At 64.6% G+C, this 56581-nt stretch carries 54 protein-coding genes (1 of these 54 cut by a window edge); 33 read left to right on the top strand and 21 right to left on the bottom strand.

The features are described from left to right. On the top strand, positions 1-616 hold the end of the coding sequence (locus tag DES43_RS15880) for a Glu/Leu/Phe/Val family dehydrogenase (RefSeq protein WP_133675796.1). It extends 650 nt beyond the left edge of the window; the window shows 616 of its 1266 coding nt (coding positions 651-1266); its start codon lies off the left edge, out of view; the stop codon is at positions 614-616. A gap of 111 nt (positions 617-727) precedes the next feature. Further along, positions 728-1369, top strand: a complete 642-nt coding sequence (locus DES43_RS15875; protein WP_035027341.1) for a LysE family translocator — start codon at positions 728-730, stop codon at positions 1367-1369. Here DES43_RS15875 and DES43_RS15870 read toward each other — a convergent pair. The 5 genes from DES43_RS15870 to DES43_RS15850 form a co-directional block, all read right to left on the bottom strand. Continuing rightward, on the bottom strand, positions 1341-1838 hold the full coding sequence (locus DES43_RS15870) for a hypothetical protein (protein WP_035027339.1): 498 nt from the start codon (positions 1836-1838) through the stop codon (positions 1341-1343). The genes DES43_RS15875 and DES43_RS15870 overlap by 29 nt on opposite strands. Then, positions 1835-3067, bottom strand: coding sequence for a dual-specificity RNA methyltransferase RlmN (gene rlmN, locus DES43_RS15865; RefSeq protein ID WP_035027337.1), 1233 nt, complete (start codon positions 3065-3067; stop codon positions 1835-1837). The genes DES43_RS15870 and rlmN overlap by 4 nt, the downstream gene beginning before the upstream one ends. A 157-nt stretch (positions 3068-3224) precedes the next feature. After that, the gene (locus DES43_RS15860) at positions 3225-3728 is read right to left on the bottom strand and encodes an invasion associated locus B family protein (RefSeq protein ID WP_035027335.1); all 504 of its coding nucleotides are present in this window, start codon (positions 3726-3728) and stop codon (positions 3225-3227) included. A gap of 297 nt (positions 3729-4025) precedes the next feature. Beyond that, positions 4026-4388: a YkvA family protein gene (locus DES43_RS15855; RefSeq protein ID WP_035027333.1), complete on the bottom strand. Its 363-nt coding sequence runs from the start codon at positions 4386-4388 to the stop codon at positions 4026-4028. Between the two features lie 46 nt (positions 4389-4434). Beyond that, entirely contained in the window at positions 4435-4785 is a 351-nt protein-coding gene (locus tag DES43_RS15850; RefSeq protein ID WP_051520611.1) for a 4a-hydroxytetrahydrobiopterin dehydratase, read from the bottom strand. A gap of 52 nt (positions 4786-4837) precedes the next feature. On the opposite strand from DES43_RS15850, the gene DES43_RS15845 reads away from it, so the two are divergent. Continuing rightward, positions 4838-5314, top strand: coding sequence for a low molecular weight protein-tyrosine-phosphatase (locus tag DES43_RS15845; protein WP_035027331.1), 477 nt, complete (start codon positions 4838-4840; stop codon positions 5312-5314). Here the strand turns inward: DES43_RS15845 and thpR are convergent. Beyond that, positions 5260-5850: an RNA 2',3'-cyclic phosphodiesterase gene (thpR, locus tag DES43_RS15840; RefSeq protein ID WP_035027465.1), complete on the bottom strand. Its 591-nt coding sequence runs from the start codon at positions 5848-5850 to the stop codon at positions 5260-5262. The genes DES43_RS15845 and thpR overlap by 55 nt on opposite strands. Positions 5851-5971: 121 nt before the next feature. Continuing rightward, on the bottom strand, positions 5972-6628 hold the full coding sequence (locus DES43_RS15835; protein WP_035027329.1) for an arylesterase: 657 nt from the start codon (positions 6626-6628) through the stop codon (positions 5972-5974). A gap of 85 nt (positions 6629-6713) precedes the next feature. On the opposite strand from DES43_RS15835, the gene DES43_RS15830 reads away from it, so the two are divergent. The 4 genes from DES43_RS15830 (at position 6714) to DES43_RS15815 (ending at position 11642) form a co-directional block, all read left to right on the top strand. Then, positions 6714-7415 (top strand): ABC transporter ATP-binding protein, encoded by a 702-nt coding sequence (locus DES43_RS15830; protein ID WP_035027327.1) that lies wholly within the window; start codon positions 6714-6716, stop codon positions 7413-7415. A gap of 5 nt (positions 7416-7420) precedes the next feature. Beyond that, positions 7421-9964, top strand: a complete 2544-nt coding sequence (locus tag DES43_RS15825; protein ID WP_035027462.1) for an ABC transporter permease — start codon at positions 7421-7423, stop codon at positions 9962-9964. A gap of 231 nt (positions 9965-10195) precedes the next feature. Continuing rightward, positions 10196-10975 (top strand): Bax inhibitor-1/YccA family protein, encoded by a 780-nt coding sequence (locus tag DES43_RS15820; protein ID WP_035027325.1) that lies wholly within the window; start codon positions 10196-10198, stop codon positions 10973-10975. Positions 10976-11084: 109 nt separating this feature from the next. Then, entirely contained in the window at positions 11085-11642 is a 558-nt protein-coding gene (locus DES43_RS15815) for a GNAT family N-acetyltransferase (protein WP_035027323.1), read from the top strand. Positions 11643-11691: 49 nt separating this feature from the next. On the opposite strand, the gene DES43_RS15810 is transcribed toward DES43_RS15815, so the two are convergent. The 3 genes from DES43_RS15810 to acnA form a co-directional block, all read right to left on the bottom strand. After that, complete coding sequence (locus DES43_RS15810) at positions 11692-12078, bottom strand: DUF2794 domain-containing protein (protein WP_035027321.1); 387 nt, start codon at positions 12076-12078, stop codon at positions 11692-11694. Positions 12079-12612: 534 nt separating this feature from the next. Further along, positions 12613-13401 carry a DUF1223 domain-containing protein gene (locus DES43_RS15805; protein WP_035027319.1) on the bottom strand — a complete coding sequence of 263 codons (789 nt, stop codon included), beginning with the start codon at positions 13399-13401 and terminating at the stop codon, positions 12613-12615. A 220-nt stretch (positions 13402-13621) separates the two neighbouring features. Beyond that, positions 13622-16324 (bottom strand): aconitate hydratase AcnA, encoded by a 2703-nt coding sequence (acnA, locus tag DES43_RS15800; RefSeq protein WP_198027515.1) that lies wholly within the window; start codon positions 16322-16324, stop codon positions 13622-13624. Between the two features lie 274 nt (positions 16325-16598). Between acnA and ccmA the strand changes: the two genes are divergently transcribed. The 4 genes from ccmA (at position 16599) to DES43_RS15780 (ending at position 18858) form a co-directional block, all read left to right on the top strand. Beyond that, entirely contained in the window at positions 16599-17213 is a 615-nt protein-coding gene (ccmA, locus tag DES43_RS15795; protein WP_035027317.1) for a heme ABC exporter ATP-binding protein CcmA, read from the top strand. A gap of 69 nt (positions 17214-17282) precedes the next feature. Beyond that, on the top strand, positions 17283-17948 hold the full coding sequence (gene ccmB, locus DES43_RS15790) for a heme exporter protein CcmB (protein WP_035027315.1): 666 nt from the start codon (positions 17283-17285) through the stop codon (positions 17946-17948). Positions 17949-18115: 167 nt separating this feature from the next. Then, on the top strand, positions 18116-18286 hold the full coding sequence (gene ccmD / locus DES43_RS15785; protein ID WP_035027455.1) for a heme exporter protein CcmD: 171 nt from the start codon (positions 18116-18118) through the stop codon (positions 18284-18286). Continuing rightward, positions 18283-18858, top strand: a complete 576-nt coding sequence (locus DES43_RS15780; protein WP_035027313.1) for a DsbE family thiol:disulfide interchange protein — start codon at positions 18283-18285, stop codon at positions 18856-18858. The genes ccmD and DES43_RS15780 overlap by 4 nt, the downstream gene beginning before the upstream one ends. 23 nt (positions 18859-18881) lie before the next feature. On the opposite strand, the gene DES43_RS15775 is transcribed toward DES43_RS15780, so the two are convergent. The 4 genes from DES43_RS15775 to dapF are packed head-to-tail and all read right to left on the bottom strand — an operon-like array spanning position 18882 to position 23289. Beyond that, on the bottom strand, positions 18882-19541 hold the full coding sequence (locus DES43_RS15775; RefSeq protein ID WP_035027311.1) for a septation protein A: 660 nt from the start codon (positions 19539-19541) through the stop codon (positions 18882-18884). A gap of 57 nt (positions 19542-19598) precedes the next feature. After that, positions 19599-21080, bottom strand: a complete 1482-nt coding sequence (gene ftsY, locus DES43_RS15770; RefSeq protein WP_133675792.1) for a signal recognition particle-docking protein FtsY — start codon at positions 21078-21080, stop codon at positions 19599-19601. Between the two features lie 14 nt (positions 21081-21094). After that, positions 21095-22408 carry a tRNA (N(6)-L-threonylcarbamoyladenosine(37)-C(2))-methylthiotransferase MtaB gene (gene mtaB / locus DES43_RS15765; RefSeq protein WP_035027307.1) on the bottom strand — a complete coding sequence of 438 codons (1314 nt, stop codon included), beginning with the start codon at positions 22406-22408 and terminating at the stop codon, positions 21095-21097. Next, positions 22408-23289: a diaminopimelate epimerase gene (dapF, locus tag DES43_RS15760; RefSeq protein WP_035027305.1), complete on the bottom strand. Its 882-nt coding sequence runs from the start codon at positions 23287-23289 to the stop codon at positions 22408-22410. The genes mtaB and dapF overlap by 1 nt, the downstream gene beginning before the upstream one ends. Positions 23290-23652: 363 nt before the next feature. On the opposite strand from dapF, the gene DES43_RS15755 reads away from it, so the two are divergent. The 9 genes from DES43_RS15755 to lpdA (DES43_RS15715) all read left to right on the top strand — a co-directional run bounded on the left by DES43_RS15755 (position 23653) and on the right by lpdA (DES43_RS15715) (position 35210). Next, positions 23653-24198: a protease inhibitor Inh/omp19 family protein gene (locus DES43_RS15755; protein ID WP_035027303.1), complete on the top strand. Its 546-nt coding sequence runs from the start codon at positions 23653-23655 to the stop codon at positions 24196-24198. A gap of 22 nt (positions 24199-24220) precedes the next feature. Next, on the top strand, positions 24221-25432 hold the full coding sequence (gene zapE, locus DES43_RS15750) for a cell division protein ZapE (protein WP_035027300.1): 1212 nt from the start codon (positions 24221-24223) through the stop codon (positions 25430-25432). A gap of 256 nt (positions 25433-25688) precedes the next feature. Continuing rightward, positions 25689-26657 carry a malate dehydrogenase gene (gene mdh / locus DES43_RS15745; RefSeq protein WP_035027298.1) on the top strand — a complete coding sequence of 323 codons (969 nt, stop codon included), beginning with the start codon at positions 25689-25691 and terminating at the stop codon, positions 26655-26657. Positions 26658-26675: 18 nt separating this feature from the next. After that, positions 26676-27872, top strand: a complete 1197-nt coding sequence (sucC, locus tag DES43_RS15740) for an ADP-forming succinate--CoA ligase subunit beta (RefSeq protein WP_035027296.1) — start codon at positions 26676-26678, stop codon at positions 27870-27872. A 6-nt stretch (positions 27873-27878) separates the two neighbouring features. Continuing rightward, positions 27879-28781 carry a succinate--CoA ligase subunit alpha gene (sucD, locus tag DES43_RS15735; protein ID WP_035027294.1) on the top strand — a complete coding sequence of 301 codons (903 nt, stop codon included), beginning with the start codon at positions 27879-27881 and terminating at the stop codon, positions 28779-28781. Positions 28782-28915: 134 nt separating this feature from the next. Continuing rightward, positions 28916-31903 (top strand): 2-oxoglutarate dehydrogenase E1 component, encoded by a 2988-nt coding sequence (locus DES43_RS15730; protein WP_035027292.1) that lies wholly within the window; start codon positions 28916-28918, stop codon positions 31901-31903. Between the two features lie 29 nt (positions 31904-31932). Further along, a complete protein-coding gene (odhB, locus tag DES43_RS15725; protein WP_035027290.1) occupies positions 31933-33192 on the top strand; it encodes a 2-oxoglutarate dehydrogenase complex dihydrolipoyllysine-residue succinyltransferase in 1260 nt (419 codons plus the stop codon). 17 nt (positions 33193-33209) lie between these two features. After that, positions 33210-33728 carry a hypothetical protein gene (locus DES43_RS15720; RefSeq protein ID WP_035027287.1) on the top strand — a complete coding sequence of 173 codons (519 nt, stop codon included), beginning with the start codon at positions 33210-33212 and terminating at the stop codon, positions 33726-33728. A gap of 75 nt (positions 33729-33803) precedes the next feature. Continuing rightward, a complete protein-coding gene (gene lpdA, locus DES43_RS15715) occupies positions 33804-35210 on the top strand; it encodes a dihydrolipoyl dehydrogenase (RefSeq protein ID WP_133675790.1) in 1407 nt (468 codons plus the stop codon). A 74-nt stretch (positions 35211-35284) separates the two neighbouring features. On the opposite strand, the gene DES43_RS22735 is transcribed toward lpdA (DES43_RS15715), so the two are convergent. The 3 genes from DES43_RS22735 to DES43_RS15700 form a co-directional block, all read right to left on the bottom strand. After that, on the bottom strand, positions 35285-35716 hold the full coding sequence (locus tag DES43_RS22735; protein ID WP_035027283.1) for a hypothetical protein: 432 nt from the start codon (positions 35714-35716) through the stop codon (positions 35285-35287). Between the two features lie 90 nt (positions 35717-35806). After that, complete coding sequence (locus tag DES43_RS15705; protein WP_035027280.1) at positions 35807-36886, bottom strand: TraB/GumN family protein; 1080 nt, start codon at positions 36884-36886, stop codon at positions 35807-35809. A 50-nt stretch (positions 36887-36936) separates the two neighbouring features. After that, positions 36937-37884, bottom strand: a complete 948-nt coding sequence (locus tag DES43_RS15700) for a tyrosine recombinase XerC (protein ID WP_035027278.1) — start codon at positions 37882-37884, stop codon at positions 36937-36939. Between the two features lie 203 nt (positions 37885-38087). Here DES43_RS15700 and rimM point away from each other — a divergent pair, with 203 nt between their 5' ends. Together rimM and trmD are read left to right on the top strand one after the other, a co-directional pair. Next, positions 38088-38693: a ribosome maturation factor RimM gene (gene rimM / locus DES43_RS15695; RefSeq protein WP_035027276.1), complete on the top strand. Its 606-nt coding sequence runs from the start codon at positions 38088-38090 to the stop codon at positions 38691-38693. Beyond that, entirely contained in the window at positions 38690-39376 is a 687-nt protein-coding gene (gene trmD, locus DES43_RS15690) for a tRNA (guanosine(37)-N1)-methyltransferase TrmD (protein WP_035027274.1), read from the top strand. The genes rimM and trmD overlap by 4 nt, the downstream gene beginning before the upstream one ends. Before the next feature lie 20 nt (positions 39377-39396). Here the strand turns inward: trmD and DES43_RS15685 are convergent, their stop codons facing one another. From DES43_RS15685 to DES43_RS15675, 3 genes are all read right to left on the bottom strand, one after another. Continuing rightward, positions 39397-40254, bottom strand: coding sequence for an RNA polymerase factor sigma-32 (locus DES43_RS15685; protein WP_035027272.1), 858 nt, complete (start codon positions 40252-40254; stop codon positions 39397-39399). Between the two features lie 125 nt (positions 40255-40379). Continuing rightward, positions 40380-41429, bottom strand: a complete 1050-nt coding sequence (locus DES43_RS15680; RefSeq protein WP_035027270.1) for a dipeptidase — start codon at positions 41427-41429, stop codon at positions 40380-40382. 45 nt (positions 41430-41474) lie between these two features. Next, a complete protein-coding gene (locus DES43_RS15675; protein WP_035027453.1) occupies positions 41475-41975 on the bottom strand; it encodes an Lrp/AsnC family transcriptional regulator in 501 nt (166 codons plus the stop codon). A 105-nt stretch (positions 41976-42080) separates the two neighbouring features. On the opposite strand from DES43_RS15675, the gene DES43_RS15670 reads away from it, so the two are divergent. Further along, the gene (locus tag DES43_RS15670; protein ID WP_035027268.1) at positions 42081-43274 is read left to right on the top strand and encodes a diaminopropionate ammonia-lyase; all 1194 of its coding nucleotides are present in this window, start codon (positions 42081-42083) and stop codon (positions 43272-43274) included. Between the two features lie 86 nt (positions 43275-43360). Here DES43_RS15670 and phaR read toward each other — a convergent pair whose 3' ends face one another. After that, complete coding sequence (gene phaR, locus DES43_RS15665) at positions 43361-43966, bottom strand: polyhydroxyalkanoate synthesis repressor PhaR (protein WP_035027267.1); 606 nt, start codon at positions 43964-43966, stop codon at positions 43361-43363. Positions 43967-44251: 285 nt separating this feature from the next. Between phaR and DES43_RS15660 the strand changes: the two genes are divergently transcribed. The 10 genes from DES43_RS15660 to DES43_RS15615 all read left to right on the top strand — a co-directional run bounded on the left by DES43_RS15660 (position 44252) and on the right by DES43_RS15615 (position 56210). After that, positions 44252-45439, top strand: a complete 1188-nt coding sequence (locus DES43_RS15660; RefSeq protein WP_035027265.1) for an acetyl-CoA C-acetyltransferase — start codon at positions 44252-44254, stop codon at positions 45437-45439. A 111-nt stretch (positions 45440-45550) separates the two neighbouring features. After that, on the top strand, positions 45551-46273 hold the full coding sequence (gene phbB, locus DES43_RS15655) for a beta-ketoacyl-ACP reductase (RefSeq protein ID WP_035027263.1): 723 nt from the start codon (positions 45551-45553) through the stop codon (positions 46271-46273). Between the two features lie 618 nt (positions 46274-46891). Continuing rightward, a complete protein-coding gene (locus DES43_RS15650; RefSeq protein WP_035027262.1) occupies positions 46892-47359 on the top strand; it encodes an Lrp/AsnC family transcriptional regulator in 468 nt (155 codons plus the stop codon). 171 nt (positions 47360-47530) lie between these two features. Next, positions 47531-50218 (top strand): alpha-ketoglutarate dehydrogenase, encoded by a 2688-nt coding sequence (gene mdeB / locus DES43_RS15645; RefSeq protein ID WP_035027261.1) that lies wholly within the window; start codon positions 47531-47533, stop codon positions 50216-50218. A 14-nt stretch (positions 50219-50232) separates the two neighbouring features. Then, on the top strand, positions 50233-51501 hold the full coding sequence (locus tag DES43_RS15640) for a 2-oxo acid dehydrogenase subunit E2 (protein WP_035027259.1): 1269 nt from the start codon (positions 50233-50235) through the stop codon (positions 51499-51501). A 10-nt stretch (positions 51502-51511) separates the two neighbouring features. Continuing rightward, on the top strand, positions 51512-52900 hold the full coding sequence (lpdA, locus tag DES43_RS15635; RefSeq protein ID WP_051520605.1) for a dihydrolipoyl dehydrogenase: 1389 nt from the start codon (positions 51512-51514) through the stop codon (positions 52898-52900). A gap of 240 nt (positions 52901-53140) precedes the next feature. After that, a complete protein-coding gene (locus DES43_RS15630; protein ID WP_035027258.1) occupies positions 53141-53941 on the top strand; it encodes a creatininase family protein in 801 nt (266 codons plus the stop codon). Between the two features lie 111 nt (positions 53942-54052). Then, entirely contained in the window at positions 54053-55063 is a 1011-nt protein-coding gene (locus tag DES43_RS15625) for an ABC transporter substrate-binding protein (protein ID WP_051520604.1), read from the top strand. A 134-nt stretch (positions 55064-55197) separates the two neighbouring features. Then, entirely contained in the window at positions 55198-55830 is a 633-nt protein-coding gene (locus DES43_RS15620) for a TetR/AcrR family transcriptional regulator (protein ID WP_035027256.1), read from the top strand. Further along, positions 55827-56210, top strand: a complete 384-nt coding sequence (locus tag DES43_RS15615) for a RidA family protein (RefSeq protein WP_035027255.1) — start codon at positions 55827-55829, stop codon at positions 56208-56210. Before DES43_RS15620 ends, DES43_RS15615 begins: the two co-directional genes overlap by 4 nt. Positions 56211-56581: the final 371 nt, after the last annotated feature.

Raw genomic sequence — 56581 nt, 5'->3', positions numbered from 1 at the left:
CGGCAATGCCGGCCAGTACATCGCCTCGCTGCTCGCCGGCGATGGCCACACCATCGTCGCCGTGTCGGATTCCGGCGGCGCCGTGCATGCCGCCGAAGGGCTGGATCTCGACGCGCTCATGGCGGCCAAGAACGACGGCCATTCTGTCGTCCACACCGCTGGCAGGCACGGCCACCAGGCCATCGCCGCCGATGAACTGGTCGGCGTCGAGTGCGATGTTCTGGTACCGGCTGCGCTGGAGAACATGATCCACAAGCACAATGCCCACACCGTGAAGGCCCGTCTCGTGCTGGAGCTCGCCAACGGCCCGGTCACGCCGGAAGCCGACGGGATCCTCGCCGATCGCAATGTCGTGGTTCTTCCCGACATCCTCGCGAATGCCGGCGGCGTCACCGTCTCCTATTTCGAGTGGGTGCAGAACAAGCAGGGCTATTACTGGGGGCTGGAGGAAATCCACACCAAGCTGCGCACCATCATGGAGCGCGAAGGCCGGGCGATCTGGCAGCTCTCCGTCGACCGTGGCGTCACACCGCGCACAGCCGCCTATGTCCACGCGTTGAGCCGCCTCGCCGAGGCCATCGAGGCCCATGGCACGCAGAGCTATTTCGACAGCTGAACCTGTCTCGAACTGCGCCGGCAGATGGGATATAAGGGGGCGCCGTGCGTTGCGGCGCCCTTTCCTTTTCCGGTCCGCCTCTCCCTTTCCGGTCCATCGACAGGCTCAACCATGAACTTCATCCCCGACGCCGCCGTGCTTGTGCAATTCGCCATCGCCACCGTGGTCCTGACGATCACGCCCGGGCCCGACATGACCCTGTTCGTCGGCCGTGCCCTGTCGCAGGGCAGGTCGGCAGGCTTTGCCTGCGCGCTCGGCGCGATGACCGGCGTCGTCTTTCATACGGCTCTGGTGGCGCTCGGCCTGTCAGCTCTGATCGTGGCCTCGCCGCAGGCGTTTTTCGTGCTCAAGATCGTCGGTGCGCTCTACCTGATCTGGCTGGCATTCCAGGCGATACGCCACGGATCGGCCTTCTCGCCGGAAATCAATGGCCGTGCGCCGCACTCGCTGGCCCGCAACTGGGCGACTGGGCTGGGCATCAACCTTCTCAACCCGAAGATCATCCTGTTCTTCATGACGTTCCTGCCGCAGTTCGTCTCCGCGCACGATCCGCATGCACCCGGCAAGCTCTTCTTCCTCGGCCTGATGTTCATCGTGGTTGCGCTGCCGTTCACGGCGACCATGGTGATCGCCGCAGATCGCCTCGCAGCCTTGCTGAAGAAAAGCCCGCGCATCACGCGGCTGACGGATTATCTGTTTGCCGGCGTGTTTTCGGCCTTCGCGATCAGGATCCTGACGACCCAGGCGAAATAGGCGGCAGCTTGCCGGAACCGGAGCCGCGCCAGTCCGGCGTCCATATGCCGGCCACCAGCCAGTAGGCGAGACCGCCGACGATGCCGCTGCCGATCACGGCCAGCAGCAATGCCGTATCGCCCGGACCGGATGCGCCGGCGCCTTCGACATCGCGATAGAAAATGCCGGCGAAAGCCAGTGCAACGAAGCCGCCGGCCAGCGAATAGAACAGCCAGTCGCGCTTGCCGAGGAACTCGGCAATGGCGATGGCGGCGACGGCCGGCCAGAAGTTGAGGTGGGCGACGAACAGCGCCAGCAGGGGAACGGAAACCACCATGCCCGTGGTGAAGGCGGGCAAAGCCTCCTCTTCGGCCAGACCGGACCAGCCGAGGAACAGCACATGGACGAAGGCGCTGGCAGCGAGACAGGCGGCAGCATAGCCCGCCAACACCACGGCGAAGCGCAGGAGAACGGCGAGAACGCCGCTCAAGCCTCGCCGTGCCCGGCGATCATCATCGCCTCGAGAGCCAGCCGTTCGCTCTTGCGCATGCGCTCGGATTCCGACTTGAGCTGGCCGCAGGCGGCAAGAATGTCGCGCCCGCGCGGCGTGCGGATCGGCGAGGCGTAGCCGGCGGCATTGATGTAGTCGGCGAAGCGCTCGATCGTTTCCCAGTCTGAACACTGGTAGTTGGTGCCCGGCCAGGGATTGAACGGGATCAAATTGATCTTGGCAGGAATACCCCTGAGCAGCTTCACCATCTGCTTTGCGTCTTCGAGACTGTCGTTGACGTCCTTCAGCATCACATATTCGAAGGTGATGCGGCGCGCATTGGACAGGCCCGGATATTCGCGGCACGCCTTCATGAGCAGTTCGAGCGGATACTTCTTGTTGATCGGCACCAGAAGGTCGCGCAGGTCGTCGTTCACCGCATGCAGCGAGATCGCCAGCATGACGCCGATCTCCTCGCCGGTGCGGTAGATTTCGGGCACGACGCCGGAGGTTGAAAGCGTGATACGCCGCTTCGACAGCGACAGCCCGTCGCCATCGGAAGCGATCAGCAGCGCTTTCTTCACCGCTTCGAAATTGTAGAGCGGCTCGCCCATGCCCATCATGACGATGTTGGAAATCCTGCGGCCTTCCGCCGGCACGATGGCGCCGGCCGGTGTATCTGTGTCGGGGAAATCGCCCAGCCGGTCGCGCGCGGTCAGCAGTTGCGCCAGGATTTCCTCCGCCGTCAGGTTGCGCACCAGCTTCTGCGTGCCGGTGTGGCAGAAGGAACAGGTGAGCGTGCAGCCGACCTGGCTGGAAATGCACAGCGTGCCGCGCCCCTCTTCCGGGATATAGACGGTCTCGATCTCGACCGGCCGGCCCGCCCCGCGCGGCGGGAAACGGAACAGCCACTTGCGCGTGCCGTCGTTGGAGATCTGCTCCTCGACCACTTCCGGCCGCGCGACGGTGAAGGCACGGTCGAGAGCCGCACGGAGATCCTTGGAGATGTTGAACATCTGCGCGAAATCGGAAACGCCGCGCACATAGAGCCAGTGCCAGAGCTGGCTGACGCGCATCTTCGCCTGCTTTTGCGGCACCACGCCGGCCTCGACCAGCGCCTCGGCCATCTCCTCGCGCGTGAGGCCGATCAGCGACGGCTTCTCCGGCGCGGGACGAATGCGCAGCGCATCGCGGGCGCCGGCGGGGGTGAGGTCGAGTGAAAGGCTCATGGCTGGCCCAATATAGGTGCTTTGCGCCGGTTTCAGCAGCGGATTTTGGATGAAGGGCGCCCGATAGCACAAGTTTGACCCGAAGTCATGGCCTGTCTGCCGAACGCAAAAGGCCGGACCCGACGGCCCGGCCTCAATCTGTCTTGCAGGGACAGGCTTACCTGCAACTCGAAATCGAGCTGAGCGCCGCCGAGATTCCCTTCAGCGAGAATACATAACTGGTCGTATTGCCACGACCGGATTTCGCCTGCACCTTCATGTCGGCGCCCGCGCGCATGGCGGCGATGAGCTGCGGCTCGTCGGCAGCGTTCTCGACCCAGGCCGACTTGCCGCGCGTGAACATGGTGAAGGACTTGTCGCCCACCGTCACCGTGACCTTGGAATTGGCCTGGAAATCATATCCGGCTATGAACTGCGGCTCGTATGAGACCTGCTGGCCGGGACGCTGCGAGACGAAGAAGAACATATCGCCATGGTTGAGCGTAGTCGGCTGCTTGTCGGTCGGAACGGTCAACACGTAGCAAACCTTGCCGCCGGAAGCCTGGTAGCTGTAGGTGCCCCACGCATTGTGCTGGCCGATCTTGGTCGCCTGCTGTGCCAGGACCGGCGAAGCGGTGGCGAGCATGATCAGACCAGAAACTGTAGCTATCAATCGGCGCATTGTGATTCCCATATTCCAAATGGTGTGGGAGCAGGCCGGCGTCTCGTCCTGCCCGATCCCTTCAATTTGATTTAATCTGGGTTACCAAAGCGTGAAGACCGTCAAAAAAAGCTTCCGCTATAGAAACCGCCGCCATCTCCGCGCCTTTGCCCGCATATTTCATGTTCGCGGGCTCCGGCACGATGTCCCTGCGGGCGACTTGGAATGGAGGAAAAAGGCAAGAATTTGACTTTTTGCCAAATCGGGGCCGGTGCCTTTTGCCAAATCGGGGCCGGTGCCGGCGGATATGGCTGCCGATCAGTCCTCCCCGGCAAGCGATTCCTTCGCCGCTGCCTTGTGGGCCGGCGTTATATGCGCGCGCACCGCGGCGATCGCCGCGCTCAGCACAGCCACATCGTCGGTGAAGCCAAGCCCGAAAATGACGTCCGGAATTGCATCGGCGGGCAGCACGAAATAGCCGAGCGCGGCCAGCAATATGGCCTTGGCTCTCAACGGCGTGCTGCTGTCGAGCACGCAGTAGTATGAGGCCACCACGTCTTCCATGAACGGCACATGCCGTGCCGCCCTTCGGGTGGTGCGCCAGAATTTTTCGCGCACCTCCTTTTCGCCGCCAACCCTGCCGGCGAAGCCGAAGAGATCGAAAGCGGTCCTTTCAGCCATGTATGCCTGTCTCCTTGCACCTGCCGGCTCTGATGCCTGCCTTGCTTCATGTGGTGCGGCGAGGTGTTCCCCGCAAGATATCGTCCAGAGGCGTGAAGACCGAATCGCTGAAAATCGTATCGATGCGTCGCGCCAGAACGAAGTCCAGTTCGGTCAGGCCGCCGGCATCGTGCGTCGTCAGCCGGACGTCCACCGTCTTGTAGACATTCGACCATTCCGGGTGATGGTTCATCTTCTCGGCGGCCATCGCCACACGCGTCATGAATGCGAAAGCCTCGGAAAAATTGCGAAAGACGAAGCGCCGTTCGATGGCCAGCCCGTCTTCGGTCAGCGCCCATTCGGGGCGCTCCCTGAGCGCCGCGTTCAGAACGTCCCCTGCCAGTTTCTCTCTTGCCATGGCCTGCTTCCATGTTATCGGCTGCAAGAAGCAGAACATAGGGTCCCTTGCCATGGACGCCAAACCGAAAAATTCGATCCTGTTCGTGTGCCTCGGCAACATCTGCCGTTCGCCGCTGGCCGAGGGTGTTTTCGGGGCGGTGATCGGCGAAAAGCGACTTTCCCATCATTTTCTGCTCGATTCTGCCGGAACCGGCGGCTGGCACGCCGGTTCGCCGCCCGATCCCCGCTCCGTCGCGGTCGCGGCACGCCACGGCGTGGACATTTCCCGCCAGTCGGCACGCAAGATCGGGGAGGCGGATTTCATCCGCTTCGACCTCATCCTCGGCATGGATCGTTCGAATGTGCAGGATCTGCGTCGGGCGGCTCCGGAAAGCGTGCAGGACCGCATCCATCTCTATCTCGACTACGCGCTGGGAACCGTGCGCGATGTGCCCGATCCCTATTACGGCGGCGCGGATGGCTTCGAAAAAGTCTACCGCATGATCCGCGAAGCGTCGGAAGCGCTGTCGGGCCGGCAGGCCGCATAATTGCCGCCCAGCGGCCAGGCCTCCTCGACGACATAGGGCCCGCCGCCCACCGAATCGCGGGACGACATCAGCACGAAACGGCCGACCTTGAACGGCGTCGCGGAAAAATTGCCCCGCGCCGAAAGATAACGCGCGACATCGGCCGGGTGGGCGTTGCGCAGCCGCGCCAAGGTGACATGCGGCATGAACTTGCGCGGATCGGCGCCGATGCCGAGACGCTGGCAGATGCGATCGATCTCGGCCTGAAGCGCCCCAAGGTCCGGCGAGGCAGTCACGCCGGCCCATACCGAATGCGGCTTCTTCTGGCCGAAAGCTCCAACGCCGGCCAGCGACAGCGTGAACGCGGGCCGGCGCACCCGGTCCAGCGCATCGGCTATGTCGTCGGCGACATGGCCCTCGACATCGCCGATGAAGCGCAGCGTGATGTGATAGTTCTCGACATCTATCCAGCGGGCACCGGGAAGGCCGCCCCGCAGCAGGGAGAGCGATAGCGCGGCATCGCGCGGAATTTCGAGGGCGGTGAAAAGACGCGGCATGGCATAGCCTCCTGTCCTCGAATCGAAACTCTCGATTGCCAGCGAATCACCGATAAGACGGCGGGGCAAGCTAATTGTTCCACGCGGCATATTTCCGCTGGGGAAACGCGGGCCGCCCCGGTCAGTCCTGCGGCAGCGCCGCCATCGCCTGCTCCACGGTCGGCAGGATGCGCTCGACGATGGTGCGGATGCCGCCGGCGCTCGGGTGCATGCCGTCCTCGCTCAGCAGCTCCTGCACGGCCGCCACGCCATCGAGGAAAAAGGGATAGAGCACCACCTCGTGCTTCTGCGCCAGCCGCGGATAAAGCGAGCCGAATGCCTCGCCATAGGCATGGCCGAGATTGGGTGCGGCCAGCATGCCGGCCAGAACCACCTTCATGCCGCGCGCCTTGAGCCGCGCGATCATCTCGTCCAGGTTCTTCTCCACGATGGCCGGATCGATGCCGCGCAGCATGTCGTTGGCGCCGAGCTCGAGGATCACCAGATCGGTTCCGTCCGGCACCGACCAGTCGAGCCGGGCGAGCCCCCCGCTGGTCGTGTCGCCGGAGACGCCGGCGTTGGAAACCGTGACGTCATGGCCCTTCGCCCGCAGCGCTTCCTGCAACTGCTCGGTGAACCCCTCGCCCGGCCCCAGCCCGAAACCGGCCATCAGGCTGTCGCCGAAGCCAACGATCTGCACGGGCTCCGACCGGGCCGGGGCGGCAAGCGAAAGCGCAACGCTGAAAAGCATGGCGCCCCAAACCATGGCAGGGCACAAAAACTTGTATTTGAAAGCCATGCTTTTGCCCCCATATGTGCTGACGTTTGCGCAACTGGCCTGCATCCGGGCTTTCGCCCGTCCCTCCATATAGGATCGATCCGTTTTGACAAAAGCCGTCATCGAACTGGAAAACGTGTCGCTGACGCTGGGCGAAGGCGCATCCTCCGTCCACGTGCTGAAAGGGATCGACCTGACTGTACGGCAGGGCGAGATTGCCGGTATCGTCGGTCCTTCCGGTTCGGGAAAATCCACGCTGCTCATGGTTCTGGCCGGGCTGGAAGGGGTCGACGCGGGCCGCGTCACCATCGCCGGCATGACGCTGAACGGCAGGAGCGAGGACGAGATCGCCGCCTTCCGCGGCCGCAATATCGGCATCGTGTTCCAGTCCTTCCACCTCATTCCCAACATGACGGCGCTGGAGAACGTGGCTGTCCCGCTGGAGCTGGCCGGCCATCCCGAGCCTTTCAGGGTGGCCGAACAGGAACTGGTGGCGGTGGGCCTCGGCGAACGCCTGACCCACTATCCGGGCGCGCTTTCCGGCGGCGAGCAGCAGCGTGTGGCCATCGCCCGCGCGCTCGCCCCGGCCCCGCCGATCCTGATCGCCGACGAGCCGACCGGCAACCTCGATCAGGCGACGGGAAAGCAGATCGCGGACCTTCTGTTTTCCAAGGCGGCCGAGCGCGGCATGACGCTGGTGCTGGTCACCCACGATCCGTCGCTGGCCGCGCGCTGCTCGCGCCGCATCGCCATGCGTTCGGGTCGCATCGAGGCGGAACCGACGCTGGTGGAAACGGCCATCGCATGAGGAAAATGACCCGCCAGCTTGCACTTGCCTTCCGTTTCGCGCTGCGCGAGATGCGCGGCGGCCTGTCCGGCTTCGCCATCTTCCTCGCCTGCATCGCGCTCGGCGTCGCCGCCATCGGCGGCGTCAACTCGGTCGCCCGCTCGATCGGCGACGGCGTGGCCGCACAGGGCCAGCCCCTGCTCGGCGGCGATCTGCGCTTCCGTCTCAACCAGCGCGAGGCGGACGAGGCGGAACTCGCCTTCCTGCACGCCAATGGCGACGTGTCGCACAGCGCCAGCATGCGCTCAATGGCGCGCCTGGCCGACGGGTCCGATCAGGCGCTGGTCGAGGTCAAGGCGGTGGACGACGCCTATCCGCTCTATGGCGCGCTGGAGGTGGAGCCGGCGCTCGGCCACGACGCATTGTTTGGCGAAAAAACCGGCAGCTTCGGCGCGGCCGCGCCCGAACTGCTGTTCGAACGCCTCGGCCTGAAGATCGGCGACCGGATCATGCTCGGCAATGCCAGCTTCGAGCTTCGGGCCGAACTGGTGAGCGAACCGGATGCCGTCTCTGAAGGTTTCGGCTTCGCACCGCGCCTGCTGGTGTCGCTGGAGGGCCTGCGCGCCTCGGGCCTCGTCGTTGCCGGCAGCCTGGTCGAGCACTCCTACAAGCTGCGGCTGGAGCCCGGCGCCAGCGACGCCCGCCTCGAACGGGTGGAGGCTCAGGCGCGCGCCGCGCTGCCCGAGGCCGGCTGGTCGATCCGCACCCGCTCCAACGCCGCGCCGGCGCTGTCGGCCAATATCGAACGCTTCTCGCAGTTCCTCACGCTGGTCGGTCTCACCTCGCTTGTGGTCGGCGGGGTCGGTGTCGCCAACGCGGTGCGCGCCTATCTCGATGGCAAGCGCGGCGTCATCGCCTCCTTCAAGAGCCTTGGCGCTTCGGGCGGCTTCGTCTTCACCGTCTATCTGGTGCAGACCCTGCTGATCGCCGCGATCGGCATCGCCGCGGGGCTGGTGCTGGCCGTCCTCATGCCCTTCGCCGCGTCCGGGGCGTTGCAGGCGATCATTCCCGTTCCGGCCGAAGCCGGCATCTACCCGGCAGCGCTTGCGCTCGCCGCCACATTCGGCATCCTCGTCACGCTCGCCTTCGCGATCCTGCCGCTCGGCCGCGCCCGCGACGTTCCCGCGACCGCCCTGTTTAGGGAACTCGGTTTCGAAGGCCGGGGCCGCCCCCGCCTCGTCTATATCGCGACGGCCGTCGGCATCGCCCTTTCGCTGGCCGCGCTGGCGATCTTCACGGCGCACGACCGCCGCATCGCCGTGACCTTCGTCGGGGCGGCGGTGCTGTCGTTCCTCGTGCTGCGGCTGGTGGCCCTCCTCGTGCAATGGCTGGCGCGCAAAGCCCCGCGCCTCAATTCCACGGTGCTCCGGCTGGCGGTCGGCAACATCCACCGGCCCGGTGCGCTCACCCCCTCCGTGGTTCTGGCGCTGGGACTCGGGCTGACGCTGCTGGTCACGCTGGCGCTGATCGACGGCAACCTGCGCCGCCAGATTTCCGACAGCCTGCCGGAGAAGGCCCCGAACTTCTTCTTCGTCGACATACAGGCCGCCGATGTCGACGCCTTCTCAACGCTGGTCGCACGGGAATCGCCGCAGGGCGTGCTGGTGAAGGTTCCGATGCTGCGCGGCCGCGTCATCGCCCTCAACGGCACCGATGTGCGCGAGCTGGACATTCCCCCCGCCGGCGCGTGGGTGCTGCGCGGCGACCGTGGCCTGACCTACGAGGCCGAGCAGCCGCGCAACGCCTCGCTCACCGGCGGAAGCTGGTGGCCGCAGGATTATACCGGCGAGCCGCTGGTCTCCTTCTCGGCCAAGGAAGCGGAAGAACTTGGCCTCTCCATAGGCGATACGGTCACGGTCAACGTGCTGGGCCGCAACGTCACGGCGCGCATAGCCAACTTCCGTCAGGTGCAGTGGGAAACGCTCGGCATCAATTTCGTCATGGTGTTCTCGCCCAACACCTTCGCCGGCGCCCCGCATAGCTGGCTGGCGACGCTTTCCGACGACACGGCGACGGTCCCGGACGACGCCCGCATCCTCAACGCCGTCACCCGCGCCTTCCCGGCGGTGACGACGGTGCGCGTCAAGGATGCGCTCGATATCGCCAACCAGCTCGTCGGCGAGCTCGGCACGGCGATCCGCGCCGCCGCCGGCGTGGCGCTGATCTCGTCGGTTCTGGTGCTGGCCGGCGCGCTCGCCGCCGGCAACCGCGCCCGCATCCACGACGCGGTGGTGCTGAAGACGCTGGGGGCGACGCGGCGCACGCTGATTTCCGCCTATGCGCTGGAATATATGCTGCTCGGCCTTGCCACCGCCGTTTTCGCACTGGCGGCGGGAGGCGTGGCGGCATGGTACGTCGTCACCCGCATCATGACCCTGCCCTCGCGATTCTCGGCCGAAGTCGCGCTCGGAACCATCATGCTGGCTCTGGTGCTCACCGTCGGCATCGGTCTTGTCGGCACATGGCGCGTGCTGGGGCACAAGGCAGCCCCTGTACTGCGCAACCTGTGAGGGGAAAAACAGGAATTTCACGGTGCGCATGATTAATTCGCGTTGATTTTCACCGCCACCGGCATCAAAATTGCGCGATTTTTCAAGCTCACAAACGATTTCCTGCCGTTACGGGGCTTGTTCCGGGCTGGAATAACCCTCATATTTCGGACAGGCATGCTGGAGGCCCCGCCAGCGGCGCCTGGGCACGCGCCCGACCCCGGACGGGGCAAGAAGCAACAGAGGACTGAAATGGCTGACCCCCTTCACAACTACCAGACGCGCACGGCCCCGTATGGCCGCGCCGACATGGCCATCGATGAGGGCCTGCGCGCCTACATGCTGCGCGTCTACAATCTGATGGGCCTTGGCCTCCTGATCACCGGCCTCGCAGCCGTCGCCACGATCATGCTGGCCACGACCAACAATCCGGCCGCAGCGGTCGCCACGCTGCCGAGCGGCCAGATGCTGACCTCCTTCGGCTACGCCATCTTCGCCTCGCCGCTCAGGTGGGTGGTGATTCTGGCGCCGCTGGCGGCAGTGTTCTTCCTGTCGTTCCGCGTGCAGTCGATGAGCGTTGGCGCCGCCCAGATCACGTTCTGGGTCTATGCGGGCCTGGTCGGCCTGTCGCTGTCGTCGATCTTCCTGGTCTACACCAGCGCTTCGATCACCCAGACCTTCTTCGCCACGGCGGCCGCCTTCGGCGCGCTGTCGCTCTACGGCTACACCACCAAGCGTGACCTGACGGCTATGGGCTCGTTCCTGATCATGGGCCTGTTCGGCCTGATCATCGCCATGGTCATCAACATCTTCCTTCAGTCGTCGGCCCTGTCCTTCGCGGTCTCGGCCATCGGCGTTCTGATCTTCGCCGGCCTCACCGCCTATGACACGCAGAAGATCAAGGAGATGTACTACGAGTCGGACGACGCCGACGTTGCCGGGCGCAAGTCGATCATGGGCGCGCTGACGCTCTATCTCGACTTCATCAACCTGTTCATGTTCCTGCTCCAGTTCATGGGCGACCGCCGCTGAACCGGCCGGAACGAATGAAATGGAAGGGCGGCCTTGCAGCCGCCCTTTTCTTTTGGCCACTTGCGGCGATATAAAATCAGCCAGCCTCCACAGTTCCGGACCGAACTCCATGATAAGCGCGGCGAGCGAAGCCGACCTTCCCCGCATCACGGAAATCTACCGCGACGCCGTGCTGAACGGCACCGCAACCTATGAGTTGGAGCCCCCCTCGCTCGCAGAAATGCAAAGCCGCTACCAGGCCCTGCGGGCCAAAGGCTACCCGTTTCTGGTCGCCGCGGACGACGCCGGAACCGTGCTCGGCTATGCCTATGCCGGCCCCTTCCGGGCCCGGCCGGCCTATCGCTTCATCGTCGAGGATTCGATCTATGTCGCTCCGGAAGCCAAGGGGCGCGGCATCGGCATGGCCCTGATGCGGAAACTGATCGATGAGGTACGCGGGCTGGGTTTCCGGCAGTTCGTCGCCGTCATCGGCGACGGCACACCGGAAAGCCCTTCCGTGCGCCTGCACGAGAAGCTGGGCTTCCGCCATACAGGCATGCTCGAAGGTTCCGGTTACAAACACGGACGCTGGCTGGACACCGCCTTCATGCAGCTTGAAATGAATGGCGGGGCGAACCGGCCGCCCGATCCCGGTTCATGGCCGGAAAGGGTCCTGAAGGACGGCTGAGACCCGCACCGGCTCGCGCAACGCGCAAGCCGCACCAGAGTGGAGGACGTTACGCCTTCACCAGCTTCAGCGTGCTGTCGAAGATATTCAGGACACGCGCCAGTTCGTGCCCGCGCTTGAGGATGCGACCGCCTGCGGCCACAATCGAGAAAGCGCCCTGGCGTTTCGCCAGCTTCGGGTCCTTGACGATCTGGAACAGCGGCACTTCGCTGGCGCGCCGGTAGACGGAGAAGATCGCCCGGTCCTCCAGATGGTCGATGGCGTAATCTTTCCATTCATTGGCCGCCACCATGCGCCCGTAGAGCCGCAGGATCAGGTCGAGTTCCCGGCGGTCGAAGGCCACCGGCATGCCGAGGCGCTCGCGGCGCGCCTCGTGGAGCGGGATAAGTATTGCGGATGCGTCTCCTTCTCCCGCGCCTGCGCCGCCTTCGCTCATGCCAAGATCCCTGCAAATGCAACAGCCACGCGGACAGGTTCGCCCTTTCCGGCAATAATTGCAAGTACGCCGGCTATCCGGCGCGGTCCGACTCCGTGAAGCATTTTGCCATCGTGAGCCGCGCCTGACGTCCGAAAAATGAGGCCAAAACAGGAAGCAGGGGGAGCAGGCCGGACATCCGGCAGCAACGGCTCGGGCGAATCTTATGGCGATGTGCATGCTTGTACGGGCACTCGCGTTGTTTGCCGCAAACTGCCCTGCGCCTCTCGGTCCGATGTCATCGGGATGCGTAGGCTGCAGCTTACATTTGTGAACGCGTGTTGGAATTGGTGATTCATCGCCACATTTTTGCCATTTTTTATCCGCGCTCCCGCCCCATTGTGAAACGAGTCTACCCCCGTTGCCTGAGACGGTTCGGTCCGGCACTGGCTCGTAACCCCCAAGCCCCCCGCCCACGGGCCTGAGTCGGATCGAACCAACCTCGGCATGCAAAGAGCGGTTCCGCTCCTTCGCTATTCCCAAATCGTTGCGGCTTTACGGTTTCGTCCGGTTGACGAATGCCGCCCCGATGATCGGGCCGGGCAGGCCGTCCCGGGCGACCGACTGCAGCAGGACGGCGCATCCCCCCTTCTTCATCACCTCGCTGGCCGGCAATTCGTAGCGCTGCGCCTTGCCATGCCACATGCCGGCGGTCTGGATGGACGAAACCGCATTCCAGTATGTCATCTGCCGGCCGCGATTTCGGCCGCGCCCGATTTCCACCGTCTGTGGCGGTTCGAAATAGGCCAGAATCACATGCGCGCTGTCAGGCAGGTCGACGCCGGGATCGGCATCCCCGGTCTCGATGATCACGCCGTCTCCTTCCCGCGCCACCTGGATAGGCACCAGCATGCCGTTGCCGGAGGATTTCAGCATGGAAAGCGCGCCGGTCACCGCAGCGCGGTTGGCGCCATTGACATGGGCGCGGCCGTTGATGACCGCCTGGGGCGTGTAGATCGAACGGCCGCCGAAGGCGCGCATGTAGGCGTATTGGCGCTCTGTATTGTCCTTGCTGCTCAGCGTGTCGTGCCAGCCGAGATAGTCCCAGTAGTCGACATGGTAGGCAAGCGCCACGATATCGTCCCTGCCGGCCAGTTCCGCGAAGAACCTGTCGGCGGGCGGGCAGGAATTGCAGCCCTGGCTGGTGAACAGCTCCACCACGCCCGCCGGTGTCTCGACCGAAAGCCAGGCTTCGGCCGCCACGGCCCGCCCGCAGACCAGCGACAGCGCGAGCGCGAGCGCGAGCGCAACGAGGCTAAGCCGCAGCGATGTTCCGATTGGCATGGCGATTTCCGAATCCGCCGGCTTCCCCGGCTGGGTTTTGTTTGCCGACCTGTTTGGCAGATGCGGCGCTCAACGGAAAGTCACGTTGCGGTGAGAAAAACCTCATGAAACGTGAAAGGCCGCCGGCTGTAGTCGGCGGCCTTTCATTGTCAGCCGAAGCATGGAACCGAAAAGCGGATTCCGGTTTTCGGATCAGTCCGATGCCCCGCCCGAAGCAGGATTACGCGGCAAGATCGCGCAGCACATATTGCAGGATGCCGCCGTTCTTGTAGTAGTCAAGCTCGTCCAGCGTATCGATGCGGCACAGGATCGGAACCTCCTTCACCGAACCGTCGGCGTAGGTGATCTTCGCCACCATCTTCTGGCGCGGCTTGATGGTCTCCACGCCGTCGATTTCGACCAGCTCGTCGCCCTTGAGGTTGAGCGAGGCCCAGGAGGTGCCTTCCTCGAACACGAAGGGGATGATGCCCATGCCGACCAGATTGGAGCGGTGGATGCGCTCGAAGGACTGGGCGATCACGGCGCGCACGCCGAGCAGGTTGGTGCCCTTGGCCGCCCAGTCGCGTGACGAGCCGTTGCCGTATTCGACGCCGGCGAAGATGACCAGCGGCACGCCTTCCTTCTTGTACTCCATGGCGGCGTCGTAGATCGACATCTCTTCCTTGGAAGGATAGTGGATCGTGTAGCCGCCTTCCTTGCCGTTCTCGCCCAGCATGTGGTTGCGGATGCGGATGTTGGCGAAAGTGCCGCGCATCATCACCTCATGGTTGCCGCGGCGCGTGCCGTACTGGTTGAAGTCGGCAACGTTCACCCCATGGTCGAGCAGGTATTTGCCAGCCGGAGAGGCAGCCTTGATCGAGCCGGCCGGCGAGATGTGGTCGGTGGTGATCTTGTCGCCGAACAGGCCAAGGATGCGCGCCCCCCTGATGTCGGAAACCTTGCCGACGCCCTTGCCCATGCCCACGAAATAGGGCGGGTTCTGAACGTAGGTCGAGTTGTCGTCCCACGAATAGGTCTGGCCTTCCGGAGCCTGTACCTTCTGCCAGTTCTCGTCGCCCTTGAAGACGTCGGCATACTTGCGGGCGAACAGCTCGCGGGTGACGTTCTTCTCGATGAACTCGTTGATCTCGGCCGATGTCGGCCAGATGTCGCGCAGATAGACCGGGTTGCCGTCGCGGTCCTCACCGAGCGGCTCCTTGGTCAGGTCCTTCGTGACGGTTCCGGCCAGCGCATGCGCCACCACCAGCGGCGGCGAGGCGAGATAGTTTGCCTGGACGTCCGGAGAGACACGGCCCTCGAAGTTGCGGTTGCCGGACAGAACGGCCGCTGCGATCAGGCCCTTGTCGTTGATGGTCCTGGAGATGGACGCGGGCAGCGGGCCGGAGTTGCCGATGCAGGTGGTGCAGCCGAAGCCGACCAGGTTGAAGCCGATCTGGTCAAGCTCCTTCTGCAGGCCCGATTTCTCGAGATATTCCGCCACGACCTGCGAGCCCGGCGCCAGCGAGGTCTTCACCCACGGCTTTTGCCTGAGGCCGAGACGGTTGGCGTTGCGGGCGAGCAGGCCGGCGCCGATAAGCACCGAGGGGTTGGAGGTGTTGGTGCAGGAGGTAATCGCCGCGATCACCACGTCGCCATGACCGAGATCATAGTCCGTGCCTTCAACCGCATAGCGCCTGTGCATGTCGGCGGCCTTCTTGTACTCGGTCTCCATCGCCTTGGCGAAGCCGGCGGGGATGTCCTCCAGCGCCTGACGGCCCTCGGGACGCTTGGGGCCGGCCATGGACGGCACCACGTCGCCGAGGTCGAGCTCGAGCGTGTCGGTGAAGACGGGATCCTGCGAGCTGTCGTCGCGCCACATGCCCTGCGCCTTCGAATAGGTCTCGACCAGCGCAATGCGGTCCTCGTGACGGCCCGACATCGTCAGATAGCGCACGGTTTCTGCATCGACAGGGAAGAAGCCGCAGGTCGCGCCATATTCCGGTGACATGTTGCCGATGGTGGCGCGATCGGCCAGCGTCATGTTGGAGAGGCCGGGGCCGAAGAACTCGACGAACTTGCCGACCACACCCTTCTTGCGCAGCATCTGCGTGACGGTGAGCACGAGATCGGTGGCGGTGACACCTTCCTTCAGCTTGCCGGTGAGGCGGAAGCCGATGACCTCGGGCAGCAGCATGGAGACAGGCTGGCCCAGCATGGCCGCCTCTGCCTCGATGCCGCCGACGCCCCAGCCCAGAACGCCCAGGCCGTTGATCATGGTGGTGTGGGAATCGGTGCCGACGCAGGTGTCGGGATAGGCCGTGGTTGCGCCGTCCTCGTCCTTCGCCCACACGACCTGTCCGAGATATTCGAGGTTCACCTGATGGCAGATGCCGGTGCCGGGCGGCACGACGCGGAAGTTGTCGAACGCCTGCTGGCCCCACTTCAGGAACTTGTAGCGCTCCTCGTTGCGCTCATATTCGAGCTCGACGTTGCGGGCGAAGGCCAGCGGCGTGCCGAACTCGTCGACGATGACCGAGTGGTCGATGACCAGATCCACCGGCACCAGCGGATTGATCTTCTGCGGGTCGCCGCCGAGCGAGGCGATGCCGTCGCGCATGGCGGCAAGGTCGACCACCGCGGGCACGCCGGTGAAGTCCTGCATCAGCACGCGGGCGGGACGATAGGCGATCTCGACACCGGCGGTGCCCTTGTCGCTCAGCCAGTCGGCGACGGCCTGGATCGATTCCTTTGTAACGGAGCGGCCATCCTCGTTGCGCAGAAGGTTCTCCAGAAGCACCTTCATCGAATAAGGAAGCCGGGAAACACCATCAAGGCCGTTCTTCTCGGCCTCGAGCAGATCGTAGTAGACATATTCGGTGCCGGCAGCGGTCAGCGTGCGGCGGCAATTGAAGCTATCGAGAGATTTGGACACGTGCGATCCCATCCTAAAGTCGTTCAGCCTGATTGGGAACGGACTCCGATGGCATGCTCATCACGCGCAAAGGTGCGGGTACGGCCATTTCCGCTGTCCGCTCCCAGCGCTCGGGCCGTTCAAGGCGGCTCGCGCACCGGTTCGGCGCAATATGGTTTGCCTTCCCCGACCGCTGGGGTTGGTAAGCTGGATATAGTGAATATCCTGGAATAGTTCTAGACGGTGTTTGGGCAATTTTGACGCACCATGAGGGTGCGCCCACACGCTCTGCGGGTAGAGAGGACCAATGCGGCTGATAGCTGAAAATCTGGCGGGAGAACGCGGTGGAGAGACCGTTTTCGCCAATGTGGAATTCGCTCTCGAAGATGGCGAAGCGCTGATCGTCACCGGCCCCAACGGCTCGGGCAAGTCCACGCTGCTGCGGGTGGTCGCGGACCTTCTTCCCGCCTCCGAAGGCAAGGTGCGCTTCGAGGGCGGCGGCGAGAAATGGCCTACACCGTCTTCGGCCTGCCATTACATAGGCCACCTCAACGCCATGAAGACCGCGCTGACCGTGAACGAGAACCTCGATTTCTGGCAACGTTTTGCCGGCGAACCGGCGCTCGCCATCGCCGAAGCGCTGGAGGAAGTCGGCCTCGGGCATATCGGCCACCTGCCCTTCGGCTATCTTTCCACAGGCCAGAAGCGGCGCGCGGCACTGGCCCGCCTGCTGGTGAGCCGCCGGCCGGTCTGGCTGCTTGACGAACCGACCGCCGGCCTCGACAAGGCATCCGAGAAACGGCTTGCCGAAATGATGGACCAGCATCTCGACGAAGGTGGCATCATCGTCGCCGCAACACACCTGCCGCTCGGGATCGAGGGAGTGAAGTCTCTGGATATGGGAACGCGACCTCATGGGTGAACACTGTGCCCCCGCGCCCGGCATGACCGCCGCCGCATGTCAGCGGCCCGCCGCGGGAAACAACGGCCCATGCTAGCTCTCTTCCTGCGGGACCTTCGCCTTTCCATGCGCGTCGGCGGCGGCGCCCTGACCGGCATCGTCTTCTTCCTCGCCGTGATTGCCACCATCCCCTTTGGCGTCGGACCCGATCTCAACCTGCTTTCGCGCATTGGCCCGGCGATCCTGTGGATCGGCGCGCTGCTGGCATCGCTGCTCGGCCTCGACCGGCTGTTCCAGGCCGACCGCGATGACGGCTCGCTCGACCTTCTGGTGCTGGAGGCGGACCGCCACATGCTGGCGCTGACCGTACTGGTCAAATGCCTCGCCCACTGGACCGGCTCGGTGCTGCCGCTGGTGGTCGCGGCACCCCTGCTCGGCCTTTTCATGAACATGGAGCCGCTGGCGATCGGAGCCACGGCGCTCACCCTGCTCGCCGGCACGCCGGCCATCACCTTCATCGGCGCTGCGGGTGCAGCCGTTGCCGTGGCGCTGCCGCGCGGCGGCCTCCTCATCTCGATCCTCGTCCTGCCGCTGACCATTCCGGCGCTGATCTTCGGGGTCTCGGCAAGCTACGGCGCGACGGAAGACCCCGCCCCCTTCCTGCAGCCCTTCCTGATCCTCGTCGCGCTGACGCTGTTCCTCGCCGTGATCGGGCCGCTGGGCGCGGCACTGGCGTTACGTCGCACCAGCGACTGATTGCATGGCGCAAACCGGAACGCTAAACCTTGTCCGACGAACAAGGGAGACTGCCGCGAGGCAGCCCCGGACATCGCGACATGGACATCGCGACATGCTTCAAGGAAAGCCATGGCAACCCTGAACGAGCCATCCTTGACCGGCATCCGGACGCAGGAGGTGCGGCCGTGACGACGCACGACCTCTATGTCGCGGCTGCCTACGGGATCACCGTTCTGGTGCTGGGATGCCTGATCGGCTGGATATTGCTCGACCAGCGCGCGCGCCGCCGGGAACTGGCCGAACTGGAAGCCGCCGGCGTGCGCCGCCGCTCCGCCCGCAAGGCTCCGAAGCCGTGAGCAAGGAAGCGCCCGGACCCGCCTCGCGGCGGCTGTTTCTTCTGCTGCCGCTCGGGCTGTTCCTCGCCCTTTGCGGCGTCTTCCTGATGCAGTTGCTGTCAGGCCGCGACATTTCCGAAATCCCGTCGGCCCTGATCGGCGAACAGGCACCCGCCACCCGATTGCCGCCCCTGCCCGGAACGAACCTGCCCGGCCTCGACTCCGGAGAGTTCGCCGGCAAGGTGACACTGGTCAACGTCTTCGCCTCATGGTGCGTACCCTGCCGCGACGAGCACCCCATGATGATGGAGCTTGGGCGCGACGGTCGCTTCAGCGTTGCCGGGCTGAATTACAAGGACAAGCCGGCCAATGCCTTGCAGTTCCTGACGGACCTCGGCAACCCCTACACGGCCATCGGCACCGACGACAATGGCCGCGCCGGCATCGACTGGGGTGTCTACGGCGTGCCGGAAACCTTCCTTGTCGGCAAGGACGGCCGCATCGCCTACAAGCATGTCGGCCCGCTCACCCCCGCCTCGGTGACGGACAGGCTCATGCCCGAGATCGAGAAGGCGCTGGCCGCTCAGCCCTGAAGCTGGTTGCGATTTCACAAAAGCTATTTCTTCCCGGAAGCCTCGTCGAGCGAATGCCGCATGATGAGCGGCATCTGGCTCATGGTGAAAACGATGGTGATGGGCATGATGCCCCAGACCTTGAATGCCACCCAGAAATCGGTCGAGAACATGCGCCACACAATCTCGTTGACCACGGCGAGGAACAGGAAGAACACGCCCCAGCGCAGGGTGAGCTTGCGCCAGCCCTCGGCATCCAGCCGGAACGCGGAATCGAACACATAGCCCAGCAGCGACTTGCCGAAGGCCAGGCCGCCAAGCAGGGTGACGCCGAACAGGGTGTTCACGATGGTCGGCTTCATCTTGATGAAAAGCTCGTCCTGCAGGTAGAGCGTGAGTGCGCCGAACACCAGCACCACGACACCCGACACCAGCGGCATGACCGGCAGGGTGCGAGTCAGCAGCCACGAGATGCCCAGCGCCAGCGCCGTCGCGGCCATGAACAGGCCGGTGGCGATGAAGATCGGCCCGCCGAACTCCGCCAGAACCGGGAATTTTTCAGCCAGCCATTCGCCCCGCGAATTTGCGAAGAAGAAGACCAGAAGCGGCCCGAGTTCCAGCGCCAGCTTCAGCAGCGGATTGACGCCCTCCTTGCCGGAATTCCGGGTTTCGGAAGGATCACGCTCGAATAGGGGTTCGTTCATTGAGGCTCGCTACCTGTCACTTCGTTCGCTTGCACGTTTCATGCGCGATGCCGCGCCCTATTCAGTTCCTGCGATGGCTTTCGCGAAATCACCTGCCGAGAAGGGTTCGAGATCGTCCACCCCTTCACCGACGCCGATGAAATAGACCGGCAGCTTGTGCTTCGCCGCGATGGCGACAAGAATACCGCCCCGCGCCGTACCGTCCAGCTTTGTCATCACCAGACCGTTGACACCGGCGACGTTGCGGAAGATCTCGACCTGATTGAGCGCATTCTGGCCGGTTGTGGCGTCGACCGTCTGCAACACCGTATGCGGCGCCTCCGGGTCGAGCTTGCCGAGCACGCGCACGATCTTCTCAAGCTCGGCCATCAGTTCGGTCTTGTTCTGAAGACGGCCGGCCGTGTCGATGATCAGCACGTCGGAGCCGGCTGCCCTGGCCTGCTCGAAGGCATCGTAGGCAAGGCCGGCGGCATCGGCGCCGAGCTTCGTCGCAATCACCGGGGAATTGGTGCGCTCGCCCCATATCCTGAGCTGCTCGATGGCCGCCGCGCGGAACGTATCGCCCGCCGCCAGCATGACGGAAAGCCCGCCCTCGGTAAGCTTGGCGGCAAGCTTGCCGATGGTGGTGGTCTTGCCTGTGCCGTTGACGCCGACAACCAGAATGACATGCGGCTTGTGCGACAGGTCGAGCTCCAGCGGCTTCGCCACCGGCGCCAGCACCTTCTCCACTTCCGTCGCCATGACGGCGCGCACATCCGCGTCGGACACATCCTTGCCATAGCGGCTGGCCGCCAGCGCGTCGGTGACGCGCAGCGCCGTCTCGACGCCGAGATCGGCGCGGATCAGCACGTCCTCGAGGTCCTGAAGCGTGTCCTCGTCCAGCTTGCGCTTGGTGAACACGCCGGCGATGTTGCCGGAAAGCTCGCGCGAGGAGCGGGCCAGCCCCTCCTTCATGCGCTGGAACCACGACTTGCGCGGCGCTTCAACGGGTGCCGGCTGTGCTTGTGCCGTCTCCTCGACCTTCTTAGCCACCGTCACTTTGCCGGCAGCGGGCTTCGGCGCGGAGGCGGTTTCGGTTTCCTCCCCGTCAGCCGGCACGATCGCTTCGGCCTCGACCGCCGCAGCGACTGGCTCTGGCTCTGGCTCTGGCTCTGGCTCTGGCTCTGGCTCTGGCTCTGGCTCTGGCTCTGGCTCTGGCTCTGGCTCTGGCTCTGGCTCTGGCTCTGGCTCTTTGAGCGAAACCTCCGAGGGCTCGACTGGCAAGTCCTCATGCGCAGATTTCGCAACCTGCTCGGTATCTGCGTCCGGTTCGGCAGCCGCATCCGCCGGTTCCGGCCGAGGGTCTTCGTGCTTTTCCGGCTTCGCGGCCTCGGCAGCGGGTTCGGCCTCGACGACAGGTGCGGGCGGCGCCGCCGGAAGCTGCTCCGGTGCCGGCTGTGTTACATCCGATTCAGGTAGCTGCGGCGGGACAGACTCGGCCGGTTTCTCCGCTTCCTTCCTGCCAAAGGAAAAGACCTTCTTGATGAAGTCGAACGCCATTCCGTTTCCCTGAATCAGGCCGCGCGTGCGGCCAGCGGCACCGCCTGAAGCTGCGCGCCGTCATTGCCGGTCACCACCGCCTCGATGATCTCGCCCGGCTGGCCGGCAGCGATAGCAGCCAGCGTGAAGCCTTCCGTGCGGCCAAGCCCGTCGCGTTCGATCAGGATCGACTGGACCGTGCCGGCGAGCGCAGCCAGGTGGCGGCGATAGGCGGTCTCGCCCGCCGCCCGCAACCGGGCCGCCCGCTCCTTCACCACCTCGCGCCGCACCTGCGGCATGCGCGCCGCCGGCGTGCCCTCGCGCGGACTGAAGGGAAAGACGTGCAGATGGGTAAGGCCGCATTCCTCCACGATGTCGAGCGAGCGCTGGAACATCTCCTCGGTCTCGGTCGGAAAGCCGGCGATGATGTCGGCGCCAAACACGATATCGGGGCGCAGCCTGCGCACCTGCGCGCAAAACCGGATCGAATCGTCGCGCAGATGCCGGCGCTTCATGCGCTTCAGGGTCAGATCGTCGCCCGCCTGAAGCGAAAGATGCAGATGCGGCATCAGCCGCTTTTCGCAGGCCACCACTTCGAGCAGCTCGTCATCGGCCTCGATGGAATCGATGGAGGAAAGACGCAGCCGCTTCACGTCGGGCACCTGGGCGAGGATCGCCTTCACCAGCCTTCCGAGCTTCGGCGCGCCCGGCAGGTCCGCGCCATAGCTGGTCATGTCGACGCCCGACAGCACCACCTCGGCATAGCCGTTGCCGGCCAGACGCTTGACCTGCTCCACCACCGCGCCCATCGGCACGGAGCGTGAATTGCCGCGTCCGTAGGGGATGATGCAGAAGGTGCAGCGATGGTCGCAGCCGTTCTGAACCTGCACGAAGGCCCGCGCGCGGCCCTCGATGGCATCGACCATGTGCGAGGCCGTCTCGCGCACCGAAAAAATGTCGTTGACCCGCGCCTTCTCGAACAGGTTGACGCCGAAATCCGGCAAGGCGCGATAGGAGTGGCTTTTCAGCTTCTCCTCGTTGCCCAGAACGAGGTCGACCTCGTCCATGGCCACGAAATCCTGCGGCCCGGTCTGCGCCGCGCAGCCGGTGACGATGATGCGGGCCTCCGGGTTCTCGCGCCGTGCCTTGCGGATCGACTGCCTGGCCTGCCGCACCGCTTCCGCCGTCACCGCGCAGGTGTTGAAGATGATCGCCCCGCCGGCGAGCTCGCCGAGCCCGGCGGCGGTAGCCTCGCGGCGCATCACCTCGGATTCGTAGGTGTTCAGCCGGCAGCCGAAGGTGACGACCTCGATGCCCTTGTCCTGCTGTATGGGGTCGCCGCCGCTCATCAGGCCGCGCTCCCGGCATCGCGCTGCCATGCACCCGTAGCCGGATCGAATGTGCCGGAAAACTCCCATTCGGCAGCGCCCGTCAGCACGACATGATCATCGTCGCGCCATTCGACATGGAGCGGACCGCCCGGCGCTGTCAGGGCAACGCTGCATCCGGTGCGGCGGGTGCGGGCGGCGGCCACGGCGGCGGCGCAGGCGGCCGAGCCGCACGCCCTCGTCAGGCCCGCGCCCCGTTCCCAGGTGCGGATCGTGAGATGATCCGGCCCGGTCACCTGCGCGATGGTGATATTGGCGCGCTCGGGAAACAGCGGGTGGTTTTCCAGCAGCGGCCCGAAGCGGTCGAGCTCGTAGGACCACACATCCCTGTCGACCCAGAAGATGGCATGCGGATTGCCCATCGATACGGCGGAGGGCGAGTGCAGCACCGGGGCATCGATCGGCCCGACCTGCAATTCGATCATGCGCGTGTCGCGGAACTCCTCCGCCAGCGGTATTTCCTGCCAGCCGAAGCGCGGCTTGCCCATGTCGACGGAGATCAGCCCGTCCTCGTGCTGGCGCGCGTTGAGAATGCCGGCCACGGTCTCGAAGGTGAAGATGCCTTTCCCCGTTTCGGCCGCCAGAGCCTGCACGACACAGCGCGTGCCGTTGCCGCAAGCCTGTGCCGACGAGCCGTCCGCATTCAGGATCTCGATGAAATTGTCCGTACCCGGCGTGCGGGCGTCATGGATGGCCATGATCTGGTCGAAATGCGTCGCGGCATCGGCTGCAAGCGTAAGCGCCGCCCGCGGCGAAACACGGTCGGCACGGCCACGCATATCGGCGACGATGATCTCGTTGCCGATGCCGTTCATCTTGGCGAAGGGGGCCGGACCTGCCATTTCCGTTTCGTTTCCAGCTTGCCTTGCAGGAAGCGCCTTGCGCGCTGCCCGTGAGCCTTTGAAATTGAGTGCCTTTCGGGGAAAACGGTTTCCCTGCGCGAAAGGTCTGGTTAGCCCGCTATATGGCGGAAACGACCATGAATTACCAGTGCGGACCGCCCTTTCGGACAACCGGGCGTTTCGGCCTGCGGCAACCGGCAAGCCACAGATATGCCGGGTTTGGCGGATAATGCTGTGGCAAAGATACAACAATCGCTGACACAAACCGTATTTTAACCATATGACGTTGAAATTCTGCCACCTTCACCGAATTGGTAGGGGGCGAGTTTTTTTACGGTGCCGGTCAGGGCCGCGGAGGTTTTTATGGAATTTCTGAGAACGGGTGCCATTGCGGCAATCGGCGCTGCACTTCTGGCAAGCGGTTGCACGAGCTCGCGCTTCTCCTCCATGGACAACACGCGCCCGGAGCCGCTGCAGCCTGCGCCCTCGGGCACCATCTCCTCCAACCAGCTTCCTCCTCCCACGGGCCCCGGCGCTCCGACCGATCCGTCGCAGTTTCCGGCCGCGCCGCAGCAGAACCAGCAAGTCGCATCCCTGCCGCCGGATGGCAGCGCGCCCGCAACCGCAGCTGACCTGACACCGGCCAGCGTCGCCGGCGTCTGGACCGTCAATGTCAGCGGGCAGAGCTGCAAGGTGGCGACGCCGCAGACCAAGTTCGGCCAGGGCTACCGGGCCGGCCCGCTGCGCTGCCCCGCGCCTGTCGACGGCGTGAAATCGTGGAACGTGGCCGGCAAGCAGCTTACCCTTTACGATCAGGACGGTGGCTCGCTGGCCCGCCTCTACTCGTCTGGTGGCGGCCGTTTCGATGGCCAGACCTCCAATGGCATGCCCATTTCGCTGACCCGCTAGATAGTCCGCAGGCGACATCAAAATGCATCTGCGTGACGGTATCCAAACGCGCGCGACCGTCAGGCAGAATTACCTGCACCGTGTCGAAACCGGTGCGGTACGCCGCGACGAAGCGCAACTCGTCATCGCCGGCCGGCTCGACAATCTGATCGACGAGATCGCCGCGAGACGTCTCACCAGGAAGTCCAGCGCGCTCGGCTGGCTGTTCGCCCGCAAGCGCGAAAAGAAGGCCGAAGTGCGCGGCCTCTACATCTATGGCGGCGTCGGGCGCGGCAAGACCATGCTGATGGACATGTTTTTCGAACTGGTCCCGGCACGCGCCAAGCGCCGGGCCCACTTCAACGACTTCATGGCCGATGTGCACGACCGCATCCAGAAGCACCGGCAGGCGCGCAGGGACGGCAGCGTCAAGGAAGACGACCCGATTCCGCCCGTGGCGCGCGCGCTGGCCGCGGAAGCCTGGGTGCTGTGCTTCGACGAGTTCGCGGTCACCGACATCGCCGACGCCATGATCCTGTCGAGGCTGTTCTCGGCCCTGTTCGACAATGGCGTGGTGCTGGTGGCGACCTCGAACGTGGCGCCGCGAAACCTCTACCACAATGGCCTTAACCGTCAGCTTTTCCTGCCTTTCATCGATATACTGGAGCGTCATGCCGAGGTTCTGAACCTCGACATCGACACCGACTACCGGCTGGAGAAGCTGAACAGCCTGCCGGTCTACATCACCCCTGCCGATACGGCCGCCGATGCCGCGCTCGACGAGGCGTGGGAGGCCATGACCGAAGGTCTCGCAACCGCTCCTGCCAGCATCAAGGTGAAGGGCCGCACCATACCGGTGCCGCGCGCCGCCGGCGAGGCCGCCCGCTTCAGCTTCGCGGAGCTGTGCGAAAAGCCGCTCGGCGCGCGCGACTATCTGGCGATCGCCGCGCACTATTCCACGATCTTCATCGACCATGTTCCCGTGCTGGACGAAAGCCGCCGCAACGAGGCCAAGCGCTTCATCCTGCTGATCGACGTGATCTACGACCAGCAGCTGCGGCTGGTCCTGAGCGCCGAGGCGCCGCCCACCGCTCTCTATGTCGGCCGCCAGGGCACCGAAGCCTTCGAGTTCGACCGCACCGCCTCGCGCCTCATCGAGATGCAGAGCCGCGACTGGCGCGACCTGTGGGCGAAACGCAACGACAGGGCGCCGGCGGGCGCAACGCGGGAGCACGCAACCGCGCGCGGGGCCTGAAGGAGCCCGTCACCATTTGGAGACAATCTTCTGCTTAAAAGCTGTCATCCCGTGGACAAGTTGCCAGAATTTTGACGCTTACGTAATTCAAACCGGTTCTAAACGATTGAAATTTCAGGAGTTGAAATAACCGTTTGAATTCTCTCGACACGGGGGCTATGGGGTGCGGCGAAAATTCGCGGGGCTTTCCATATCCCACCTGCCTTCACCTCGACGCCATCGCGGCGCCGTCATAGCAAAGGGAAATCATCCTGACATGGCACGCAAGAAGATAGCACTGATCGGCTCCGGCATGATTGGCGGCACCCTCGCCCACATGATCGGCCTGAAGGAACTGGGCGACGTCGTCCTGTTCGACATCGCCGAGGGCATTCCGCAGGGCAAGGGTCTCGACATCGCCGAGTCCTCGCCGGTCGATGGTTTCGACGCCCGCTATGTCGGCGTCAACGACTATGCCGGCATCGAGGGTGCGGATGTGTGCATCGTCACCGCCGGCGTGCCGCGCAAGCCGGGCATGAGCCGCGACGATCTTCTGGGCATCAACCTCAAGGTGATGGAACAGGTCGGCGCCGGCATCGCCAAATACGCACCGAACGCCTTCGTCATCTGCATCACCAACCCGCTCGACGCCATGGTCTGGGCGCTTCAGAAGTTCTCCGGCCTGCCGAAAAGCCATGTGGTGGGCATGGCCGGCGTTCTGGACTCCGCCCGCTTCCGCTATTTCCTCGCCGAGGAATTCAATGTTTCCGTTGAAGACGTTTCGGCCATGACGCTGGGCGGCCACGGCGACGACATGGTGCCGATGGTGCGTTATTCCACCGTTGCCGGCATTCCGCTGCCCGATCTGGTCAAGATGGGCTGGACCTCCAAGGAGAAGCTGGACGCCATCGTCGAGCGCACCCGCAAGGGCGGCGGCGAGATCGTCGGCCTGCTCAAGACCGGTTCGGCCTATTACGCTCCGGCCTCCTCGGCCATCGCCATGGCCGAGAGCTACCTGAAGGACAAGAAGCGGGTGCTTCCCTGCGCAACGCACCTCAACGGCCAGTATGGCGTGAAGGACACCTATGTCGGCGTTCCGGTGGTCATCGGCGCCGGCGGCGTCGAGCGCATCATCGAGCTCGAGTTCAACAAGGAAGAGCAGGCGATGTTCGACAAGTCGCTTGCCGCCGTCCAGAGCCTCACCGAGGCCTGCACCGGCATCGCGCCGCAGCTTGCCCAGAAGTAATCAAGGAAAGGCCTGCAAATGAATATCCATGAGTATCAGGGCAAGCAGCTCCTGAAGGCCTACGGCGCACCCGTCGCCGATGGCGTGCCGATCTTCACCGCCGAAGAGGCGGAAGCCGCGGCCAAGAAGCTTCCCGGCCCGCTTTATGTGGTGAAGAGCCAGATCCATGCCGGCGGCCGCGGCAAGGGCAAGTTCAAGGAACTCGGCCCCGACGCCAAGGGCGGCGTGCGCCTTGCCAAGTCGGTCGAGGAAGTGGTCGCCCACGCAAAGGAAATGCTGGGCAACACGCTGGTGACCAAGCAGACCGGCCCGGCCGGCAAGCAGGTCAACCGCCTCTACATCGAAGACGGCGCCGACATCGACCGCGAGCTTTACCTGTCGCTGCTGGTCGACCGCACCGTCGGCCGCGTCGCCTTCGTCGTGTCCACCGAGGGCGGCATGGACATCGAGGCTGTGGCCGAGGCGACGCCGGAGAAGATCATCACCGTCGCCATCGATCCCGAGACGGGCGTCACCGATGCCGACGTCGCGAAGATCAACGGCGCGCTGAAACTGTCCGGCGAGGCTGCCGAGGACGGCAAGAAGCTGTTCCCGCTGCTCTACAAGGCTTTTTCCGACAAGGACATGAGCCTGCTCGAGATCAACCCGCTGATCGTCATGACCAACGGCCGTCTGCGCGTTCTCGACGCCAAGGTCTCCTTCGACGGCAACGCCCTGTTCCGCCACGACGACGTGAAGGAACTGCGCGACATCACCGAGGAAGACTCCAAGGAAATCGAGGCCTCGAAGTGGGACCTCGCCTATGTCGCCCTCGACGGCAACATCGGCTGCATGGTCAACGGCGCGGGCCTTGCCATGGCGACGATGGACATCATCAAGCTCTATGGGGCCGAGCCGGCCAATTTCTGTGACGTCGGCGGCGGCGCCGGCAAGGAGAAGGTCGCGGCGGCATTCAAGATCATCACCGCCGATCCGCGCGTCGAGGGCATCCTCGTCAACATCTTCGGCGGCATCATGAAGTGCGACGTGATCGCCGAGGGCGTTGTCGCAGCCGTCAAGGAAGTGGGCCTCAAGGTGCCGCTGGTCGTGCGCCTCGAAGGTACCAATGTCGAACTGGGCAAGAAGATCATCAACGAGAGCGGCCTCAACGTCATCTCGGCGGACGATCTCGATGACGCCGCCCAGAAGATCGTCAAGGCCGTGAAAGGGAACTGACCCCAGATGTCCATTCTCATCAACAAAGACACCAAGGTTCTCGTTCAGGGTCTGACCGGCAAGACCGGCACCTTCCACACCGAGCAGGCGCTTGCCTATCACGGCACCAGGATGGTCGGCGGCATCCACCCCAAGAAGGGCGGCGAGAACTGGACCGGCGCAAAGGGCGAGACCCTGCCGATCTTTGCATCCGTGGCCGAAGGCAGGGACAAGACCGGCGCAACCGCCTCGGTCGTCTACGTGCCGCCGGCGGGTGCTGCGGCAGCCATTATCGAGGCCATCGAGGCCGAGATGGAGCTGATCGTGTGCATCACCGAAGGCATCCCGGTCATGGACATGGTCAAGGTCAAGGCGAAGCTCGACAAGTCGGAGTCGCGCCTGATCGGACCGAACTGCCCCGGCATCGTCACCCCCGACGAGTGCAAGATCGGCATCATGCCCGGCAACATCTTCCGCAAGGGCTCGGTCGGCGTTGTGTCGCGCTCGGGAACGCTTACCTATGAGGCAGTGTTCCAGACCACCAACGAGGGCCTCGGCCAAACCACGGCCGTCGGCATCGGCGGCGACCCGGTCAAGGGCACCGAGTTCATCGACGTGCTGGAGATGTTCCTTGCCGACGACGAGACCCAGTCGATCATCATGATCGGCGAGATCGGCGGTTCCGCCGAGGAAGACGCCGCGCAGTTCCTGCGCGACGAGGCAAAGCGCGGCCGAAGCAAGCCGATGGCAGGCTTCATCGCCGGCCGCACCGCTCCTCCCGGCCGCACCATGGGCCATGCCGGCGCCGTGATCTCGGGCGGCAAGGGCGGAGCCGAGGACAAGATCGCCGCCATGGAAGCGGCCGGCATCCGGGTCTCCCCATCGCCGGCGCGACTGGGGAAGACCCTGGTCGAAGCCATCAAGGGCTGATCGACGCGCCGGGCGGTCCTCCTGCCCGGCGCGAATGACAAGGGGGAGAGGGTTAACGCGACGGCCGGGACCGTCAGGCATATGCGGCAGAGCCGCAAACGCAAGGAGCTGAAGCAAGGGCTTCAAGAAGCGACATGTCGAGACAAGACCAGAACAACGATCAATTCTCTCTCACCTCCTTCCTCTATGGCGGCAACGCCGACTATATCGAGGCACTGCATGCCGCATGGCAGGACGACCCCTCGGCCGTCGATCCCGAGTGGCAGGATTTCTTCGCCGCGCTGAAGGACGACGCCTCGATCGTGAAGAAGAACGCCGAGGGCGCTTCATGGAAGAAGCCCAACTGGCCGGTGCAGGCCAATGGCGAGCTGATTTCGGCGCTCGACGGCGACTGGGGCCTGATCGAGAAGGTCATCGGCAAGAAGGTTCGCGAAAAGGCCGCCGAAGCGGCCGGACCGCTCGCCAATGCCGACGTGCATCAGGCCACGCGCGACTCCGTTCATGCCATCATGATGATCCGCGCCTTCCGCATGCGCGGCCATCTGCACGCCAATCTCGATCCGCTGGGCCTTGCCAAACCGCTCGAGGACTACAACGAGCTGTCGCCGCAGAACTACGGCTTCACCGAGGCCGATTACGACCGCCCGATCTTCCTCGACAATGTTCTGGGCCTCGAATACGCCACCGTGCGTCAGATGCTCGACATCCTCACCCGCACCTATTGCTCGACGCTGGGCGTCGAGTTCATGCACATTTCCGATCCCGAGGAGAAGGCGTGGATTCAGGAGCGCATCGAAGGCGCGGACAAGGAAATCTCCTTCACGGCCGAAGGCAAGAAGGCAATCCTGTCCAAGCTGATCGAGGCCGAGGGCTTCGAGCAGTTCATCGACGTGAAGTACAAGGGCACCAAGCGCTTCGGCCTCGACGGCGGCGAATCCCTCATCCCGGCGCTGGAGCAGATCATCAAGCGCGGCGGTGCGCTCGGCATGAAGGAGATCGTGCTCGGCATGGCCCATCGCGGCCGCCTCAACGTGCTCTCCCAGGTGATGGCCAAGCCTCACCGCGCCATCTTCCACGAGTTCAAGGGCGGCTCCTTCGCCCCGGACGACGTGGAAGGCTCGGGGGACGTGAAGTATCACCTCGGCGCTTCGTCGGATCGCGTTTTCGACGGCAATCAGGTTCACCTGTCGCTGACGGCCAACCCTTCCCACCTTGAAATCGTCAACCCGGTGGTGATGGGCAAGGCCCGCGCCAAGCAGGACCAGCTCTTCGGCCGCAGCCGCGAGGAGATCGTTCCGCTGGAAGAGCGCTCCAAGATTCTGCCGCTGCTGATCCATGGCGACGCAGCATTCGCCGGTCAGGGTGTTGTCGCGGAAATCCTCGGCCTCTCCGGCCTGCGCGGCCATCGTGTCGCTGGCACGCTGCACGTCATCATCAACAACCAGATCGGTTTCACCACCAACCCGCGCTTCTCGCGCTCGTCGCCCTACCCGTCCGACGTCGCCAAGATGATCGAGGCGCCGATCTTCCATGTCAACGGAGACGACCCGGAAGCCGTGGTCTTCGCCGCCAAGGTGGCGACGGAATTCCGCATGAAATTCCACAAGCCCGTCGTCATCGACATGTTCTGCTATCGCCGCTTCGGGCACAACGAAGGCGACGAGCCGGCATTCACGCAGCCGATCATGTATCGCGCCATCCGCGCCCACAAGACGGCCGTGCAGCTCTATGGGGATCGCCTGATCGCCGAGGGCCTCATCACGCAGGACGAGATCGCCCGGATGAAGGCGGAGTGGCGCGCTCATCTTGAAGAGGAGTTCGAGGCCGGCCAGAGCTACAAGCCCAACAAGGCGGACTGGCTGGACGGCGTGTGGTCGGGCCTGCGCGTTGCGGACAATCAGGACGAATTGCGCCGCGGCAAGACCGCCGTTCCGGTGAAGACCCTGAAGGAGATCGGCAAGAAGCTGACCGAGGTTCCGAAGGACTTCGAGGTGCACCGCACCATCCAGCGCTTCCTCGACAACCGGCGCAACGCCATCGAGACCGGCGAAGGCATCGACTGGGCAACCGCCGAGGCGCTCGCCTTCGGCTCGATCCTGCTCGATGGCAACCCGATCCGCCTTTCCGGTCAGGACTCCGAACGTGGCACCTTCTCGCAGCGTCACTCGGTGCTCTACGACCAGCGCGACGAAAATCGCTATATTCCGCTGAACAACCTGTCGCCCGCGCAGGCCGGCTACGAGGTCATCAACTCGATGCTCTCGGAAGAGGCGGTGCTCGGCTTCGAATACGGCTATTCGCTGTCGGCGCCCAAGGCGCTGACGCTTTGGGAAGCCCAGTTCGGCGACTTCGCCAACGGCGCGCAGGTGGTGTTCGACCAGTTCATCTCTTCGGGCGAACGAAAGTGGCTGCGCATGTCGGGCCTCGTGTGCCTGCTGCCGCATGGCTACGAAGGTCAGGGGCCGGAGCACTCCTCCGCCCGTCTCGAGCGCTTCCTCCAGCTCTGCGCCGAGGACAACATGCAGGTCGCCTACTGCACGACGCCGGCCAACTACTTCCATATCCTGCGCCGGCAGCTCAAGCGCGACTTCCGCAAGCCGCTGATCCTGATGACGCCCAAGTCGCTGCTGCGCCACAAGCGCGCCGTGTCGACGATTGCGGAACTGTCGGGCGAAAGCTCCTTCCACCGCCTGCTCTGGGACGACGCGCAATATCTGGGCGACCAGCCGATCAAGCTGGTCAAGGATTCCAAGATCCGCCGCGTCGTGCTGTGCTCGGGCAAGGTCTACTATGACCTCTACGAGGAGCGCGAGAAGCGCGGCATCAACGACATCTATCTGTTGCGCGTCGAGCAGCTCTACCCGTTCCCGGCAAAGGCGCTGATCACCGAGCTGTCGCGCTTCCGCAACGCGGAAATGGTGTGGTGCCAGGAGGAGCCCAAGAACATGGGCGCCTGGTCGTTCATCGATCCCTATCTGGAATGGGTTCTGGCCCATATCGACGCCAGGCACCAGCGCGTGCGTTACACCGGCCGCCCGGCCGCCGCCTCACCGGCGACGGGACTTATGTCGAAGCATCTGGCGCAGCTTGCCGCCTTCCTCGAAGATGCTCTCGGCGAATAACAACTGGATAAAGAGAACGGACAGGCATAATGGCTACCGAAATCCGCGTTCCCACTCTCGGCGAATCCGTGTCCGAGGCGACCATCGGCAAGTGGTTCAAGAAGGTCGGCGACGCAATCGCCGCTGACGAACCGCTGGTCGAGCTCGAAACCGACAAGGTGACCGTGGAGGTGCCGGCCCCGGCCGCCGGCACGCTGGTCGAGATCACGGCACAGGAAGGCGAGACCGTCGGCGTCAACGCGCTTCTGGGCACGATCGGCGAAGGCAAGGGCGCGGCGCCCGCGCCGAAGCAGGAAGTGGCCGTGGCGCAGGCATCCGCGCCGACTGCCGCCTCGACCACGAAGGAAGCTGCGGCACAGCAGGCGCAGATCGCCGGCGAAGGCCCGATCGAGCCGCGCACCATGCCGCCGGCCCCTTCGGCTGCGAAGCTGCTGGCCGAGAACAATCTGTCGGCGGACCAGATTTCGGGTTCCGGCAAGCGCGGTCAGGTTCTGAAGGGCGATGTGCTCGACGCCGTCGCGAAGGGCGTCTCCGCGCAGCCGGCAGCGGCTCCGGCCGCCGCGCGCGTGCCGTCCGCCGCCGGCGACGAGGTGCGCGAGGAGCGCGTGCGCATGACCAAGCTGCGCCAGACCATAGCGCGCCGCCTGAAGGACGCCCAGAACACCGCTGCCATGCTCACCACCTTCAACGAGGTGGACATGAAGCCGGTGATGGACCTGCGTGCAAAGTACAAGGACCTGTTCGAGAAGAAGCACGGCGTGAAGCTCGGCTTCATGGGCTTCTTCACCAAGGCCGTGACCCATGCGCTGAAGGAGATCCCGGCCGTCAATGCCGAGATCGACGGCACCGACCTCATCTACAAGAACTACGCTCATATCGGCGTGGCGGTCGGCACCGACAAGGGCCTCGTCGTGCCGGTGGTGCGCGACGCCGACGCCATGTCCATTGCCGGGATCGAGAAGGAGATCGGCCGTCTGGGCATCGCCGCGCGCGACGGCAAGCTCTCGGTCGCCGACATGCAGGGCGGCACCTTCACCATCTCCAACGGCGGTGTCTATGGCTCGCTGATGTCGACGCCGATCCTCAACGCGCCGCAGTCGGGCATCCTCGGCATGCACAAGATCCAGGAGCGTCCGGTGGTGGTCGGCGGCCAGATCGTCATCCGCCCGATGATGTATCTGGCGCTGTCCTACGATCACCGCATCGTCGATGGCAAGGAAGCCGTGACCTTCCTGGTCCGCGTCAAGGAGACGCTGGAGGATCCGGAGCGTCTGGTTCTGGACCTGTAACCGGGGAGCGGTCGTCCGTGGCGACGAAGCATCTTATCTCGCGGGCCGGCAGGGCGGTTTGCCTTGCCGCCCTGCTCGCCGCACAGGTTTCGGCTGCGCAGGCGGCCTGCCCGATGGAGCTGTCCGTCTATGAAGACGCGGCAAAGATGGCCGGTATCGATTTCCGGCCGACCGGCGAATCCATGGTGGTGACCAACACCTTCCGGATGAATTTGCGCAACGGCTTCCAGCTCGACGGCATCGTCATGTGGAGCGAGGAAACGCCCCGTCCCTATGCATCGCTGCTCTATCAGTGTCCCGAAGGCGACGTCACCGGCGACGAGATCGCCGAATGCACGCTGTGGGAAGGGCCCGTCTACGCCGTGGCACAGGACGGCAAGGTCGGTTTGATGCCCGCCGAGGGCAGTCCTGCCCCGCAGACGTTGATCCTGCCCGACCTCGGACCGACATTGCGTCAGGCCGCCATCTTCGCCGATGATGAGGACGAGGCCGGGCTCCCCGGCGACGTCTTCAGGCTGGCCGGGTGCCAGGAATAGCTTTTCACCGGCCGCCATGTGGCGGCCGCGACTTGATCGAATGGCCCTTGCGGCCAGCAGGAAAGGAACGGACAAATGGCATATGATGTCGTCGTCATCGGCTCTGGCCCCGGCGGCTATGTGTGCGCCATCAAGGCGGCCCAGCTTGGCCTCAAGGTCGCGGTTGTCGAGAAGCGCGAGACCTTCGGCGGCACCTGCCTGAACATCGGCTGCATTCCCTCCAAGGCGCTGCTGCACGCTTCCGAGATGTTTGCCGAGGCCGGCCATTCCTTCGATGCGCTGGGCGTCGAGATTTCCGCGCCGAAGCTGAACCTCGGCAAGATGATGGCGCACAAGGACACGACCGTCTCCGCCAATGTCGCCGGCGTCGCCTTCCTGTTCAAGAAGAACAAGATCGATTCCTTCCGCGGCACCGGCAAGGTCGTCGCTGCCGGCAAGGTGGCGGTTGTCGCCGAAGACGGCAGCACGCAGGAAATCGAGACGAAGAACATCGTCATCGCCACCGGCTCCGACGTGGCCGGCATTCCCGGCGTGGAAGTCGATATCGACGAGAAGACCATCGTCTCCTCCACCGGAGCGCTGACGCTGGACAAGGTGCCGCAGAACCTCGTCGTGGTCGGCGGCGGCGTCATCGGGCTGGAGCTCGGCTCGGTCTGGGCCCGTCTCGGCGCCAGGGTCACCGTGGTCGAATTCCTCGACACCATTCTCGGCGGCATGGACGGCGAAGTCGCCAAGCAGTTCCAGCGCCTGCTCGGCAAGCAGGGCTTCGCCTTCAGGCTGGGCTCCAGGGTCACGGGCGTCGCAAAATCCGGCAAGGGCGCATCCGTGACCTTCGAGCCCGTGAAGGGTGGCGATGCGGAGACCATCGAGGCCGATGTCGTGCTGATCGCCACCGGCCGCAAGCCCTATACCGAAGGGCTGGGGCTGAAGGAGGCCGGCGTCGAACTGGACGAGCGTGGCCGCGTCAAAACCGACGGCCATCTGCGTACCAACGTGCCCGGCATCTATGCCATCGGCGATGTGGTGGCCGGCCCGATGCTCGCCCACAAGGCCGAGGATGAGGGCGTGGCCGTGGCCGAGATCATCGCCGGTCAGGCGGGCCACGTGAACTACGACGTCATTCCGGGCGTCGTCTACACCAGCCCTGAGGTCGCCTCGGTCGGCAAGACCGAAGAGGAGCTGAAGAAGGCCGGCGTCGCCTACAAGTCCGGCAAGTTCCCCTTTACCGCCAATGGCCGCGCTCGCGCCATGCAGCACACCGACGGCTTCGTGAAGGTGCTGGCCGACAAGGAGACCGACCGGGTCCTCGGCGTCCATATCGTCGGCTTCGGCGCTGGCGAGATGATCCACGAGGCGGCGGTGCTGATGGAGTTCGGCGGCTCTTCGGAGGACCTCGCCCGCACCTGCCACGCCCACCCGACCATGTCCGAGGCGGTAAAGGAGGCGGCGCTCGCCACCTTCGCCAAGCCGATCCACATCTGATCGGCTGACGCTCACCCCGTAAGGGAACGGCCCGCCCATTGGCGGGCCGTTTTTCGTTCACGCCTGGCCGCGGCTCAGTTGGCCGGCTGCTCGGGAGCAGGCTCTGCCGGGGCCGGTTCGGCAGGAGCTGGCTCGGCGGGTGCCGGAGCGCTCTCAGTCGGGGCCGGCTCCGCGGGTGCGGGAGCGGGAGCGGGTTCAGCCGGGGCCGGAGCGGGCTCAGCCGGAGCCGGTTCCGCAGGCGCAGGCTCGGCCGGTGCAGGCGCCGGTTCCTCCGTCGCTGCGGGAGGCGGCGGCGCTTCGGTAGCCGGCTGCTGCCCCCCGGCGAAGATATAATAAGCGACGAGCGCCAGCACGACGACGATCAGGGCGATGATCCAGGCGCTGCCGCCCCCACGCGGGGGTGGAGGCGGATCGAGCCGGGGATCGGACGCCGAATGGGGCGGCACCGGGTTCAAGGGATCGAGCGGGCGATGGTCGTCCGGGCCCGGTGGATGGGGATTGGCCATTCTGTCCTCCTGAAAAGGGATCGAGCAACCCAGACCAACGCAAAACACGCCAACAGGTTGCATCGACCCCTTCAGATGGGACCGGCCTGTTCAGGGAACCATGGTGACGGTGTAGCCGGCCCTGCGGAACCCTTCCACAAGCCCTTCGGGGCCGGGCAGATGCAGAGCCCCTACCGCAAGAAAGGCTTTGCCGCCGTCGAGATAGTGTCCAGCACTTTCGATCATGCCCTTGTTGCGGCGATTTATGAGCGCTTCCTCGAACGCTGCGTAGCCGGCAGCATCCTGCGCCTGCTGCGGCATCACCACACTGAACATGGGCATGATCATGCCGACATCGCCCTTCCGGTAGAGCCGGATCATCGTTTCGGTCATGTCGTCGATGCCGTCGCCCAGCCGGATCGTGTCCAGCAGCCCCTGCATGTGGAATTCCATCGGCAGCGAGGCCATTGCGCGCAGCTGGTCGGCGGCGGTCTCCAGCCCGCCCAGCTTCTTGCCGGCCCGCTCCGCATCCTGCGCCAGCTTCACGTCGAGGATCGCCTCGCCGGCTGTCCGGCGATCGATCTCGCATTGCGGTACCGCCACCATGGACAGGAGCATCCACGGCTTCATCCTGGCAACGCTGCCAGGCGGGACGCCGCGCGCCCTGAGCCCCTGCCTGAGCACCTCGGCGTCCTCTGCGGAAAGCTGCGAGGCCAGTGTCTCCGTCCCGGTGAACATCATCAGTTCAGGGTCCTGCGCCATCGCCGCCATCATGCGCGAGGGATCGAGCACGTCCGTGGTTTCGATCACCACCGTGTCGGCGCCGTCATAGGCGGCCTGCGCCGACGGCGGCAGTTGCGTCACACGCGGGTCGCTCAGATGAAAGGTTCCGAACAGGTAGGAGGGCGCGACGCCTTCCTTCTCCAGCTTCCACAGCACGCCCTTGCCGTTGAGCGTCGCGTCGGCCTCCTGCCGCGCTTGCGCATAGGCGGCCGGATCGTCCCTTTCGAGTTTTTCCATCAGGTCGATACCCGCACAGGCGCCCGGCTCGGCCTGTGCCTTGCCAGTCGCCATCGCCATCGCCATCGCCAGAACGATAAGAAACGACAGGAAGAACAGGAGATTGAGCCCCGCCAGAAGCTTCAGGCAGAACAGCGCGGCGCGGTCGGCGAATGCAGGAGCGTGGGTCATGCCCTTCCACTACTCCCAAATCGCGGCGAAACCGTTAATCCGGAAGACCGTCAGGCGCGCGGATGGGCGGATTCGTAGATTTCCAGGAGCCGCGCCGTATCGACGCCGGTATAGACCTGCGTGGTCGACAGGCTGGCGTGGCCAAGCAGTTCCTGAATGGTGCGCAGGTCGCCGCCGCGCCCCAGCAGATGCGTGGCGAAGGAGTGGCGCAGCGCATGGGGCGTGGCCGTATCCGGCAGGTTCAGCGCCGAGCGCAGACGTACCATTTCGCGCTGGATGATGGCCGGGTTGAGCGGCCCGCCGCGCGCGCCGCGAAACAGGGGCTTCTCTGTCTCAAGGTGATAAGGGCACAGGCGCCGATACTCCATCGCCGCCTGCACGGCGACCGGCAGGAGCGGCACCAGCCGGGTCTTGCCGCCCTTGCCGGTCACACGCAGCATGGTTTCGTCGCCATGGGCGATCTCGCCTCCGGCAAGGCCAAGCGCCTCGGAAATGCGCAGGCCGCAGCCGTAGAGCAGGGTCAGCACCGCGGCATTGCGCGCCGCGATCCATGGTTCCTCGGCAAGCTGCTCGCCGGCCGCCACCACGCGTTTTGCATCGAGCGCCGTGAGCGGCCTGGGCAGCGATTTCGGCTGGCGTGGCGCGCGCAGGGCCGCAGCACCCGCCGCATTCGCCATGCCCCGTCGCTCGAGAAAACGCAGCAGTGAGCGAATGCCGGCAAGTCCCCGTCCCAGCGTACGTGCACCGGCCCCCGCCCCACGCCGGGCAGACAGGAAGGCGCGCAGGTCCGCCGGTTTCAGTTCGGCGATGTCGGCAATGCCCGGCGGCCCGCCGCAATGGCCGGTGAGGAATTGGAGGAACTGGCGCGTGTCGCGCTCATAAGCCTCCGCCGTCAGCGTCGACAGCCGCCGCTCGCCCGCAAGCGCCGCAAGCCATTCCATGCGGGCGGCCTGCAGGTCCGGTTTTGCGGAAATGAGGAATTGTTCCTGCGTCTTCATGCCTCCATCTTCCCCCGAGCGGGTTAGGAAGCGGTGAAGCTTGCTTGAAAAGGCCGGCCCCTCCATCTAAAGCATGACGCCCGAAAGTGGGAACCGGTTTCGGGATAACGACATGCTTCAAGAAAAGACTTAAAGCGCAAGGAGCGAATCTGAAAGATCGCGAGGCGCTTTGGGAGAGCACGAGACCGCGAGGATCGTATGCCATGGCCAAGCTTGAAAACCCCGTCCAGATGGCCGTGATCGGCGCTCCCCACGGCATCAGGGGCGAATTGCGCGTCAAGACCTTCACCGGCGAACCGGAGGCGCTGGGCGACTACGGCCCGCTCTACACGCAGGACGGCCGCTCGTTCGAGGTCGCCAGCATCCGCGCTGCCGGCAACATGGCCGTGGTGCGCTTCGCCGAAGTCGGGGACCGCAACGCGGCCGAGGCGCTGACCGGCACGGAACTGTTCGTCGACCGCTCCGTATTGCCCGAGCCGGAAGAAGAGGACGAGTTCTATCATGCCGACCTGATCGGCCTCGACGTGCGCGACGGCAGCGGTGCCGTGCTCGGCAAGGTGCTGGCGGTGCAGAATTTCGGCGGCGGCGACATACTCGACCTGATGATCGGCGGCCGCAAGGGCGTGCTCATCCCCTTCACGCAGGCCGCCGTGCCGGAAGTGGCGATTGCGGAAGGCTTCATCCGCATCGACCCCGTCGCCGCCGGGCTTGTGGACGACGGCGACGATGGTCCGGACAACGACAGGGACGAGGGTTTCGATCCGTCCGACCGGCCGCGCGGCCCCAGGGACGCCGGAGGCAACCGGTGAGCTTTTCGGCTTCGGTGCTGACGCTCTACCCGGAAATGTTTCCGGGCGCGCTGGGCATGTCACTGGCTGGCCGGGCGCTGGAGACCGGCATCTGGTCGCTGGAAACGGTGCAGATCCGCGATTTCGCCACCGACCGCCACCGCACGGTGGACGACACCCCGGCCGGCGGCGGCGCCGGCATGGTGATGCGCGCAGATGTGCTGGCCCGCGCCATCGATCGCACCTCCCCGCCCTCCGACCCGCGCCCGCGCCTGCTGATGAGCCCGCGCGGCCGGCCGCTGAAGCAGGAACGCGTGCGCGAACTTGCCGCCGGCCCCGGCGCGGTCATCCTGTGCGGCCGCTTCGAGGGTGTCGACCAGCGCCTGATCGAGGCCCGGCAACTGGAGGAAGTCTCGATCGGCGACTACATCCTTTCCGGGGGCGAGCCGGCCGCGCTGGTGCTGCTGGACGCCGTGGTGCGCCTGCTGCCCGGCGTCATGGGCAACGAACTCTCGGGCGAGGAAGAAAGCTTCGAAGGCGGATTGCTGGAGCACCCGCACTACACGCGCCCGCAGGAATTCGAGGGCCGGCCGATCCCCGAGGTGCTGACATCCGGCAACCACGCCAGGATCGCGGCCTGGCGGCGGGCGCAAGCCGAGAGGCTGACGCGCGACAGGCGTCCCGACCTGCTTCACGATGAGTGAAAGGCCCGCACAGCAGCCTTTCAGGCGGCCATGAACTCCGGATTGCGCGCCACCAGCGCCACCTTCAGCTTCTCCAGGGCGCGCGCTTCGAGCTGACGCACGCGTTCCTTGGAAATGCCCATGGCGTCTCCGAGTTCGGCCAGCGTCGCGCCGTCGTCCTTGAGCCTGCGCTCCTCGATGATGCGCAGTTCGCGCGGATTGAGCGCGCCAAGCGCGTCCCTCAGCCAGGTGCTGCGGCGCTCGATGTCGATGGTTTCGCAAACCACTTCGTCGGGCAGCGGATCGTCGCAGACGAGGAAATCCATGCGCTCCATCGAATCGGGATCGGCCGAAAGCGGCGCATTGAGGGAGCTGTCAGGCGCGGAAAGGCGCGAATCCATGTTCGCCACGTCGGCCTCGGCAACGCCGAGCGCGGTTGCGATCTCCTGATACATGGTGGCGTTGGAAAGCGTGTCGTTGCCGGCTGCGAGCCGCGCCCTCAGCCTGCGCAGGTTGAAGAACAGCGCCTTCTGGGCAGAACTGGTGCCGCCGCGAACGATCGACCAGTTGCGCAGGATGTAATCCTGCATCGAGGCGCGTATCCACCACGTGGCATAGGTGGAGAAGCGCACGTCCCGTTCCGGCTCGAACCGCGCGGCCGCTTCCATCAGCCCAACATGGCCCTCCTGGATCAGATCGCCAACGGGAAGCCCGTAATTGCGGAACTTCGTGGCCATGGAGATGACGAGGCGCATGTGCGCGACCGTAATCCGGTTCAGGGATTCCTGATCGCGCCGGTCGCGCCAGCTCACTGCCAGCGCCTGCTCCTCGTCGCGCTCCAGATAGGGCGCGGCCATGGCGGCGCGGATGAAATTGCGTTCTGTGCTGTCCTGGATCATCACGACATTCCGGCATTCGATGCAATATGCCCGCATGCCGCGAGAAACCACGGACATCTACGGGACCGCGGCCTAAACGTGATGCAGGGCGGTTTGGTTCCGCCCGAATGACAGCCTGTGGTTGACTATCCGATCGTGCGCTCCAGCACCCCCACCCAGTTCTTCCAGGCGATCTTCTCGATCAGTTCGCGCCCGTAGCCCTTTGTGGCCAGCGCCCCGATGAGGTTCGGCAGACCTGAAACATCGCCGATCGCGGCCGGAATCGTTGCCCCGTCGAAGTCGGAACCGAAGCCGACATGATCTTCGCCAAGCGCTTCCACCAGAGCATCGATGTGGCGGACCATCACGTCGAGCCCGGTGTCCGGATCCATGCGGCCGTCCTCGCGCAGGAACCCGGTGGCGAAGTTCAGCCCCACCATGCCCTTCGTTTCGCGGATCGCGCCGAGCTGCCATTCGGTCAGGTTGCGGGCGTGCGGGCAAAGCGCATGGACATTGGAATGGGTGGCGACCAGCGGCGCATCGCTCAGTCCGGCGACATCGCGAAAACCCTTTTCATTGAGATGCGACAGATCGATCATGATGCGCAGCCGGTTGCAGGCCCTGATCAGTTCCTTGCCGGCATCGCTCAGGCCCGGGCCTGTATCCGGCGTCGAGGGCAGGCGGAACGGCACCCCATGACCGAAGGCATTCGGGCGGCTCCACACAATGCCGAGGGAACGCAGGCCCGCCGCATGCAGCACGTCAAGCTCGGCAAGGTCCGTGTCGATGGCTTCCGCGCCTTCGATGTGGAAGACGGCAGCAAGCGTTCCGGCAGAAATCGCGGTCCTGACATCGGCCGCGCTGCGGCACACGCTGAGCGCCCCTGCCCGCTCCAGCCTCAGCAGGATCGAGGCCATTGCGGTGGTGGAGGCCAGCGCGTCCGCCCGCTCGAGCTCGGGCGCCAGCGGCTCATCGACCGCAGGCTTCATCGTGCGCGCCGGCGCGGTCTCCAGAGGCGGCGGGAAGATTGCGAACATGCCACCGGCCAAACCGCCCTTTCGGGCGCGCGGCAGATCGATGTGCCAGCTGGCGGGGCTGCCTTCGATGAACAGTTTTTCCTTGTCCCCCCCGGACGCCTGGTAGAGCTTCATCAGCGTGTCGTTGTGGCCATCGAAGACCGGGATCAGTTCTGTCACGTCGTCATGTCCTTGGGAGGTTTTCGGGAAACGGGTTGGAAACTGTCAGATTGGTTCTCGTGACGGGTTTGGCAATTGTACGGCGAGCCCCGTCTTTATGCGGTCCATCACCACCAGGGTGCGAAAACGCCGGACGTTGTGGTTGCCGAAGAACAGCCGCCTCGTCAGCGCATCGTAACCGGACATGGAAGCGACGGTGACGATGAGGACGAAGTCGGCATCGCCGGTGACATAGTAGCACTGCTGCACCGCAGGGTCGGCGGCGAAGCTGCGCCGGGCCGCATCGAGCAGGTCGAGACGTTCGCTTTCGACCTCGACCTCGACCACGATGGTGATCGGCTGTCCGACGCGGGCGGGATCGACCACCGCGAAATTGCCGGTGATGACGCCGTTTTCCTGCATGCGGCGCACCCGGCGGTGCACAGCCGCCGCCGACAGGTTCACCCGCTCGCCGATAATACGATGCGCGATGGTGTTGTCCCGCTGCAATATGTCCAGGATCGCCAGATCGAAGCTGTCGAGGCCGTCACGAGCCGACTCAGGCATCAGCATCACCGAAATCGAGATTTTTTTGCATTCTGAATGCCAGAATCGGGAAAATCCAGCCCATGGATGCAATAAAATCCCGGCGATCCCAACCGAGGTGCCTCCATGCTGATCCTGAACGCCCATCCCGGTCACAACCGGCCGCTCGCCCCTGCCGACGCTGAAATGCTGGGGCTGGAGGGCGCCCGGACCGTCGGGCGTTTCCTTGCCTGCCGCCCTGACCACAGGCCAACTCCGCTGCACGCGCTCGCCGGGCTGGCGGCGGAGCTTGGCGTCGCGTCCATCTGGATGAAGGATGAGGGTCTGCGCCTCGGCCTCGGCAGTTTCAAGGCGCTGGGAGGTTCCTATGCCATCATCCGGCTGGTGCTGGAGGAAGCCGCCCGACAGCTCGGACATGCCGTGGACTTCGCGGACCTGCGGACGCCAGCAGTGCGCCGGGTGGCACAGGCCATGACCTTCGGCTGCGCGACCGACGGCAACCACGGCAAATCCGTCGCTGCCGGTGCGCGCATGGTCGGCGCCCGCGCGGCGATCTTCGTCCACCCCGGCGTCAGCGATGAGCGCGTGGCCGCCATCGCGGCACATGGAGCGGAAATCGTCCGCGTCGGGGGAACCTATGACGATTCGGTTGCCGAGGCGGCGCGCATATGCCGCGAGAATGGCTGGACCGTGGTATCCGACACATCGTGGCCGGGCTACGAGCGCGTCCCCTTGCTGGTCATGCAGGGGTACACGGCCATGCTTGGCGAAGCGCTCGCCGCCATGCCGCAATCGCCCACCCATGTTTTCGTGCAGGCCGGAGTCGGCGGGCTCGCCGCAGCCGTAGCCGCGCATTTCGACATCCGGTTCGGCGCCGGCAGGCCGAAACTCATCGTCGTCGAGCCCGCGCGCGCGGCCTGTATCCATGAAAGCGCCCGGGCCGGCCATCCCGTCAGGGTCGGGCACGGCGAGGCGACGATCATGGCCATGCTGGAGTGCTACGAACCGTCGCTGGTCGCCTGGCGGGTGCTTTCTCGCAAGGCGGACGCCTTCATGACCGTGAGCGAGGAAGATGCGGCCCACACCATGCGCCGGCTTGCCCGCCCGGCCGGGTCCGATCCCGCCGTCGTCGCCGGCGAAAGCGGTGGCGCGGGGCTGGCAGGGCTGATGCGGGCGTTGTCCGACCCCGAAAGCAAACTGGCGCTCGGGCTGGACGAAAGCTCCCGCATATTCGTCATCAACACCGAAACCGCGACCGACAGGGCCCGTTACGAGGCTATCGTCGGAAGCGCGCCCGACGCGGCGGCCGGAATCGTCTGACGTCGCATGAATGCGGCCAGGTAAAGAGCTGGAGCAGAGGAAGCAGCGTTCGTCAGAACGCCCGCTGCTCCAGCTTTGGCAGAAACCTACGACAGATTGTCGAGCTTGCGCTGCATTGCGGCGATCTGGTCCTTCAGTTCCTGAAGATCGTCGCCGCGCTCGCCTTCCTCCTTGCGCGAAGGCGCTTCGCCCTGCTGCGGGGCAGCCCCGCCGGCCGGAAACGGCGTGAACATGCGCATCGCGTTCTGGAACATCTCCATGTTGCGGCGCGTCTGCTCCTCCAGCGCCTTCATGGACAAAGGCATATTCATCATGTCCATGGGCGTCCTAGGGAGCGCATCCTTCATCTGCTCGCGGAACCGCTCCTGCTCCTTGGCGAAGGCGAGCATCGACTGTTCCAGAAAGGATGGCACGATCATCTGCATCTGGTCGCCATAGAAAGCGATGAGCTGACGCAGGAACGGGATCGGCAGCATGTTCTGGCCGTCCTTGTTCTCCAGCTCGAAAATGATCTGGGTAAGCACCGGATGGGTGATGTCATCACCAGTCTTGGCATCCTGCACCGAGAAATCCTCGCCGCGCTTGACCATGGCGGCGAGGTCTTCCAGCGTGACGTAGGTGCTGGTTCCGGTATTGTAGAGTCGTCTGTTGGCATATTTCTTGATGATCACCGGTTCGCCCTTCGCAGCCATCAGCGTCCTCCCCGATCAGCTTTGGCAAATTGGTAAGCAAATACTTACTATTTGCATTCCTGAATTGCAGGATAGGCGCAAAAGCAATCCGGTTCCAAGACATTTTGTGCGGTGCAGAATGGATAGTGCCCGGGACCGCGGTCCAAAATGCTGCGCAGCATTGATGAGCCGGCTCAGGGTCGTGTCCTGCATTGCGGAATTTCAGGGTTTGACTCGCGTTTCGGAAAGGGCAACAAAAGTCGGGGAAATCTTCGAAAGCAATCCCCGCAAGGTCCGGAGAAACATATGTCCGCTTCAAATTCCATCGTCATCGCCAGCGCCGCCCGCACCCCGGTCGGCTCCTTCAGCGGCTCCTTCGCAAACACCCCGGCACACGAGCTCGGCGCGATCGTGATCAGGGAAGTGCTGGCCCGTGCAGGCGTCGATGCGGCAGAGGTGGACGAGGTCATTCTCGGGCAGGTGCTCACCGCAGCGCAGGGCCAGAACCCCGCCCGGCAGGCGTCCATGCTGGCCGGCGTTCCGAAGGAAGCCTCCGCCTGGGGCATGAACCAGGTTTGCGGATCGGGCCTGCGCTCCGTGGCGCTCGGCATGCAGCAGATCGCCACCGGCGACGCCCGCATCGTCGTGGCCGGCGGGCAGGAATCCATGTCTCTCTCGCCGCATGCCCAGCACCTGCGCAACGGCGTGAAGATGGGCGATTACAAGATGATCGACACCATGATCAAGGATGGCCTGTGGGACGCCTTCAACGGCTATCACATGGGCATCACGGCAGAGAACGTGGCCCGCGAATTCCAGATTTCGCGCGACGAGCAGGACCAGTTCGCGCTGGCATCGCAGAACAAGGCCGAAGCCGCCCAGAAGGCCGGTAAGTTCAGGGGCGAGATCGTTTCCGTGACGGTGAAGGGTCGCAAGGGCGACACCATCGTCGGGGACGACGAATATATCCGCCATGGCGCCACCATCGATGCCATGCAGAAACTGAAGCCTGCCTTCGACAAGGAGGGCACCGTGACGGCCGCCAACGCCTCGGGCATCAATGACGGCGCCGCCGGGGTGCTCCTGATGACGGAGGCGGAAGCGCAGCGGCGCGGCATCGCCCCGCTCGCGCGCATCGCCTCATGGGCGACCGCCGGCGTCGATCCCGCCGTGATGGGAACCGGCCCGATCCCTGCCTCCAAGAAGGCACTGGAAAAGGCCGGCTGGTCCGTCGGCGATCTCGACCTCGTCGAAGCCAACGAAGCCTTTGCAGCGCAGGCTTGCGCCGTGAACAAGGGACTGGGCTGGAATACCGACATCGTCAACGTCAACGGCGGGGCCATCGCCATCGGCCACCCGATCGGCGCTTCGGGCGCCCGCATCCTCAACACCCTCGTCTACGAAATGAAGCGCCGCGGCGCGAAGAAAGGGCTGGCCACGCTGTGCATCGGCGGCGGCATGGGCGTTGCCATGTGCATCGAAGGGCTGAACTAGGCAGCAATAGGGCGCAGGGCAGACCGACCGGAAAGGCACGGGTGAGGCACCAACCGCCTTGATCTCCTGCTCCGCTCCGGCGGACTGCACTGATAACGGAGAATCGCAAGCATGAGCAGAGTCGCAATCGTCACCGGTGGAACACGCGGCATCGGCGCCGCCATCGCCAGGGCGTTGAAGGACGCAGGTTACAAGGTTGCCGCCAACTATGCCGGCAATGACGAGGCCGCCCGCGCATTCAACGAAGAAACGGGCATTCCGGTCTACAAATGGTCGGTTGCCGACTACGATGCCTGCGCAGCCGGCGTCGCCCAGGTCGAGGCCGATCTCGGTCCGGTCTCGGTTCTGGTCAACAATGCCGGCATCACCCGCGACTCCATGTTCCACAAGATGACGCGCGAGCAGTGGAACGAGGTGATCAGCACGAACCTCAACGGCGTCTTCAACATGACCCACCCTTTGTGGACCGGCATGCGCGACCGCAAGTTCGGCCGCGTCATCACGATCTCCTCCATCAACGGGCAGAAGGGCCAGATGGGACAGGCCAACTATTCAGCCGCCAAGGCCGGCGATATCGGCTTCACCAAGGCGCTGGCGCAGGAAGGCGCGCGCGCCGGCATCACCGTCAACGCCATCTGCCCCGGCTACATCGCCACCGACATGGTGATGGCGGTGCCGGAAAAGGTGCGCGAGGCGATCGTCGCCCAGATTCCGGTCGGCCGCCTCGGCGAGGCGGAGGAGATCGCACGCTGCGTCGTCTTCCTCGCTTCCGACGATGCCGGCTTCATCACCGGCTCGACCATTACCGCGAATGGCGGCCAGTATCTGGCCTGATGCATTGCCCTGTGCCGATAAGGCACAGCATCGTTAACGGCGCAACCTCACCGGTTGCGCCGTTTCCACATCCGGCCTGTGGGCGGCCTGTGGATAAGCTGTGCAGACCACTATATGTAGCGGTGAACGAAACAGGAAAATTTACCTGTCGGCGATTCGTCGCCGTTTCGTTCCGCCTTTTGCCGGATCGTTAACGCCATGCCGGCAATGGCGTTCAGGAAAGCTTAACACATCCTAACAAAATCTATAGTTTTCAATATCTTGGATGACCGCAGGCACCGTGTGTGGTCGATTCCCGCCATTTCGGGGCGTTTCCATCGAAAGCGCCGCGCCCTCCGATTCAGCATCTAGCCGGACAGTTACTGAAAAGAGCTACATATAGCCGTGAACGAAACATGAATCGGGAAGAGTCAGCGATTCGTCGCCGATTCGTTCCAGACTCGTTCCACTTGCACGAAACCGGCATCGCAACCTGCCAAAGAGCGTGCTTCCGGGGGCCTGAATTCCGAAAATGTGAGCCTCTCGTGACCGGGCGCAGCCTGTTTCGTGGTGTAGTGCACCGCCATTACATCTATGCTCGGCATGATATGCTCCAGAATTTTCATCGGGAAACACATTATGCCTAAGCGCTCGCTGGACGACACCGACCGCCGCATCCTTACCCAGTTGCAGAAGGACAGCAGCCTCACCAATGTCGAGTTGTCCAGCCGGGTCGGGCTGTCTCCCTCACCTTGTCTTGCGCGAGTCAAGCAACTTGAGCGCGACGGCTTCATCCGCGGCTATGTCGCGCTGGTCGACGCGGAAGCGCTCGACCTGTCGATCAACGTCTTCATCCAGGTGACGCTGGAAAAACAGGTCGAGCAGGCGCTGCGTACCTTCGAACAGAAGATGAGTTCCTTCCCGCAGGTGATGGAGTGCTACCTGATGACCGGCGACAGCGACTATCTGGTTCGCCTCATCGTGCCGGACATGAAGGCCCTGGAGCATTTCATCGTCAACGAACTGACCAAGATACCGGGCGTCTCCAACATCCGGTCCAGCTTCGCCCTCAAGCAGGTGAAGTACAAGACCGCGCTTCCTGTCTGAGTTCGTTGCTCGCCCCGTGCGATCTGCAAAGCACCACTCAGTTAATTATGCCGCACAGATGACAATAGTCGGCATGTAATGCCGATATTTGATTCAAAGGTAGCATAATCGGCATCATATTTTCCGTACCCGCCGTTACAGTTGTCTCCGGAGGAAACGCGAGGAGGCATCATGAGCGACTTTTCCCCGGACCGGAACAACCAGTCCGATATCGATCCTGTAGAAACGCAGGAATGGATGGAGGCCCTTGCCGCGGTTGCCTCAACTTCGGGCAGCGAGCGCGCCGGCTTCCTGCTGCGCCAGCTTGACGACGTCGCCCGCGCCAATGGCGTTTTCTCCAAAGGCCAGCCCTACTCCGCCTACCGCAACACCATTCCGGTGGCGCAGCAGGGGGCCTATCCGGGCGATCTTGAAATCGAGGAGCGCATCACCTCCATCATGCGCTGGAACGCGCTGGCCATGGTCGTGCGTGCCAACAAGGCGTATGGTGAACTGGGCGGCCATATCGCCAGCTATGCCAGCGTGGCGGAAATATTCGAGACCGGCTTCAACCATTTCTTCCGGGGCCGCACCGAGGATTTCGGCGGCGATCTGGTCTACTTCCAGCCCCATTCCGCACCGGGCGTCTATGCGCGGGCCTTTCTGGAAGGCCGGCTGAGCGAAAGCCAGCTCGCGAACTACCGGCAGGAAGTCGGCGGCAACGGCCTGTGCTCCTATCCTCACCCATGGCTGATGCCGGACTTCTGGCAGTTTCCCACCGGTTCCATGGGACTCGGCCCCATCGGCGCCGTCTATCAGGCCCGTTACATGCGCTATCTGGAAGGGCGCGGGCTCGCCAGCACCGCCGGCCGTCACGTCTGGGGCGTGTTTGGCGACGGCGAGATGGACGAGCCGGAATCCATCGCCGGACTGACGCTCGCCGCACGCGAGAACCTCGACAACCTCACCTTCATCGTCAACTGCAACCTGCAACGGCTCGACGGTCCGGTGCGCGGCAACGGCCAGATCATCCAGGAGCTGGAAAGCCTGTTCATCGGCGCGGGCTGGAACGTCATCAAGGTGCTGTGGGGCTCGGAATGGGACGGGCTGTTCGCCCGCGACAAGGATCTGGTGCTGCTGCGCCGCTTCGCCGAAACCGTCGATGGCCAGTATCAGGACCTCGGCAGCAAGGACGGCGACTACAACCGCGCCAAGTTCTTCGACGCCGATCCTGCCAGCCGCGCGCTGGTCGCCCACATGACCGATGCCGAAATCCATGCGCTGAAGCGCGGCGGCCACGATTTCCGCAAGCTTCATGCCGCCTTCTCAGCCGCCAGGGCGCACAAGGGCCGCCCGACGGTAATCCTCGCCAAGACCAAGAAGGGCTACGGCATGGGCAATGCCGGCGAAAGCCGCATGACCGCCCACCAGTCCAAGAAGCTGGACATGGAAGCGCTGGTCGCCTTCCGCGACCGTTTCGGCCTGCCGCTTTCGGAAAGCGATCTGGAGGGCCTGAAATTCTACAGGCCCGCCGAGGACAGCCGCGAGATGGTCTATCTGCGCGAGCGCCGCGCCGCATTGGGCGGTGCGTTGCCTGCCCGCCGCTCCGGCCGCTCGCCCGAAAGCCGCATCGCCGTGCCCGCGCCGGAAGGTTACGCCAAATTCGCCACCGAAGCCGATGGCAAGGAAATGTCCACCACCATGGCAGCCGTGCGCATGCTGGGCGGGTTGCTGAAGGACAAGGGCATCGGCCCGCGCATCGTGCCCATCGTCGCCGACGAGGCGCGCACCTTCGGCATGGACAATCTGTTCCGGCAGGTCGGCATCTATTCGCCGAAGGGCCAGCTCTACGAGCCCGAGGACGCCGGCTCGATGATGTACTACAAGGAGGCCAAGGACGGGCAACTGCTGGAGGAAGGCATCACCGAGGCCGGTGCGATCTCGAGCTGGGCCGCCGCCGCCACCTCCTACAGCGTGCACGACACCCCCACCCTGCCCTTCTACATCTACTACTCGATGTTCGGTTTCCAGCGCATCGGCGACCTGATCTGGGCGGCGGCCGACCAGCGCGCCCGCGGCTTCCTGCTCGGCGCCACGGCGGGGCGCACCACGCTGTCGGGCGAGGGCCTCCAGCATCAGGACGGCACCAGCCACCTGATCGCCTCGACCATCCCCAATTGCCGCGCCTACGATCCGGCCTTCGCCGGCGAGCTGGCCGTCATCCTCGACCACGGCATGCGCCGCATGATGGAGGAGCAGGCCGACGAATTCTACTACGTCACCGTGATGAACGAGAACTACGCCCAGCCCTCCCTGCAACCGGGTACGGAAGCGGACATCGTCAGGGGGCTCTACAAATTCGCCAGCCGTGGCGACGAGGGCGCGCAAGCCCGGGTGCGGCTGCTGGGATCCGGCACCATCATGCAGCAGGTGATCGCGGCTGCCGACCTGCTGGCGGAGCGCTTCGGCATCGCGTCGGACATATTCAGCGTCACCTCCTTCACCGAGCTGGCGCGCGAAGCCCGCGAGATCGAGCGCGCCAACCGGCTTTCAGCCGCCGAGGAGCCCCGGATCGGCCATGCCGCAAGGCTGCTGGCCGGCAGGATGCCCATCGTGGCGGCAACCGACTATGTGCGCGCCCTGCCGCAGATGATCGCGCCCTATCTCGACGCGCGTTTCGTCGCGCTCGGCACGGACGGCTTCGGCCGCAGCGACACGCGCACGGCGCTGCGCGCCTTCTTCGAGGTGGACGCGAAAAGCGTCGCGCTGGCTGCCATCGAGGCGCTGGTGCGCGAAGGCCACATCGAACACAAGGTGCTCGTGGATGCCATCGCCGAATTCGGCGTGAAGGCAGACGCGCCCGCCCCGTGGACCGTCTGAGGAGGGAGCCGGATATGAGCAATCTGGTGAAGATCACGGTTCCCGATCTGGGCGATTTCCGCGACGTTCCGGTCGTCGAGCTGCCGGTCGCGGTCGGCGACACCATCGCCGCCGGGGACACGCTGGTCGTGGTCGAATCCGACAAGGCGACACTGGACGTTCCCGCCGAGATCGGCGGGCGCATTGCAGCGCTTCATGTGGGCATGGGCGACAAGGTGAGCGAAGGCACGCTGCTGGCCGAGATCGAGGCCGATCAGGGTACACAGGCTGCACCTGCCGCACCTGCGCCCGGGCCTGCCCCCGCTGCCGCGCCTGCACCCGAAGCCGTGCCACATGGCGCGGCAGCGCCATTGCCCGCCGCGCCAGCGCTGGCACCATCTGCACCGGATGGCTTGCCGCCGCATGCATCCCCCTCGATCCGCAAGCTCGCCCGCGAACTGGGCGTCGACCTTGCCCGCATCGCCGGCACCGGCCCCAAAAGCCGCATCACCCTTGAGGATGTGCAGGGCTTCGTGAAGGCCGCGCTTCAGGCTCCGCCTGCGGGCGGCGGCATCGGGCTTGGCCTGCCCGACTGGCCGCGCGTCGATTTCGCCAGATTCGGCGAAATCGAGCGCAAGCCGCTGTCTCGCATCGTGCGCATCTCCGGCCCGGCGCTGGCACGCAACGCCATCATGATCCCGCACGTCACCAATTTCGACGAAGCCGACGTGACCGATCTGGAGGCATTCCGCAAGCAGGCCAACACGCAGGACGGCGCGCCAAAACTGTCGATCCTGCCCTTCGTGGTCAAGGCGGCGGTGGCGGCGCTGAAGGTCTATCCCGCCTTCAACTCCTCGCTCGACGGCGACGACATGGTGCTGAAGAAATACTGGAACATAGGCGTCGCCGCAGATACGCCTGACGGGCTGCTGGTGCCGGTGGTGAAAAATGCCGACCGCAAGGGTCTGCGCGAGATCGCCGCCGAAATGGCCGATCTGGCCGCCGACGCCCGCGCCGGGCGGTTGAAACCTTCCGACATGCAGGGCGCGACCTTTACCATCTCGTCGCTCGGCGGCATTGGCGGGACCAATTTCACGCCGATCATCAACGCGCCCGAAGTCGCCATCCTCGGCATAACCCGCTCCGCCATCAAGCCTGTGTGGGACGGGGAAAGTTTCCAGCCGCGTCTGATCCAGCCGCTGTCCCTGTCTTGGGATCACCGCGCGGTCGACGGGGTTGCAGCAGCGCGCTTCCTCGACTTCGTCAAGGACGTGTTGTCCGATTTCCGGCGCATCAGCCTGTGAGGAGAAGAGCATGAGCGAACATGCCGATCTGCTGGTCATCGGCGCCGGACCGGGCGGCTATACGGCCGCTTTCCGCGCCGCCGATCTCGGCCGCAAGGTCATGCTTGTCGATTCGAGACCGACGCTGGGCGGCGTGTGCCTGAATGTCGGCTGCATTCCTTCCAAGGCGCTGCTGCATGTCGCCGGGCTGATCGACAACGCAGCCGAAGGCGCTTCGCATGGCGTGAGCTTCGGCGCGCCGCAGATAGACATCGATGCCGTACGCAAATGGAAGGAAAGCGTGGTCAGCAGGCTGACCGGCGGCCTTGCCGGGCTGGCGAAGCGGCGCAAGGTTGCGACCGTGCAGGGAACGGCCCGCTTTACCGGGCCACACGAGGTCCAGGTGACGACACCGGACGGGTCGCGCCGCATCGGCTTCGATCAGGCCATCATAGCGGTGGGGTCCAGCCCGATATGGCTGCCCTTCCTGCCCGACGATCCGCGCATCTTCGACAGCACCGGGGCGCTTGAGCTGAAATCCGTGCCGCCGCGCCTGCTGATTCTCGGCGGCGGCATCATCGGGCTGGAAATGGCGCAGGTCTACCATGCGATGGGATCGCGCATCACGGTTGCCGAGCGCATGGGCCAGATCATCCCCGGCGCGGATGCCGACATCGTCAAGCCGCTGATGAGCAGGCTGAAAGCCCGCTACGAGGCCATACATCTGGAAACCAGCGTCACCGCCGTCGCGGCCGGTGAAGTGCTCACCGCTTCTCTCGAGAATGCGAACGGGATGTGGCAGGCGGAGTTCGACGCAGTCCTCGTCGCCGTCGGCCGCCGTCCGAACGGCGCTGAACTGGGAGCCGGGACGGCGGGCGTGACGGTGACAGGGCATGGCTTCATCCCGCTCGATTCGCAGATGCGCACCGGTCAGAAGCACATCTTCGCCATCGGCGACGTGGTCGGCCAGCCGATGCTCGCCCACAAGGCCACGCACGAGGCCAAGGTGGCCGCCGAGGTCGCCTGCGGCCACAGCGCTGCGTTCGAGCCGCGCTGCATCCCCTCCGTCGCCTATACCGATCCCGAGATCGCCTGGGCCGGCCTGACCGAAACGCAGGCGAAGGCGGAAGGGCGCAAGGTGAAGACCGCCACGTTCCCGTGGGCGGCATCCGGGCGGGCACTGTCGATGGGACGTGGCGAGGGTCTGAGCAAGCTGGTGCTGGACCCGGATACGGGCCGCATCCTCGGCGCGGCGATCGTGGGGGCCAATGCGGGGGAACTGATTGCTTCCGCATGCCATGCCATCGAGATGGGCTCCGACGCGGCGGATCTGGCGCTGACCATCCACCCGCACCCGACGCTCTCCGAAACGCTCGGCTTCGCCGCCGAAGCCTTCGAAGGCACGCTGACCGATCTGTAAGGGTTGACGCCAGCCCTTTCGCGCCTGAAACGCCGCGCCGCACAGCCGCCTGCCCCATGCACGCACGGGGCGGCTTTCATTGCTGAAAACAAATTCAGAATCAGCGACTTATGCATGGAAAAGTCCACCAAACAGTTTGACCGGTTGCTATGAATTTGCTTACCTGAGGCTGGAGGAACGGCGGGATCATGATCATGTGCCGCCAGCGGCCGGCATCCGGCACAGAGAGGACAAATCGCAATGAAACGCTTCTGGGCCGATTATTCCAGCCGCGACTTCGCCGCACTCGACCGGCAGCGCCTCATCGCCGTGCTGCCCATCGGCGCCGTCGAGCAGCACGGCCCGCATCTGCCGATGTCGGTGGACAGCTGCACGGTGACGGGAGTTGCCCGGCGCCTTGCGGCCGCGCTTCCGCAAACGAGCCCGGTCCTTATCCTGCCCACGCAAGCGGTGTGCAAAAGCGACGAGCATATCGATTATCCCGGCACGCTGACCCTTTCGGCGGAAACGCTGATCCGGGTGCTGACCGAGATCGGCGCCAGCGTGGCGCGCGCCGGCGTGCGCAAATTCGTTCTGCTGAACGGCCATGGCGGCAATGTCCCGGTGATGGACATCGTCACCCGCCAGTTGCGTATCGAGCACGACATGCTGGCCTTTTCGGTCAACTGGTTCGGCTTCGGCATGCCCGAAGGCATCTATTCGGACGTCGAGCGCACCTATGGCATCCATGCCGGCGACATGGAGACCTCGGTCATGCTGGCGCTCGATCCGGAAAACGTGGACATGGGTGCGGCGCGCGACTTCCGCTCCAAAGGGCAGGACCTTGCCGCGCGGACGTCACATCTGGGCCTCGGGCGCGGCGCGAAGCCCGGCTGGAAGATTCAGGACCTGAGCCCGGGCGGAGCCTGTGGCGAAGCGCACCTGGCCACCGCGGCGAAGGGGGAGGCGACGCTCGATTACGCGATCGGCAAGCTGGTCGAAGCCATGGAGGAGATCGACAGCCTGACCGCCGACTGGCTCGACGACAAGCCGGAATGGTAGCCGGATCGCAAAGGACAGCGGGCATGGACGGCGAGATATGAAGCATCCGGGCAAAGCCGGAGCCTCATGCCGGAAGGGCATATTGGAACCATAACAAGAGGGAGAACGCAGATGAACAAACTTCTTGGCCTGTTCGCGGTGATCGGCGCCATGCTTGCAGCCGGCGCGGCATCGGCAGCCGACAAGGTCGTTTTCGGCACCAACTGGCTGGCACAGGGTGGCCATGGCGGCTTCTACCAGGCCGTGGCGGATGGCACCTATGAGAAATACGGCCTCGACGTCGAGATCCGCATGGGCGGTCCGCAGGTCAACACCCGGCCGATGCTGGCCGCCGGACGGCTCGACTTCCTGATGGGCGGCAATCTGCTGCTGGCCTTCGACAATGTCCGCAACAACATCCCCACCACCGTTATCGCGGCGATCTTCCAGAAAGATCCGCAGGCGATGATGGCTCATAAAGGCAGGTACAAGGACTTCGCCGCGCTCACGGGGGCCCCGGAAATTCTCATCTCCAAGGATGGCCAGTTCAGCCTGTGGAAGTGGATGGTGGAAAGCCATGGCTTTCGTGACGAGCAGCTTCGCCCCTATGGCTACAACATGGCGCAGTTCCTGACCAACCCGGCAGCGGTGCAGCAGGCCTATGGCACGGCAGAGCCGCTCTATGCCGCGGCGGAGGGCGTCGAAACCGATGTGTTCCTGCTCGCCGATCACGGCTGGAGCACCTACGGCTCCATCATCGAAACCCGCAACGACCTGCTGGAAAGCAACCCGGATCTGGTGCAGCGCTTCATCGATGCCTCGATCGAGGGCTGGAACAATTTTCTCTATGGCGACCGTACCGCCGCCTATCAGGCGATCATCGCCGCAAACCCGGAAATGACGGTCGAGAAGCTGGATGCGGAAATGCAGCAGTTCGAAAAACTGGCCATCATCGATACGGGCGATACCACCGAAAAGGGCATCGGCGCGATGGACGAGGCACGCGTCAAGGCATTTCACGACCTGGCGGTCGAGGCAAAGATCATCGACGCCGGCAGCGTGGACCTGTCGAAAGTTGCGGATTACCGCTTCGTCAATCAGGGCAAGGGGCTCGACATCAAGAGCCGCCTGACGGGACAATAGGCGCCATACCCGGTCAGGGCCCGCCTTTGCACCGGACACGATAATGGTCCACAAAGACTTGCAGACACCGGCGCGATGCGTGGCTCCCGCTGCGCATCGGCCAGAAACCGAACCGTTGGCCTGACAGGGGAGACATGACCAGCGTTCTCAAAAAGCGCAGGGAAATCCACGGAGCCATCCGCGATGCGGCGATCCGGGAATTTGCGCGTAACGGGCTGGCGGGAACCTCCACGCAGGCCATCGCCCAGACGGCCGGCATCAGCAAGGCGCAGCTTCACTACTACATCTCCTCCAAGGAGGAGCTGTATCAGGATCTGCTGCGCGACATCGTGGCCCAGTGGAAGGACATCTTCTTCCTGTCGGCCTCGCATGACGATCCGGCGCTGGCAATCCGGGAATATATCGACCGCAAGGTGCGGCATGCGCTGCAATATCCCGATGTGTCGCGCTTTTTCGCCCACGAGATAGCCCGGGGCGCGCCCGAGATGACACCGCACTGGAAAGCACTCAAGAACGCCGTGGAGGAAGCCAACGCGGTCATCCGGCAATGGATAGACAGCGGCCGGATCGCGCCGATCGACCCGCTCCTGTTCCAGATGAACATGTGGGCCGTGACCCAGCATTATGCCGAGTATGAAGCCCAGGCCCGCATATTGATGGATCAGCCCGGGGACGCGCCGCTCGACGCGGACCGCATCGTCGCCGAGGCAACGCAGCTATTCCTGCGCCGCTGTGGACTGATCGTTGACGAGGATGAAAAACAATGAAGTCACTCGCCCCCGCCGGCATGGCGGCCCCCTTCGGCAACTACGCCCATGGCGTGGTTTCGGACCGGCTTGTCGTCACCTCGGGTCAGCTCGGGATGGCTGCGGACGGAACCATTCCGGACGGCGTGCGTGCCCAGGCGCAGCTGTGCTTCGCCAATATCGCGGCGATCCTCGCTGAGGCCGGAGCCGATTTCTCCCATGTCGTCCGCTTCAATGCCTTCGTGACGCAGCGCGAGCACATGGCGGATTACATGGCCGTGCGCGACAGTGCGGTGGCCGGGCTTGCCATCAAGCCCGCCTCCACGCTTGTGATCGTCTCGGGCTTCACCCGGCCGGAGTTTCTGGTAGAGGTCGAGGCCACCGCATTGCTGCCGAGCTAGAGCAATTCCAGCAAAAGTGCGAAGCGGTTTTGCGTTCGGGATTGCGTAAAAATAAGAAGTCAGAGCGTTTCTGCGATTCGAGGAAAAGCGGAAATGCTCCAGACGGCCCGGCCCGGACACAGACAAGCCAGATCGAACCATCAGGATCACGATTCCGGTTGGCAAAAACCGGATCGAGCCAGTCAAAGGAAGAAACAAATGCCTCCCTATCGTTCCCGCACGACGACGCATGGCCGCAACATGGCGGGCGCCCGGGGTTTGTGGCGTGCGACCGGGATGAAGGACGGGGATTTCGGCAAGCCGATCATCGCGGTTGTGAACTCGTTCACGCAGTTCGTTCCGGGGCATGTGCACCTGAAGGACCTCGGCCA

The organism is Aquamicrobium defluvii, assembly GCF_004363725.1.
In the GTDB taxonomy this organism is placed as follows: domain Bacteria; phylum Pseudomonadota; class Alphaproteobacteria; order Rhizobiales; family Rhizobiaceae; genus Mesorhizobium; species Mesorhizobium defluvii.
This window is presented reverse-complemented; position numbering and strand designations above follow the sequence as displayed.

What these genes read in the sequence shown, in the direction of transcription:
- DES43_RS15625 (WP_051520604.1), top strand. Translation starts at nt 54,053, where the DNA reads ATGAACAAACTTCTTGGCCTGTTCGCGGTGATCGGCGCCATGCTTGCA.
- DES43_RS15660 (WP_035027265.1), top strand. Translation starts at nt 44,252, where the DNA reads ATGTCCGCTTCAAATTCCATCGTCATCGCCAGCGCCGCCCGCACCCCG.
- DES43_RS15705 (WP_035027280.1), bottom strand. Translation starts at nt 36,886, where the DNA reads ATGACCCACGCTCCTGCATTCGCCGACCGCGCCGCGCTGTTCTGCCTG.
- lpdA (WP_051520605.1), top strand. Translation starts at nt 51,512, where the DNA reads ATGAGCGAACATGCCGATCTGCTGGTCATCGGCGCCGGACCGGGCGGC.
- DES43_RS22735 (WP_035027283.1), bottom strand. Translation starts at nt 35,716, where the DNA reads ATGGCCAATCCCCATCCACCGGGCCCGGACGACCATCGCCCGCTCGAT.
- DES43_RS15620 (WP_035027256.1), top strand. Translation starts at nt 55,198, where the DNA reads ATGACCAGCGTTCTCAAAAAGCGCAGGGAAATCCACGGAGCCATCCGC.
- DES43_RS15825 (WP_035027462.1), top strand. Translation starts at nt 7,421, where the DNA reads ATGACCCGCCAGCTTGCACTTGCCTTCCGTTTCGCGCTGCGCGAGATG.
- rlmN (WP_035027337.1), bottom strand. Translation starts at nt 3,067, where the DNA reads ATGAGCCTTTCACTCGACCTCACCCCCGCCGGCGCCCGCGATGCGCTG.
- DES43_RS15755 (WP_035027303.1), top strand. Translation starts at nt 23,653, where the DNA reads ATGGAATTTCTGAGAACGGGTGCCATTGCGGCAATCGGCGCTGCACTT.
- acnA (WP_198027515.1), bottom strand. Translation starts at nt 16,324, where the DNA reads ATGGGATCGCACGTGTCCAAATCTCTCGATAGCTTCAATTGCCGCCGC.
- DES43_RS15855 (WP_035027333.1), bottom strand. Translation starts at nt 4,388, where the DNA reads ATGGCTGAAAGGACCGCTTTCGATCTCTTCGGCTTCGCCGGCAGGGTT.
- sucD (WP_035027294.1), top strand. Translation starts at nt 27,879, where the DNA reads ATGTCCATTCTCATCAACAAAGACACCAAGGTTCTCGTTCAGGGTCTG.
- DES43_RS15810 (WP_035027321.1), bottom strand. Translation starts at nt 12,078, where the DNA reads ATGAGCGAAGGCGGCGCAGGCGCGGGAGAAGGAGACGCATCCGCAATA.
- DES43_RS15730 (WP_035027292.1), top strand. Translation starts at nt 28,916, where the DNA reads ATGTCGAGACAAGACCAGAACAACGATCAATTCTCTCTCACCTCCTTC.
- odhB (WP_035027290.1), top strand. Translation starts at nt 31,933, where the DNA reads ATGGCTACCGAAATCCGCGTTCCCACTCTCGGCGAATCCGTGTCCGAG.
- DES43_RS15850 (WP_051520611.1), bottom strand. Translation starts at nt 4,785, where the DNA reads ATGGCAAGAGAGAAACTGGCAGGGGACGTTCTGAACGCGGCGCTCAGG.
- DES43_RS15875 (WP_035027341.1), top strand. Translation starts at nt 728, where the DNA reads ATGAACTTCATCCCCGACGCCGCCGTGCTTGTGCAATTCGCCATCGCC.
- DES43_RS15820 (WP_035027325.1), top strand. Translation starts at nt 10,196, where the DNA reads ATGGCTGACCCCCTTCACAACTACCAGACGCGCACGGCCCCGTATGGC.
- mtaB (WP_035027307.1), bottom strand. Translation starts at nt 22,408, where the DNA reads ATGAGCGGCGGCGACCCCATACAGCAGGACAAGGGCATCGAGGTCGTC.
- lpdA (WP_133675790.1), top strand. Translation starts at nt 33,804, where the DNA reads ATGGCATATGATGTCGTCGTCATCGGCTCTGGCCCCGGCGGCTATGTG.
- mdeB (WP_035027261.1), top strand. Translation starts at nt 47,531, where the DNA reads ATGAGCGACTTTTCCCCGGACCGGAACAACCAGTCCGATATCGATCCT.
- sucC (WP_035027296.1), top strand. Translation starts at nt 26,676, where the DNA reads ATGAATATCCATGAGTATCAGGGCAAGCAGCTCCTGAAGGCCTACGGC.
- DES43_RS15775 (WP_035027311.1), bottom strand. Translation starts at nt 19,541, where the DNA reads ATGAACGAACCCCTATTCGAGCGTGATCCTTCCGAAACCCGGAATTCC.
- DES43_RS15805 (WP_035027319.1), bottom strand. Translation starts at nt 13,401, where the DNA reads ATGCCAATCGGAACATCGCTGCGGCTTAGCCTCGTTGCGCTCGCGCTC.
- DES43_RS15640 (WP_035027259.1), top strand. Translation starts at nt 50,233, where the DNA reads ATGAGCAATCTGGTGAAGATCACGGTTCCCGATCTGGGCGATTTCCGC.
- zapE (WP_035027300.1), top strand. Translation starts at nt 24,221, where the DNA reads ATGCATCTGCGTGACGGTATCCAAACGCGCGCGACCGTCAGGCAGAAT.
- dapF (WP_035027305.1), bottom strand. Translation starts at nt 23,289, where the DNA reads ATGGCAGGTCCGGCCCCCTTCGCCAAGATGAACGGCATCGGCAACGAG.
- ccmB (WP_035027315.1), top strand. Translation starts at nt 17,283, where the DNA reads ATGCTAGCTCTCTTCCTGCGGGACCTTCGCCTTTCCATGCGCGTCGGC.
- rimM (WP_035027276.1), top strand. Translation starts at nt 38,088, where the DNA reads ATGGCCAAGCTTGAAAACCCCGTCCAGATGGCCGTGATCGGCGCTCCC.
- DES43_RS15675 (WP_035027453.1), bottom strand. Translation starts at nt 41,975, where the DNA reads ATGCCTGAGTCGGCTCGTGACGGCCTCGACAGCTTCGATCTGGCGATC.
- DES43_RS15670 (WP_035027268.1), top strand. Translation starts at nt 42,081, where the DNA reads ATGCTGATCCTGAACGCCCATCCCGGTCACAACCGGCCGCTCGCCCCT.
- ftsY (WP_133675792.1), bottom strand. Translation starts at nt 21,080, where the DNA reads ATGGCGTTCGACTTCATCAAGAAGGTCTTTTCCTTTGGCAGGAAGGAA.
- DES43_RS15835 (WP_035027329.1), bottom strand. Translation starts at nt 6,628, where the DNA reads ATGGCTTTCAAATACAAGTTTTTGTGCCCTGCCATGGTTTGGGGCGCC.
- DES43_RS15860 (WP_035027335.1), bottom strand. Translation starts at nt 3,728, where the DNA reads ATGCGCCGATTGATAGCTACAGTTTCTGGTCTGATCATGCTCGCCACC.
- DES43_RS15815 (WP_035027323.1), top strand. Translation starts at nt 11,085, where the DNA reads ATGATAAGCGCGGCGAGCGAAGCCGACCTTCCCCGCATCACGGAAATC.
- phbB (WP_035027263.1), top strand. Translation starts at nt 45,551, where the DNA reads ATGAGCAGAGTCGCAATCGTCACCGGTGGAACACGCGGCATCGGCGCC.
- DES43_RS15845 (WP_035027331.1), top strand. Translation starts at nt 4,838, where the DNA reads ATGGACGCCAAACCGAAAAATTCGATCCTGTTCGTGTGCCTCGGCAAC.
- DES43_RS15650 (WP_035027262.1), top strand. Translation starts at nt 46,892, where the DNA reads ATGCCTAAGCGCTCGCTGGACGACACCGACCGCCGCATCCTTACCCAG.
- phaR (WP_035027267.1), bottom strand. Translation starts at nt 43,966, where the DNA reads ATGGCTGCGAAGGGCGAACCGGTGATCATCAAGAAATATGCCAACAGA.
- DES43_RS15630 (WP_035027258.1), top strand. Translation starts at nt 53,141, where the DNA reads ATGAAACGCTTCTGGGCCGATTATTCCAGCCGCGACTTCGCCGCACTC.
- DES43_RS15615 (WP_035027255.1), top strand. Translation starts at nt 55,827, where the DNA reads ATGAAGTCACTCGCCCCCGCCGGCATGGCGGCCCCCTTCGGCAACTAC.
- mdh (WP_035027298.1), top strand. Translation starts at nt 25,689, where the DNA reads ATGGCACGCAAGAAGATAGCACTGATCGGCTCCGGCATGATTGGCGGC.
- ccmA (WP_035027317.1), top strand. Translation starts at nt 16,599, where the DNA reads ATGCGGCTGATAGCTGAAAATCTGGCGGGAGAACGCGGTGGAGAGACC.
- thpR (WP_035027465.1), bottom strand. Translation starts at nt 5,850, where the DNA reads ATGCCGCGTCTTTTCACCGCCCTCGAAATTCCGCGCGATGCCGCGCTA.
- DES43_RS15685 (WP_035027272.1), bottom strand. Translation starts at nt 40,254, where the DNA reads ATGATCCAGGACAGCACAGAACGCAATTTCATCCGCGCCGCCATGGCC.
- DES43_RS15700 (WP_035027278.1), bottom strand. Translation starts at nt 37,884, where the DNA reads ATGAAGACGCAGGAACAATTCCTCATTTCCGCAAAACCGGACCTGCAG.